This is a genomic window from Streptomyces sp. NPDC015144 (genome assembly GCF_043079735.1).
In the GTDB taxonomy this organism is placed as follows: Bacteria; Actinomycetota; Actinomycetes; order Streptomycetales; family Streptomycetaceae; genus Streptomyces.
The window spans coordinates 170,641-227,467 of the sequence record NZ_JBIBUU010000006.1; the positions used below are offsets into that span (position 1 = coordinate 170,641).

The following is a 56,827-nucleotide window of genomic DNA, read 5'->3' on the forward strand; positions in this document are numbered from 1 at the left end:
ACCCGCTCACCCCGTCCGAGCTGGCGGACGCCCAGGAGACCTTTGTCCGGGAGTACGGCCTCTCCCTGGTCGGCGGCTGCTGCGGTACGACCCCCGAGCACCTGCGCCAGGTCGTCGAGCGCGTCCGCGGCACCGCCGTCGTCCCCCGTACCCCGCACCCCGAGCCGGGCGCGGCCTCCCTCTACCAGACCGTCCCGTTCCGCCAGGACACCTCGTACCTGGCGATCGGCGAGCGGACGAACGCCAACGGGTCGAAGAAGTTCCGCGAGGCCATGCTGGAGGCCCGCTGGGACGACTGCGTGGAGATGGCCCGCGACCAGATCCGCGAGGGCGCGCACATGCTCGACCTCTGCGTGGACTACGTGGGCCGCGACGGGGTGGCCGACATGGAGGAGCTGGCCGGCCGCTTCGCGACCGCCTCCACGCTCCCGGTCGTGCTGGACTCCACGGAGGTCCCGGTGCTCCGGGCCGGCCTGGAGAAGCTGGGCGGCCGCGCGGTGCTGAACTCGGTCAACTACGAGGACGGCGACGGGCCCGAGTCGCGGTTCGCCAAGGTCACCGCCCTGGCCGCCGAGCACGGCGCCGCGCTGATCGCGCTGACCATCGACGAGGAGGGCCAGGCCCGCACCGTCGAGCACAAGGTCGCCGTGGCCGAGCGCCTGATCGCCGACCTGACCGGCAACTGGGGCATCCGCGAGTCGGACATCCTGATCGACACGCTGACCTTCACCATCTGTACCGGCCAGGAGGAGTCGCGCGGCGACGGCATCGCCACCATCGGCGCGATCCGCGAGCTGAAGAAGCGCCACCCCGAGGTGCAGACCACCCTCGGCCTGTCCAACATCTCCTTCGGCCTCAACCCGGCCGCCCGTGTCGTGCTGAACTCCGTCTTCCTCGACGAGTGCGTCAAGGCCGGGCTGGACTCCGCGATCGTGCACGCCTCCAAGATCCTCCCGATCGCCCGTCTGGACGAGGAGCAGGTCAAGGTGGCCCTCGACCTCGTCTACGACCGGCGCGCCGAGGGCTACGACCCGCTCCAGAGGCTCATGGAGCTGTTCGAGGGCGTCAGCACCAAGTCGATGAAGGCGGGCAAGGCCGAGGAACTGGCCGCGCTGCCGCTGGAGGAGCGCCTCCAGCGCCGCATCATCGACGGCGAGAAGAACGGCCTGGAGGCCGACCTCGACGAGGCGCTCCGCTCCCGCCCCGCTCTCGACATCGTCAACGACACCCTCCTGGAGGGCATGAAGGTCGTCGGCGAGCTCTTCGGCTCCGGCCAGATGCAGCTCCCCTTCGTCCTCCAGTCCGCCGAGGTCATGAAGAGCGCGGTCGCCCACCTGGAACCGCACATGGAGAAGTCCGACGCCGAGGGCAAGGGCACCATCGTGCTGGCCACGGTGCGCGGCGACGTCCACGACATCGGCAAGAACCTCGTCGACATCATCCTGTCGAACAACGGCTACAACGTCGTCAACCTGGGCATCAAGCAGCCCGTCTCCGCGATCCTGGAGGCCGCCGAGGAGCACCGGGCCGACGTGATCGGCATGTCCGGGCTCCTGGTCAAGTCCACCGTGATCATGAAGGAGAACCTGGAGGAGCTCAACCAGCGCAGGATGGCCGCCGACTACCCCGTCATCCTCGGCGGCGCCGCCCTCACCCGCGCCTATGTCGAGCAGGACCTCCACGAGATCTACGAGGGCGAGGTCCGCTACGCCCGCGACGCCTTCGAGGGGCTGCGCCTGATGGACGCGCTGATCGCGGTCAAGCGCGGCGTCCCCGGCGCCGTGCTGCCGGAGCTGAAGCAGCGCCGGGTGCCCAAGCGCGACACCGCGGTCCTGGAGGTCGACGAGCCGGAGGAGGGCGTGCGCTCCGACGTCGCCGTCGACAACCCGGTCCCCGAGCCCCCGTTCTGGGGAACCCGCGTCGTCAAGGGCATCCAGCTCAAGGAGTACGCCTCCTGGCTCGACGAGGGAGCCCTCTTCAAGGGGCAGTGGGGCCTCAAGCAGTCCCGGGCCGGGGACGGGCCCACCTACGAGGAGCTGGTGGAGACCGAGGGCCGCCCGCACCTGCGCGGCTGGCTCGACAAGCTCCAGACCGAGAACCTCCTGGAAGCCGCCGTCGTCCACGGCTACTTCCCGTGCGTCTCCAAGGGCGACGACCTGATCCTGCTCCACGAGGACGGCTCCGAGCGCACCCGCTTCACCTTCCCCCGCCAGCGCCGAGGCCGGCGGCTCTGCCTCGCGGACTTCTTCCGGCCCGAGGAGTCCGGAGAGACCGACGTCGTCGGCCTCCAGGTCGTCACGGTCGGTTCGAGGATCGGCGCCGAGACGGCCAAGCTCTTCGAGGCCAACTCCTACCGCGACTACCTGGAGCTGCACGGCCTCTCCGTCCAGCTGGCCGAGGCGCTGGCCGAGTACTGGCACGCCCGGGTCCGCTCCGAGCTGGGCTTCGGCGGCGAGGACCCGGCCGATGTCGAGGACATGTTCGCGCTGAAGTACCGGGGGGCCCGCTTCTCCCTCGGCTACGGGGCCTGCCCCGACCTGGAGGACCGCGCCAAGATCGCCGATCTGCTCCAGCCGGAGCGGATCGGGGTGCACCTCTCCGAGGAGTTCCAGCTGCACCCGGAGCAGTCCACCGACGCGATCGTCATCCACCACCCGGAAGCCAAGTACTTCAACGCCCGGTAAGACGCCGTTCGACGCGCGGCAGCACCGCAGGTCGTACACTTGTCGGCCCAGTGCAGGCCGGTCGCCCTCCCACGGGAGTGGCGGCCGGCCTTCTCGTCCCTTACGGAAGGTGTGCCGGATGACCAGTACGGTCCCCGCGTCCTTGACCCGCACGGCCGAAGACGCCGCGCTCCAGGCAGTCCTCCTCGACATGGACGGCACCCTGGTCGACACCGAGGGGTTCTGGTGGGACGCCGAGGTGGAGGTCTTCGCCGACCTCGGGCACCGGCTCGACGAGGCGTGGCGGGACGTGGTGGTCGGCGGCCCGATGACCCGCAGCGCCGGATACCTCATCGAGGTCACCGGCGCCGACGTCAGCCTCGACGAACTCACCGTGCTGCTCAACGACCGCTTCGAGAAGCGCATCGGCCGGGGCGTCCCGCTGATGCCGGGCGCCGAGCGGCTGCTGGCCGAGCTGACCGGGCACGGAATCCCCACCGCCCTGGTCTCCGCCTCGCACCGCCGGATCATCGACCAGGTACTGGAGTCGCTGCGCCCGCACCGCTTCGGCCTGAGCGTCGCGGGCGACGAGGTCTCCCGCACCAAGCCGAACCCGGAGCCCTATCTCGTCGCCGCGGCCGGCCTCGGCGCCGCCCCCGAACGCTGCGCGGTGATCGAGGACACCGCGACCGGCGTCGCCGCCGCCGAGGCGGCGGGCTGCCGGGTGGTCGCCGTACCCTCCGTCGCGCCCATCGCCCCCGCACCGGGCCGGAAGGTCGTGGGCTCGCTCGAAGAGGTCGACCTGGCCTTCCTGCGGCGCCTGGTCTCGGCACCGTACTGAACCGGCCACCGGCCCCCGCCCGCCGGGAACCGGAACCCCTCGCTCCTGGACGGTCGACGGCACCCACTACTGTCGCTCTGTCCATGACCGGATGAGGGAGAGCGTCCACGATGAACCGCAAGAACCTGGTGCTGCCGGCCGTCGCCGGCCTCCTCGCACCCGTACTCGCCGCCTGCGGCGCATCGGACGAGGGGACCGGCCGAGGGGCGGCCGTCGTGGTCGGCACCATCGACGGGATCGCCGTCTCGAAGGGCGACCCCGCACCGCTCGACCCCGCCGCCGGCCACGGGACGGGCGCGTGGAACGTGCTCCGCCAGACGGTGCAGACCCTGACCCGGATACCGGTCGGCGGCGGCGCGCCGGTGCCCGAGGCGGCCGAGAGCTGCCGGTTCACCGACCGGCAGAACGAGAGCTACCGCTGCGAACTGCGCCCCGGCCTGACCTTCGCCGACGGGACCCCGCTCACCGCCGACGACGTCACGTACTCCATCGAACGGGCCCTCGCGCTGCATACCCCGGGCGGCCCGGCCGCCGCCCTGCTCGACACGGTCGACACGGTCGAGGCCCAGAGCGAACGCGAGGTCGTCTTCCACCTCCGCACCCCGGACGCCACGTTCCCGTACAAGCTCACCACCCCCGTCGCGGGCATCGTGCCGCGCGGGTCGTACCCCGCGAAGTCGGCACGGACCGGCTTCCGGGTGGACGGCTCGGGCCCGTACACCATGAAGGCGGAGACCGACCGGAACCGGGCCGTCAGGATCAGCCTCACCCGCAACCCGCGCTACAAGGGCAGCCTGAAGATACGGAACGAACGGGTCGAACTGGACCTCTTCGGTACCGCGGGAGCCATGGAGAAGGCCCTCCGCGACCGGCGGATCGACCTGATGACCCGCACCATGACCCCGGCCCAGGCCCGACGGCTGCGGGAGGAGCCCGCGGACGGCGTCGTCCTCACCGAGATGCCCGGCCTCGGCATCCACTACCTCGGCTTCGACACCGGCGACCGGACCGCGGGGAACAGGGCGGTCCGCCAGGCCGTGGCCCAGATCGTCGACCGGGACGAGATCACGGCCACGGTCTACGGCGGCACGGCCGACCCGCTCTACTCGCTGATCCCCTCCGGCATCGCCGCGCACACCAACTCGTTCCACGACCGGTACGGCGAACCCAGCCCCGCCAAGGCCGCGGCGCTGCTGCGTTCCGCGCACGTCCGCACCCCGGTGAAGCTCACCCTGAACTACCCCACCGGCCACTCCGGCGCCGCCACGGCCGACGAGTTCGCCCTGCTGAAGAAGCAGCTCGACCGCACCGGCCTGTTCGACGTCATGCTCCGGGGCACCGCCTGGGACACCTTCCGCCCCGCGCAGCTCCGCGGCGAGTACGCCGTCTACGGCATGGACCGGTTCCCCGACTTCCCGGACCCGGACAACTTCACCGCCCCGTTCCTCGGCCGCGACAACGTCCTCGGCTCGGAGTACACCTCGGTCCCGGCGCGGCGGACGCTCATCCCGCAGTCCCGCCGTGAGGCCGACCGCACCGCGACCACCACGGCCTTCCGGCGGATCCAGTCCATCGTCGCCAGGGACGTGCCCGTGCTGCCGATCTGGCAGGGCAAGGAGTACGCCGCCGCACGCCAGGGCCTCTCCGGCGTCGAACGCGCGGTCAACCCCTCCACCGGCCTCCGGCTCGGCGAACTCTCCCGCGACCCCCGCTGACCGCCGCTCAGTGAGCCGGGACGGGACCGCCCCGGCTCACTGAGCGCCGGGACGCACCAGACCGCTCTCGTACGCGTACACCGCGGCCTGCACCCGGTCGCGCAGCCCCAGCTTGGTCAGCACATGGCCGACATGCGTCTTGACCGTCGTCTCGCTGACGAAGAGGTCCGCGGCGATCTCGGCGTTCGACAGACCGCGCGCCACCAGCTTCAGCACCTCGACCTCACGGTCGGTCAGGGTGTGCAGGGTGTTCGGCGCCGGCTCCTCGCCCGAGGGCAGGTGGTCCGCGTACTTGTCCAGAAGCCTGCGGGTGATGCTCGGCGCGAGCATCGCCTCGCCCGCCGCGACGACCCGGATCGCCTGCACCAGCTCGTTGGCCGGGGCGTCCTTCAGCAGGAAGCCGCTGGCACCGGCGCGCAGCGCCTCCACCACGTACTCGTCGAGGTCGAACGTCGTCAGCACCAGCACCTTCGCCGGACCGTCGCGGTCCGGGCCGGTGATCTGGCGCGTCGCCTCCACACCGTCCATCCGGGGCATCCGGATGTCCATCAGCACCACATCGGGCTGGAGCGCCCGTACCTGGTCGATGGCCTGGAGACCGTCACCGGCCTCGCCCACCACCGCGAGATCGCCCTCCGCCTCCAGGATCATCCGGAAGCCGGTGCGCAGCAGTGGTTGGTCGTCGACCAGCAGGACGCGGATAGCCACAGGGTCTCCTTGTCTCCCTCAGGGGCCTTCGGGGGCCGTGGACCGGCCGGCCTCGGCACGGACCGGCTCCATTCTGCCCTGCGCGCCGGGCTCCGGCTCCGCCGGGCGGACCGTGAGCGGATAGACCGGGGGAGTACCGCCGAACTCGGGGCAGAACGCCCGGTGGTCGCACCAGCCGCAGAGCTTCGTCGGCCGGGGCCGCCACTCGCCCGTCTCCGTGGCCTGTGCGATCGCCTCCCACAGGGCCAGCAGCTTGCGCTCCACCCGCTCCAGGTCCCCGATCACCGGGTCGTACGTCAGGACGTCGCCACTGCCCAGGTAGACGAGCTGGAGCCGGCGCGGCACCACGCCCTTCAGCCGCCAGATCACCAGGGCGTAGAACTTCATCTGGAAGAGCGCGCCCTCCGCGTACTGCGGGCGGGGGGCCTTGCCCGTCTTGTAGTCGACGATCCGGACCTCGCCGGTCGGCGCCACGTCGATCCGGTCGATCACCCCGCGCAGCCGCAGCCCCGACTCCAGCTCCGTCTCGACGAAGAGCTCCCGCTCGGCGGGCTCCAGGCGCGTCGGGTCCTCCAGCGAGAACCACCGCTCCACCAGACCCTCCGCCTCCGACAGCCAGCGCGCCAGCCGCTCGCCGTCGGCGTCCTCGGCGAACAGCTCCGACAGCTCCGGCCGGGACTCCAGCAGCCGGTCCCACTGGGCGGGGACCAGCGCCGTGGCCCGGCCCGCCGTCCGCTCCGCCGCGGGATGGTCGAAAAGCCGCTCCAGCACCGCGTGGACCAGCGTGCCCCGGGTAGCCGCCTCACTGGGCTTCTCCGGCAGCCGGTCGATGACCCGGAAGCGGTACAGCAGCGGGCACTGCATGAAATCGCTCGCCCGCGACGGCGACAGGGACGAGGGAGGCTGGACGGGCGCCGGCAGGGAGGTCATGCCGAAGACCCTACGGCCCGCCACTGACAGCGGGCGACATACCATCGACCCCACAAGCTCCGAACACCGCATCACGCGCCATGGCGCACCGACCGAAGGGATCCCGTGGACGAGAGCGGCGACAGCGGGCGCCCGCAGCCCGGCCCGGAGGAAACGCCCTCCGCGCCCGGCCCCGACAAGGACGGACCGCAGCGCCCCGAAGAGCCCGGCGGCGGCATCCTCATGGGCCGCCCCTTCGGCGTGCCGGTGTACGTCGCGCCCAGCTGGTTCCTGGTGGCCGCGCTGATCACCTGGGTCTTCGGCGGCCAGCTCGACCGGGTGCTCCCCGAACTCGGGGCGGCGCGCTACCTGGTCTCGCTGTTCTTCGCCATAGCCTTCTACGCCTCCGTGCTCGTCCACGAACTCGCGCACACCGTCGTGGCGCTGCGCTACAAGCTGCCGGTGCGCCGCATCCAGCTCCAGTTCTTCGGCGGCGTCTCCGAGATCGAGAAGGAGTCCGAGACCCCGGGCCGCGAATTCCTTCTCGCCTTCGTCGGACCGCTGCTCTCCCTGGTGCTCGCGGGCGTCTTCTACGCCGGGATGAAGTTCGTCGAGCCGGGCACCGTCCCCGGCGTCCTGCTCGCCGGGCTGATGATCTCCAACCTCCTGGTCGCCGCCTTCAACCTGCTCCCCGGCCTCCCGCTGGACGGCGGCCGCATGCTCCGCGCCGTCGTGTGGAAGATCACCGGACGCCCGATGAGCGGCACGATCGCCGCCGCCTGGGTCGGCCGCGCCCTTGCCGTCGTCACGCTGATCGGCCTGCCGCTGCTCACCCGCACCGGCGCCCTCGGCAACGACCCGGCCGAGCTCAGCGGCATGGACACCCTGACCGACGCGCTACTCGCCGCCATCCTCGCCGCCATCATCTGGACCGGCGCGGGCAACAGCCTGCGCATGGCCCGACTGCGCGAACACCTCCCCGAACTGCGCGCCCGCACCCTCACCCGCCGCGCCGTCCCGGTGGAGTCCGCCACCCCCCTCTCCGAGGCGCTGCGCCGCGCCAACGAGGCGGGCGCCCGCGCCCTGGTCGTCGTCGACGGGGAGGGCGAGCCGCAGGGCATCGTCCGGGAGACCGCCATCGTCTCCGTACCCGAGCACCGCCGCCCCTGGGTCGAGGTCGGCGGCCTCGCCCAGGACCTCACCGACGGCATGAAGGTCTCCGCCGAACTGTCCGGCGAGGCGCTCCTGGACCGGCTCAAGGCCACCCCGGCCACCGAGTACCTGGTCCTGGAGGAGACCGGGGAGATCTACGGCGTCCTGTCCACCGCGGACGTCGAGCACGCCTTCGTCGCGGCCCTCGCCAGGCCCGCCTCCTGACGGCCGGGGCTCGCGGCGGTCGCCCCGGAAATCACCGGTACGCTGGTCACATGTCTGAACCGACCGGTGCCGCCCGCCGACGCGGGCCCTTCAAGGTCGGGGACCAGGTCCAGCTCACCGATCCCAAGGGACGCCACTACACCTTCACGCTCGAAGCAGGAAAGAACTTCCACACCCACAAGGGTTCTTTCCCGCACGACGAGCTGATCGGTGCCCCCGAGGGCAGTGTGGTCCGGACCACGGGAAACGTCGCCTATCTCGCGCTGCGCCCCCTGCTCCCCGACTATGTCCTGTCCATGCCCCGCGGCGCCGCCGTGGTCTACCCCAAGGACGCGGGGCAGATCCTGGCCTTCGCCGACATCTTCCCCGGCGCCCGCGTCGTGGAGGCGGGGGTCGGCTCGGGAGCGCTCTCCACCTTCCTGCTCCGCGCCATCGGTGACCAGGGCATGCTGCACTCCTACGAGCGCCGCGAGGACTTCGCCGAGATCGCCCAGCAGAACGTGGAGCGCTACTTCGGCGAGCCGCACCCGGCCTGGCAGCTCACCGTCGGCGATCTCCAGGACAACCTGTCGGACACCGACGTCGACCGCGTCATCCTGGACATGCTCGCCCCCTGGGAGTGCCTGGAGGCCGTCTCCAAGGCCCTGGTGCCCGGCGGCATCCTCTGCGCGTACGTCGCCACCACCACCCAGCTCGCCCGGACCGTCGAGTCCATCCGCGAGATCGGCTGCTTCGCCGAACCGCAGCCCTGGGAGTCGATGATCCGCAACTGGCACGTGGAGGGCCTCGCGGTCCGCCCGGACCACCGGATGATCGGCCACACCGGCTTCCTCGTCACCGCCCGCCGCCTGGCCGACGGAGTGGAGCCGCCGCTCCGCCGCCGCCGCCCGGCCAAGGGTGCCTACGGCGAGGACTACGACGGCCCCGGCAGTCAGAGCGGTTCCTCCCGCTGACCCCACGCGAGGCACCGGCGCCGCCGCCTGCTTTCCGGGCACTCCCCGGGAACTCGGCGGCGGCGCCTCTTCGTTGCCGGTGGGTGAGGACCGCCCCACCGGCCGGGAATCACGTACGACCCCACCGTTCCACCGCTCGGTGAGGTGTGGCACGATGCTGGCCACCCACGCCACCGGGCACCGCCCGCCCCGGGCATCCTCGGGCCACCAGGAACCACAGGAGACATCCCGCGTGCAGACCTCCGAGCTCCCGGACCTCGCGCACACCGACACCACGCCGCTGCACTGGCTCGCCACCGCGGCGGCCATGGCCGCCGTCATCGCGGCAGCCGGCCTGCTCCAGCCGGACCCCACGGCCTCGGCCTCCACCCCGCACCGCACCACCGCGCAGCACGGCACCGCGCCCGCCGTCGCCCCCGACCCGGCCGAGGCGTCCTTCCCCCTGGACTGCGGCGGTTCCAAGAGCGTCGTGGCGGAACAGGCCACCGGCGACCTCGACGGCGACGCCCGCCCCGAGACCGTCGCGGTGGTCCACTGCGACGCCGGATCCGGCACCCCGCCCAGCGGCGTCTACGTCCTCACCCGGGGAAGCGGGCCCGAACCCCGGGTCGTGGCGACCCTGGTCGACCCCGCCCAGGGGATGAGCATCAGCGATTTCGCGGTGCGCGACGGCATCGTCTCGGCCACCCTGCTCGGCTACTCCTCCGACGCCGTGGCGCGCTGCTGCCCCGACCAGCAGGAGCGGGTCACCTGGCAGTGGAAGGGCGGAGCGTTCGTCCGCGCCGTACAGGCCGCCCCCGGCAACGCCTGAAACGACATCCGGCCGGCCACCGAGGGTGACCGGCCGGACGGGAGCGCCGGGATCAGGCGGCCTCGGGCCCGTACACCTCGACCCGGTCCGAGACGCGCCGTACGTGGATGCAGTCCCCGGGGCACTCCTTGGCCGAGTCGACCACGTCCTGGAGCAGCGGCAGCGGCACGGGCGTCGTCGCCCCCGCGTCCTGGAGCAGCTCGTCGTCCGCGCTCTTCACGTACGCCAAGCCGTCGATGTCCAGCTCGAACACCTCGGGGGCGTACTGGACGCAGATGCCGTCTCCCGTGCAGAGGTCCTGGTCGATCCAGACCTCCAGATCCTCCGTGTCGCCACCGTTGGGAGCGTCCTGCTGCACGGTCATTTCTCCTGCCGTTCCCTGCGTATCCGAACCAAAAGAAGCCAGCCCTGACGGGTGTTGAACGGTTCGACGATACAACTGGCGGCTTTCCGATGTTGAAGGGTGGGTATTCCCCTGACACGAGGGGGGAACGCAAGGGTGAAGATCGGACACGTACCGCAGTCTTTGTGATCTAGGGGTTTCAATCATCACCCACGCAGGTAGGGTCAGGAAGCGTCCAGCTCCCCTTGGAGGAGGTGAGGACCGTGGCAGCCCACGACGACGACATCAACCGCGGCATCCGGCCCGGACGGGGGTCCGAAGACCCGGCCGGCCAGGTTGCCTATCTAGAGCAGGAAATCGCCGTCCTGCGACGTAAGCTCGCCGACTCTCCGCGCCATACGAGGATTCTCGAAGAGCGGATCGTCGAGTTGCAGACCAACCTGTCAGGCGTCTCCGCACAGAATGAGCGGCTCGCCAACACATTGCGCGAGGCCCGCGACCAGATCGTGGCCCTCAAGGAAGAAGTCGACCGGCTCGCGCAGCCGCCGGCCGGTTTCGGGGTGTTCCTGCAGAGCAATGAGGACGACACCTGTGACATCTTCACCGGAGGCCGCAAACTCCGGGTGAACGTCAGTCCCAGCGTCGAGCTCGACGACCTCCGGCGCGGCCAGGAAGTCATGCTCAACGAAGCGCTCAACGTGGTCGAAGCCATGGAATTCGAGCGGGCCGGCGACATCGTCACCCTCAAGGAGATCCTCGAGGACGGCGAGCGGGCCCTGGTCATCGGGCACACCGACGAGGAGCGGGTGGTGCGGCTCGCCGAGCCGCTGCTGGAGCTCACCATCCGCCCCGGCGACGCCCTCCTGCTCGAACCCAGGTCCGGCTACGTCTATGAAGTGGTGCCCAAGAGCGAGGTCGAGGAGCTCGTCCTCGAAGAGGTCCCGGACATCGACTACGACAAGATCGGCGGCCTGGGCGACCAGATCGAGCTGATCCGCGACGCGGTCGAGCTGCCCTACCTCCACCCCGACCTCTTCAAGGAACACGAACTGCGTCCGCCCAAGGGCATCCTGCTCTACGGGCCGCCCGGCTGCGGCAAGACGCTCATCGCCAAGGCCGTCGCCAACTCGCTCGCCAAGAAGGTCGCCGAGGTCACCGGCCAGCCGGCCGGGAAGAGCTACTTCCTCAACATCAAGGGCCCCGAGCTGCTCAATAAGTACGTCGGCGAGACCGAGCGGCACATCCGCCTGGTCTTCCAGCGGGCCCGTGAGAAGGCCAGTGAGGGCACCCCGGTCATCGTCTTCTTCGACGAGATGGAGTCCCTCTTCCGCACCCGTGGCTCCGGTGTCAGCTCGGACGTGGAGAACACCATCGTCCCCCAGCTGCTCGCCGAGATCGACGGTGTCGAGGGCCTGGAGAACGTCATCGTCATCGGCGCCTCCAACCGCGAGGACATGATCGACCCCGCGATCCTGCGGCCCGGCCGCCTCGATGTGAAGATCAAGATCGAGCGCCCGGACGCGGAGGCCGCGAAGGACATCTTCGCGAAGTACCTGACGCCCTCGCTGCCGCTGCACGCGGACGACCTCGCGGAGCACACCGGCTCCAAGGAGGCCGCCGCCCAGGCCATGATCCAGTCGGTCGTCGAGCGGATGTACACCGAATCCGAGGAGAACCGTTTCCTGGAGGTCACGTACGCCAACGGCGACAAGGAAGTCCTGTACTTCAAGGACTTCAACTCCGGCGCGATGATCCAGAACATCGTCGACCGGGCCAAGAAGATGGCCATCAAGGCCTTCCTCGAACAGGGCCAGAAGGGCCTGCGCGTCTCTCACCTCCTCCAGGCATGCGTGGACGAGTTCAAGGAGAACGAGGACCTTCCGAACACCACCAACCCGGACGACTGGGCCCGGATTTCCGGCAAGAAGGGCGAGCGGATCGTCTTCATCCGCACGCTCGTCACCGGGAAGCAGGGCGCGGACACCGGTCGCTCCATCGACACGGTGGCGAACACCGGGCAGTACCTCTAGAAACGCCGACCGGCTGCGGCTGCCCGGCCGGGCAGCCGCAGCCGGTCGCTTTCGGTACGTCCCACGCGACACCGCGGCAATGGCGCATTTGATCTCCCCGCCGGCGCAGCGGCGCTCTAGGCTCTTGCGTACCGCCCGGTCGCGCGACGCGTGGACGGGCCGTGCACGCGCACCGACAAGCAGCGGTACTTGAGCGCCGCCCCTCAAGGGAGCGCCGCCGGGCAAGGAGGGCCGCATGACCGTACGGCGAGTAATGGGCATCGAGACGGAGTACGGCATCTCCGTCCCCGGCCACCCGAACGCCAATGCCATGCTCACCTCGTCCCAGATCGTCAACGCCTACGCGGCGGCGATGCACCGGGCGCGCCGCGCCCGCTGGGACTTCGAGGAGGAGAATCCGCTGCGGGACGCGCGGGGTTTCGACCTCGCCCGCGAGACCGCGGACGCCAGCCAGCTCACCGACGAGGACATCGGCCTCGCCAACGTCATCCTCACCAACGGGGCCCGTCTCTACGTGGACCACGCGCACCCCGAGTACAGCTCGCCCGAGGTGACCAATCCGCGGGACGCGGTGCTGTGGGACAAGGCCGGCGAACGGATCATGGCCGAGGCCGCCGAGCGCGCGGCCCAGCTCCCCGGGGCCCAGCCGATCCATCTGTACAAGAACAACACCGACAACAAGGGCGCCTCGTACGGTACGCACGAGAACTACCTGATGAAGCGGGAGACCGCGTTCTCCGACATCGTGCGCCACCTGACCCCGTTCTTCGTCTCCCGCCAGGTGGTCACCGGCGCCGGACGGGTGGGAATCGGCCAGGACGGCCACGAGCACGGCTTCCAGATCAGCCAGCGGGCGGACTATTTCGAGGTCGAGGTCGGACTGGAGACCACGCTCAAGCGCCCCATCATCAACACCCGGGACGAACCCCACTCCGACGCCGAGAAGTACCGCCGGCTCCATGTGATCATCGGGGACGCGAACCTCTCGGAGATCTCCACCTACCTCAAGCTCGGCACCACGTCCCTGGTCCTGTCCATGATCGAGGACGGTTTCATCAACGTCGACCTCGCGGTCGACCAGCCCGTGCGCACGCTGCACCAGGTGTCCCACGACCCGGACCTCGCCCAGCTCATCACGCTGCGCAGCGGTCGCACCCTCACCGCGGTGCAGTTGCAGATGGAGTACTTCGAGCTGGGCCGCAAGTACGTCGAGGAGCGGTACGGGGCCGACGCCGACGAGCAGACCAAGGACGTCCTGAGCCGCTGGGAGGACACGCTCAACCGGCTGGAGAACGATCCGATGAGCCTCTCCGGCGAGCTGGACTGGATCGCCAAGCGGGAGCTGATGGAGGGCTACCGCCGCCGGGACGCGCTGGACTGGGACGCCGCCCGGCTGCACCTGGTGGATCTCCAGTACGCCGACGTGCGGGCCGAGAAGGGCCTGTACAACCGTCTGGCGGCCCGCGGGAAGATGAAGAGGCTGCTGGACGAGAGCGAGGTCGCGGAGGCCCGCACGAAGCCTCCGGAGGACACCAGGGCCTATTTCCGCGGCCGCTGCCTGGAGCAGTACGCCGACGACGTGGCCGCGGCCTCCTGGGACTCGGTCATCTTCGACCTGCCGGGTCACGACTCGTTGCAGCGGGTGCCCACCCTGGAGCCGCTGCGCGGCACCCGCAGCCACGTCAAGGATCTCCTGGACCGCTGCCGCACGGCGGAGGAGCTGGTCCAGGTCCTCACGGGCGGCTGAAACGGCCGTGATCGGGGAATCATCGGGATGACCCCCGGACGTTGAGGGAAAGTACCGGGCCGATGTCGGAGCCCGTGGGTAGGGTCTGATTCAAGTGCTTCGAACCGAGCGGGGTGAGCTAGATGGCGACCAAGGACACCGGCGGCGGACAGCAGAAGGCGACGCGCTCCACCGAGGAGGTCGAGGAGCAGGCGCAGGACGCGCAGGTCTCGGAGGACCTCAAGGACCGCCAGGAGAAGCTGAGCGACGACGTCGACTCCGTTCTGGACGAGATCGACGACGTGCTCGAGGAGAACGCGGAGGACTTCGTGAGGTCCTTCGTCCAGAAGGGCGGACAGTAATCCGCGTATGTGAACGCGAGGGATCGGGGGGCGGTGCGCGCGGTACGGGTCGGGTCGGCCCGTACCGCGCGTTCGCACACGGCGGAACGGGCCGTGCAGCCGCTCCCGGGGTTCGGGTGGATCGCCGCCGCTGGGCGGGTAGGGTCCGTGGCGTAACCGCATCAAACGCAATTCGGCCATCGGCAAGTTGGGAGACGATCCTGACGCCTTGCGCAGGGCCGTCGCTTACCTGGAGGGAAACGCGTGGAAGCCAACACTCGTAGCACCGGGCGTCTACCAGCTGCCTTCCTGACGCCGGGATCCTCTTCGTTCATGGATTTCCTGTCCGACCAGGCCCCCGGAATGCTCCCGGGCAACCGGAACCTGCCGCCCCTGAAGGGGGCGGTCGAGGCCCCCCACGGGACGACGATCGTCGCTGCGACGTTCCCCGGCGGCGTGGTCCTGGCCGGCGACCGGCGCGCGACCATGGGGAACATGATCGCGCAGCGCGACATCGAGAAGGTCTTCCCGGCCGACGAGTACTCGGCGGTGGGCATCGCCGGCACCGCCGGGCTGGCCGTGGAGATGGTCAAGCTCTTCCAGTTGGAGCTGGAGCACTTCGAGAAGGTCGAGGGCGCGCAGCTCTCCCTGGAGGGCAAGGCCAACCGGCTCTCCACGATGATCCGCAGCAACCTGGCCATGGCCATGCAGGGCCTCGCCGTCGTCCCGCTCTTCGCCGGCTTCGACGTCGACCGTGAGCGGGGGCGCATCTTCTCGTACGACGTCACCGGCGGCCGCTCCGAGGAGCACGGGTACGCGGCCACCGGCTCCGGCTCGGTCTTCGCCCGCAACTCGATGAAGAAGCTCTACCGCCAGGACCTGACGGAGCAGGACGCCCTCACCCTGGTCGTGCAGGCGCTGTACGACGCCGCGGACGACGACTCGGCGACCGGTGGTCCGGACGTGGCCCGGCGCATCTATCCCATCGTCACCGTCATCACCGACGAGGGCTTCCGGAGGCTGGACGAGGCGGAATCCTCCGAGATCGCCCGCGCCGTCCTGGAACACCGGCTGGAGCAGCCCGACGGCCCGCGCGCCGCGCTGCTCTGACCCCCCGTTCCACCGCTTCCCCGACGCTCTCGTCACCGACAGAAAGGGACGGACAACAGGTGTCGACGCCGTTCTATGTCTCTCCTCAGCAGGCCATGGCCGACCGGGCGGAATACGCCCGGAAGGGCATCGCCCGTGGTCGCAGCCTGGTCGTGCTGCAGTACGCCGACGGCATCGTGTTCGTCGGCGAGAACCCGTCCCGCGCGCTGCACAAGTTCAGCGAGATCTACGACCGGATCGGTTTCGCCGCCGCCGGCAAGTACAACGAGTACGAGAACCTCCGCATCGGCGGGGTGCGCTACGCCGATCTGCGCGGCTACACCTACGACCGCGACGACGTGACGGCCCGTGGGCTGGCCAACGTCTACGCGCAGACGCTCGGCACGATCTTCTCCAGCGCGGCCGAGAAGCCGTACGAGGTGGAGCTGGTGGTCGCCGAGGTCGGCGTCGATCCGGAGGGCGACCAGATCTACCGGCTGCCGCACGACGGCTCGATCGTGGACGAGCACGGCTCGGTCGCGGTCGGCGGCAACGCCGAGCAGATCAGCACCTTCCTGGACCAGCGGCACCGTGACGGGATGACGCTCGCCGAGGCGCTGAAGCTGGCGGTGCAGGCGCTGTCCCGCGACCCCAACGGCAGCGAGCGGGAGATCCCCGCCGAGCGGCTGGAGGTCGCGGTGCTGGACCGGACGCGGCCGCAGCAGCGGAAGTTCAAGCGGATCGTCGGCGGGCAGCTCGCCCGGCTGCTGGAGGCGGACGGCTCCCCGGCGGACGCCGGCTCCGAGACCGGGGGAGAGGGCGGCGAGTCCGCCGCGCCCGGGACGTCCGATTCCGGCGGGGACGTCGAGTAGCCCGCCCGCAGCGATTCGTCCGTACCGTGGACCGGCCCGCCCCTTCCGGCGGGCCGGTCCACGGTCATGTGCGCGGCGGCGCCGACGAGCCGCGCGCCACCAGACGTACGGGAAGGCTGCCCGGCTCGGCCGGCCGGTCCTCCAGGACCGCGAGCAGGGCGGCCATGCCGCGCTCCCCGACCTGCTCGGCGGGGAGCTGCACGGTGGTCAGCTCCGGCTCCACGGCCACCGCCAGCGCCAGGTCGTCGAAGCCGGTGACCGACAGGTCGTCGGGGACGCGCAGACCGAGCCTGCGGGCGGCCTTGCAGGCCCCCGCGGCGAGGATGTCGTCGTCGCAGACGAGCGCGGTCGGTGCGGGCCCGGGTCCGGGATCGGCCAGTACGCGCTCCGCGGCTTCCCGGCCCGCGTGCACGTCGAGCGCGGCGGTGACCGTCCGTACCGAGGTGCCCGGCACCGCGCGCAGGGCGGCGTGCAGCGCCCGGCCGCGCGCCGCGAAGGTCCAGGAGTCGACCGCCGAGGCCAGATGGACGAAGCGGCGGTGGCCCAGGGCCAGCAGATGCTCCGCCACCTGCCGCATCCCGTCGGCGATGTCCAGGTTGACGCGGGCGGCCACACCGGCGTCCGCCGGGTCGCTGTCGAGCATGACCAGCGGCAGACCGGCGCCGCGCAGCGCGCCGAGGGCGTCGGCGGCCATCGAGGAGGCGATCACGCCGTCCAGGGAGGAGCTGGCCGAGGCGAACGGGTCCTTGGCCGGTCCGGTGCCGTCGGGCGACGGATAGAGGACGACCCCGAAGCCGTGCTCGGCGGCGACCGACGCGGCGCCGGTGTAGACCCGGGCGAAGAACTCGTTGGTGAGCGCGGGGACGACCAGCAGCGCGGTCCTGGTACGGCCCAGGCGCAGATTACGGGCGGCGAGATTCGGCCGGTAGCCCAGGCCCCGGGCGGCGCCGCGGACGCGCTCGGCGGTGGCCTCGGAGACCCGGCCGCGCCACTTGTCGCCGAGGACCAGGGAGACGGTCGCCTGCGAGACGCCCACCGCCCGCGCCACGTCGCGGCTGGTGGGCCGGGGCGGGGCGGGTTGCGGTGCGCTGCTCACTCGGGCCTCCGGGCCGGTCGGGGCAGGTGCCGTGCGGTGGACCTGCGGACTGGCCACATGGTACGTATGGGCATCGACGTTATACGTAAAACCTCGGGGTTGCCGAACACCGGGGGAGAGGGGCGAAGCGACATGGCCGCGGGCTATCTGGACATCCTCCGGGCGCGGCACGCCGCCCGGCTGCTGGCGGGAACCCTGGTGGGGCGGCTGCCCAACGGCACCGCCCCGATCGCGATCGTGCTGTTCACCCGGGCCGAGGGCGGCAGCTACTCCCTGGCCGGCGCGCTCGCCGCCGTCTACGGACTGGCCACCGCGGTGGGCCAGCCGCTGCTCGGGCGCGCGGTGGACCTGTACGGCCAGCCCCGCGTCCAGCTCCCCGCCGCCGTCGTGTCCGCGCTGGGCATGGCCGTGCTGGCGCTGGCGGGCCTGGGGTCGCTGCCGCTGGCCTACGCGGCGGTGGTGGTGGCGGGGCTCTTCACCCCGCCGCTGGAGGGCGGGCTGCGGGCCCTGTGGCCGAGCGTCCTGGGCCGGGAGGACCGGGTCCACCGCGCGTACGCCATGGACGCGGTCGCCCAGGAGATCATGTTCACCGCGGGCCCGCTCCTGGTGACGGCGCTGGTCGCCGTCTGGTCGCCGGCCGCCGCGCTGCTCGTCATCAACGTGATCGGCGTGCTCGGGGCGCTCTCCGTCGTCCTCTCCGAACCCTCCCGCGCCTGGCGCTCCGCACCCCGCGAGGCGCACTGGCTGGGCGCGCTGCGTTCACCGGGGCTGCTGGCCCTGCTCGGCTCCTTCTTCTTCGTCGGGCTCGCGCTGGGCTCGATCACGGTGGCCGGTGTCGCCTACGCCGACGACCACGGCCGGGAGGCCGTGTACGGCTGGCTGATGGCGGCGCTCGGGCTGGGCGCCCTGGTCGGCGGCACGGTCTACGGGGCGCGCCAGTGGTCCGGGGCGCCGGAACGCCGCCTCCGGGCCGTCGTCGCCCTGCTGGCGCTCGGCTACCTGCCCCTGACGCTGACGCCCTCGGTCCCCGCCATGATCGCCCTGATGGCCCTGGCCGGGGTCTTCCTGGCACCCGCGATCGCCTGCTCCTTCATCGTCGTCGACCGGCACGCCCCGCGGGGCACCGTCACCGAGGCGTTCTCCTGGCTGGTGACCACGTTCGGGGTCGGCGCGGCGGTCGGAACGGCCGCGGCGGGCCCCGCCGTCGAAGCGGGAGGGACCTCGTGGAGTTTCGCCGTCGCGGGGGCCGGAGGGGTGGCGGCGCTGCTCGTTCTCCTGACGACCGGAAAGGTGCTGGAGGTTCCCGGGCGTACCGCGGTTGCCGCACATGGATCGGAAAATGATCGAAACGGAGCTGTCGAACCCGGTTTCAGCTCAGGCCATCAGGCGTAATGTTCAGTCATGGACCGCCGCATTTTCGGGCTGGAGAACGAGTACGGCGTCACGTGCACGTTCAGGGGACAGCGCCGACTGTCCCCTGATGAAGTGGCGCGCTACCTCTTCCGCCGTGTTGTGTCATGGGGCCGCAGCAGCAATGTCTTTCTGCGGAACGGCGCCCGCCTCTACCTCGACGTGGGATCGCATCCGGAATATGCAACCCCCGAATGCGACAACCTGACCGAACTGGTCACCCACGACAAGGCCGGCGAGCGCATTCTCGAAGGTCTGCTCGTCGACGCCGAACGCCGCCTGCACGAGGAGGGAATCGCGGGCGACGTCTACCTCTTCAAGAACAACACCGACTCGGCGGGAAACTCCTACGGATGTCATGAGAACTACCTCGTGGCCCGGCACGGAGAATTCTCCCGGCTCGCGGACATCCTCATTCCCTTCCTCGTCACGCGACAACTGATCTGCGGCGCGGGCAAGGTGCTGCAGACCCCCCGGGGCGCGGTCTACTGCGTCAGCCAGCGTGCCGAGCACATCTGGGAGGGCGTCAGCTCCGCGACCACGCGTTCCCGCCCGATCATCAACACCCGCGACGAACCGCACGCGGACGCGGAGCGGTACCGCCGCCTCCACGTCATCGTCGGCGACTCCAACATGTCCGAGACGACCATGCTCCTCAAGGTCGGCGCGACCGACCTGGTGCTCCGCATGATCGAAGCCGGCACGGTGATGCGGGACCTGACGCTGGAGAACCCGATCCGGGCGATCCGCGAGGTCAGCCACGACACCACCGGGCGGCGCAAGGTGCGCCTGGCCAGCGGCCGCGAGGCCTCCGCCATCGAGGTGCAGCGCGAGTACTACGAGAAGGCCGTCGACTTCGTCGACCGCCGGGGCATCCGCACCGGCACGGTCGCCCGGGTCCTGGAGCTCTGGGGCCGCACGCTCGACGCGGTCGAGGAGGAGGACCTCGACCGGATCGAGACCGAGATCGACTGGGTGATGAAGTACAAGCTCATCGAGCGGTACCGGGCCAAGCACAACATGACCATGTCGCACCCGCGGGTCGCCCAGATAGACCTCGCGTACCACGACATCCACCGCCGACGCGGCCTGTACTACCTGCTGGAGCGCAAGGGCCAGGCCGCCCGCGTCTGCAACGACCTGAAGATCTTCGAGGGCAAGTCCGTGCCCCCGCAGACCACCAGGGCGCGGCTGCGCGGGGACTTCATCCGCAGGGCGCAGGAACAGCGGCGGGACTTCACCGTCGACTGGGTCCACCTCAAGCTCAACGACCAGGCGCAGCGCACGGTGTTGTGCAAGGACCCCTTCCGTTCGGTCGACGACCGGGTGGAGAAGCTGATCGCGGGCATGTGACCGGAACAGGCCGTTCCAGGACACCGGTGCGACGAGGACCCCGTACGTTTCCCGTACGGGGTCCCCGTACGTCCATGGGGGTGTAGGACCGGCCCCGATCGGCCGCACACCCCCTAGAGTGGCGGGGACCCACCCCATCGTGTCGTCTGAGATCTGAGGAACAAGTGCGCCGACTTGCCGGCCTTCTCGTCGTCCCCCTCCTGCTGCTGACCGCGGCATGCGGTGACGAGAAGGGCTCCGATTCCGTTTCCGCCTCCGCGTCGAAGGACGGGTTCCCCGCGATCACCGCGGGCGCGAAGTTCGGTGAGAAGCCGACCCTGGCCAAGGGGGAGGGCAAGCCGCCCAAGGAGCTCAAGACCAGAGTCCTCAGCAAGGGCGACGGCGCCACGCTCAAGAACGGCGACGCGATCCAGGTCAACTACCTCGGTCAGTCCTGGGATTCCGACAAGCCCTTCGACAACAGCTTCGACCGCAAGCAGCCGTTCGACCTGACCCTCGGTGCCGGCATGGTCATCCAGGGCTGGGACAAGGGCCTCGTCGGGCAGAAGGTCGGCAGCCGCGTCCAGCTGGTCATCCCGCCGGACCTCGGCTACGGCGCCCAGGGCCAGGGTGACATCAAGCCGAACGCCACGCTCGTCTTCGTCGTCGACGTCCTGAAGGCGACGCAGATCCCGGCCTCCGCCAAGGGCACCGAGGTCGCCCAGGACAACATCGACCTGCCCAAGGTCGGCACCAACACGGACGGCAAGGCCCCCAAGGTCACCATCCCGAGCAAGAGCACCCCGCCGGCCAAGCTCGTCTCCAACTACGTCCTGGAGTCCAAGGGCGAGGTGGTGAAGGACACCGACAGCGTCGTCGTGAACTACGTCGCACTGACGTGGAAGGACGGCAAGACCTTCGACAGCACCTACCAGGCGGGCAAGACGCAGACCTTCCCGCTCGCCCAGGTGACGCTGAAGGGGCTGAAGAACGGCCTGGTCGGCAAGAAGATCGGCAGCCGCGTGCTGCTCGTCATCCCGCCGGACCAGGGCTTCGGGGACAAGGCGCAGCAGACCATCCCGGCCAAGTCCACGCTGGTCTTCGCCGTCGACCTGCTGGCGAAGATGTAAGACTGTCCCGGTTGCCCAGTTCACCATCAACGAGGAGCAAGTCAGTGGAGATCGAGAAGCCGGAGATCGACTTCCCGGAAGGCGCGCCGCCGGCCGACCTGGAGATCAAGGACGTCTGGGAGGGCGACGGACCGGTTGCCAAGGCGGGCGACTTCGTCTCCGTGCACTACGTCGGTGTCGCCTTCTCCACCGGTGAGGAGTTCGACGCCTCCTGGAACCGCGGCCGGCCGCTGGAGTTCCAGCTCGGTGCCGGACAGGTCATCGCGGGCTGGGACCGCGGCGTGCAGGGCATGAAGGTCGGCGGCCGCCGCCGGCTGACCATCCCCGCGCACCTCGCGTACGGCGACCGCGGCGCCGGCGGCGGCCTCATCGGCCCCGGCGAGACGCTGATCTTCGTCTGCGACCTGGTCTCCGTCTGACCTCCGCCTCCGTGCGGAACGAGGGCCCGTGCCGGCAGGCACGGGCCCTCGCTTTTGTCCCGGCAGCGCGGGGCGGTACGGTCGACCGTCGTAGAGCGAAACAGAAGGGGCGTCGATGGCGATTGCCAAGGCCGAGCGGCTGATGAACCTGGCGCTGTGTCTCCTGGGGACCCGCCGCCCGCTCAGCAAGCGCGAGCTGCGCGGTTCCATCGAGGCCTATCTCGAAGCGGGCTCCGACGACGCCTTCAACAGGATGTTCGAGCGCGACAAGGACGATCTGCGCGAGCTCGGCCTGGTCATCGAGACCGTGGAGAACCTGGACGGCGAGACCGGCTACCTCGCCCGCCGCGACAGCAACCGGCTGCCCCCGATCACCCTGGACGCCGAGGAGGCCGCCGCGCTCGGGCTGGCCGCCAAGGTCTGGCAGCAGGCCCGGCTGGCCGGCGCGGCCAGCGGGGCCCTCCAGAAGCTGCGGGCCGCGGGCATGCCGGAGACCGAGGACGCCTACGAGGTGCACAGCGCCCTCGAACCGCGCATTCCCGTCCACGAGGCGGCGTTCGAACCCCTGATGCTGGCCTGCCGTGACCGCCGCCCGGTCACCTTCGACTACCGCAAGGGCAACGCCGCCATCCCCGAACAGCGCCAGGTCGAGCCGTGGACGCTGGAGTGCTGGCGCGGCCACTGGTACCTGGCCGGCTGGGACCGGGACCGGCGCGCCGAGCGTGTCTTCCGCCTCTCCCGCATCACCGGCCGGGTCCGCTCCCGGGCCGGGGCCTTCACCGCCGAGGTGCCCGACGTCGTCACCGTCCGCGAGACCGTCGAGAGCTGGGCCGGGGAGACGGCCACCAGGACCGCGCGGATCCGGCTGCGCACCGGCGCCGGATACCCGCTGCGCTCGCGCGCCGTGACGGTCCGGGAACTCGGGAACGGGTGGGACGAGTTGGAGATTCCGTACGGACACGGCCTGGACGCCTGGCTCGTCGAGTTCGGTCCGGACGTCGTCGTACAGGAACCCGCCGACCTGCGGGCCGATGTGGTGGACCGGCTGCGCGCCGTGGCCAAGGACTGAGGGAGAAGAGCACCACCCATGGCCACGAACGCGATCGACCAGACCCGCCGGATGCTCTCCCTGGTGACCTACCTCCGGGAGCGCCCCGGCGCCCACGTCCAGGACGTCGCCCGCGCCTTCGGGATCACCGAGGACGAGCTGATCTCCGACCTCGACGTGCTGCCCATGTGCGGCACCAGCTTCCGCGGCGGCGACCTGCTGGACATCGACACCGACGGTGACCGGATCTGGTGGCACAACCCGGACGACGTCGCCGAGCCGCTGCGGCTCGCCGCCGACGAGGCGACCGCGCTCCTGGTCGCCGCCCGTGCGGTGGCCACGCTGCCGGGCCTGCGCGAGAGCGACCGCCAGGCACTGCTGAGGGCCACCGCGAAGCTGGAGACCGCGGCCGGCGAGACGGGGGCGGCCAGTTCGCGGCTCTCGGTCACCTTCGAGTCCGAGGGCGGCGTCTTCGCCGAGGTCGACCGGGCGATCTCCGAGCGGCGCCGGCTCTGGCTGCGCTACTACTCGCCCGCGCGTGACGAGCTGACCGAGCGCGAGGTGGACCCGATCCGGCTGTTCGCCGTGGGCCACACCTACATGGAGGCATGGTGCCGCTCCTCGGAGGACCGGCGCACCTTCCGGCTCGACCGGGTCGCCGCGATCCGGCTGCTCGACGAGCCCGCCGCACCGCCCGAGCTGGAGCTGCGCGACCTGTCCGCGGGGCTCGTCCAGCCGGCCGCGGAGGACCCCGAGGTCATCGTCGAGGTCGGCCCCGGCGGACGCTGGGTCGCCGAGTACTACCCGCACGACAGCGCGGAGGAGCTGCCCGACGGCGGGCTGCGGATCGCGTTGCGCACCCCCGACCCCGCCTCGTTGCGCAGGCTCGCGCTGCGGCTGGGCGGCGAGGGTCGCATCACCTCCCCGCCGGAGCTGGCCCGCAGCGCGCGCGACGCGGCCCGCGCGGCGCTCGCCGGATACGACGACGGCACGGTCTGAGCGGAAACCGAGGGAAGGGATGAGCCGGATGTCTGTGGTGTCGGGCGTACCGACCGTGGTGGTACCCGAGTCCGTACGGTTCAGGGCCGCCTGCCCGGACTGCCGCGAGTGCTTCGAACTGGCCGCGGCGGCCCTCCGCCTGGCCGTGGGGGCCAGCCGCCGGACGACGTTCTACTCCTTCACCTGCCCCCGGTGCGGTGCGGCGGTCCGCAAGCCCGCGGGGGAGCGGATAGTCGAACTGCTCAGCCGCGGCGGTGTGCGGACCCTGCGCCTGCACACCGGCTCCTGAAGCACTCCGTCCGACACCCCCTAGGTATCAGACACCCCCTAGACACCATCGAGGCTCTCCGCATGTTCTGGCCGATGCTCGCCGTTGCCCTGGGCTTTCTCGGGATCGCCGTGCTCGGCGTGCTGGCCGTCCGGGTCTTCGTCGAGGCCCAGCGGCTCGGGCGTCAGGTGACGCGTACCACCCAGCGCATCAACCAGGCCGCGGAGGACCTGGAACGGGCGGCGACCGACCTCGCCGGGAACGGAGAGGCGCTGCGCCCGTAGCACTTCTCCCGCATCCAGGGAACCGGCTGTGAGCTGCGCCGATCGATCCGACCGGGCACGGCCTCCTGTTTCACGGATTCGGAGGGTACGCTGCTCACGGCGGCCCTGAGAGCGAGGCATGGGCCGTAATCGCACGGATGCATGGGTATTGCCCTGCGTTTACTCCTGCGGGATACGATCGCTGACGGTAAGAAGATCGGACGCCTTGTCCGAGGTTCCACCCGCCCCACCCCTGCTGCCTCGGTGAGAAGGTACACGCATATGTTCGGAAGGCTCGGCGCTCCCGAGATCATCCTGATCCTCGTCGTCATTGTTCTGCTGTTCGGCGCGAAGAAGCTTCCTGACATGGCTCGCTCGCTCGGCAAGTCGGCCCGCATCCTCAAGAGCGAGGCCAAGGCCATGAAGTCCGAGAGCGCTCCCTCGGCGACGCCGGCCGAGCCGGCCGCCAACGACGCCGCCCAGGACCAGGCAGCCCCGCGCACCATCAAGGCCGCGCCCGGCGACGTGACCAGCTCGCGTCCGGTCGGGGAGCCGACCGACTCGACCAAGCGCTGACAAGTAACGGGCCGACGCAGGCACGCCGACCGGCAACGGCCTGCCGCACGAGATGAGGACGTGGGTTGCTCAAGTCTGCCCGCAAGCAGGAGACGGACCCAGAGGGCCGCATGCCCTTGGTGGAGCACCTGCGTGAGCTGCGTAACCGCTTGGCCAAGGGCCTGCTCGGGATCGTCATCGTCACGATCGTCGCCGCGTTCTTCTACAAGGACATCATCGAGTTCTTCACCAATCCGGTGCTGAAGTCGGTCGGTTGCGAACACAGCTTCGCCGAGCTCGCCAAGAAGAGCGACGCCACCTGCGCACGGATCGTGCTCAACGGTCTCCTCACGCCGTTCACCCTCGCCCTCAAGGTCTCCCTGATGGCCGGTGTCGTCCTCTCGTCGCCGGTCTGGCTCTACCAGCTCTGGGCCTTCGTCGCCCCGGGCCTCCACAAGCACGAGAAGAAGTACTCGCTCTCCTTCGTGGGCGCCGGGTTCCCGCTCTTCCTCGCGGGCGGCTTCTTCGCGTACAAGACGCTGCCCACGATGGCGCGGGTGCTGCTGGAGTTCTCCCCGGCCGATCTTGACAACCAGCTGCCGCTGGACGAGCTGCTCGACCTGATCACCCGCATGGTCGTGGTCTTCGGGCTCGCCTTCGAACTGCCGCTGCTGCTCGTGATGCTGAACGTCGGCGGGATCCTCACCGGCAAGCGGATGCTCGGCTGGTGGCGGGGCATGATCATGGGCATCACCGTCTTCGCGGCGGTGGCCACCCCCAGCACCGACCCGGTGAGCATGCTGCTGCTCGCCGGACCGATCTGGGTGCTGTACTTCGCCGCCACGCTCGTCTCGCTCCTCAACGACCGCCGCAAGGCACGGATCGCCGCGTCCGGACCCGACGACGACGAGGCCTCGGAGCTGGATCTCACCCCCGAGGACATCGGTGAGGTCGAGTCCGTCTCGACCAGGAGGTCGCTGCCCTCGCAGTCGAACTCGGACCGTGACCGCCTCGACGGTTACGACGACATCACCTGACCTTGTAGGGTCCCCGGGTGACCAGCGAGATCACCCTCTTCGTCAATCCCACCGCGGGAAGCGGCCGGGGCGCGCACGCCGCGCAGCCGGCCGCTTCCGCCTTGCGGGACGCAGGATTCTCCGTACGGACCGTGCTCGGGGTGGACGCCGACGACGCGCTGCGGCGGGCCCGTGAGGCCGTCGCGGGCGGGACCGGGGCGCTGATAACCGTGGGCGGGGACGGCATGATGTCCCTCGCCCTCCAGGCGGTCGCCGGGACGACGACCCCGCTCGGGGTGGTCGCCGTCGGCACCGGCAACGACTTCGCCCGCGCGCTCGGGCTGCCGATCCGGGAACCGGCCGCCGCCGGACGGCTGGCCGCCGAGGCGCTGAAGGGCGGGACGGTACGGGAGATCGACCTGGGCCGGGTCGGCGAGCGGTGGTTCGGCTCGGTGCTCGCCTCCGGCTTCGACTCCCGGGTCAACGACCGGGGGAACCGGATGCGGTGGATCGGCGGCCGGTTCAAGTACGACCTCGCGATCGTCGCCGAACTCGCCGCGTTCAAGCCCATTCCGTACCGGGTCCGGCTGGACGGCGGACCGGTCCGGGAGATCGAGGCCACGCTCATCGCCGTCGGCAACGGGACGACGTACGGCGGCGGCATGCGGATCTGCGCGGAGGCCGTCATGGACGACGGGCTCTTCGACGTGACCGTGGTCGGCGACTGCAGCCGCGCCACCCTGCTCAAGGTCTTCCCCCGCGTCTACAAGGGGACGCACCTCGACCACCCCAAGGTCACCGTGCACCGGGTCTCCTCGATCGAGCTGGCCGCGGCGGGTGTCACCGCGTACGCGGACGGTGAACCGCTCGGGGCGCTGCCGCTGACCGCGACCTGCGTCCCCGGCGCAGTGCGGGTGCTCGCACCGGGGCGGGCCCCCGTCGTTTAAAGATCGCGTCACTGTCGGAGGCGCCGGGTAGGCTCGTAAGCAAGATGACAGAGGACCTCTCACCCGCTGAGCGATACCAGGCTTCTCGGACCCGTGCAGCCGAGCTGGCCACCGCACTCGCGCCCTTCCGCGAGCTGTACGAATTCGATCTGGACCCGTACCAGATCGAGGCCTGCGAGGCCCTGGAGGCGGACAAGGGGGTGCTCGTCGCGGCCCCGACCGGCTCGGGCAAGACGATCGTCGGCGAATTCGCCGTGCACCTCGCCCTGGAGCAGGGCCGCAAGTGCTTCTACACCACGCCGATCAAGGCCCTCTCCAACCAGAAGTTCGCCGATCTGGTCAAGCGGTACGGAGCGGAGAAGGTCGGCCTGCTGACCGGCGACAACAGCGTCAACGCCGATGCCCCGGTGGTCGTCATGACCACCGAGGTGCTGCGGAACATGCTGTACGCGGGCTCGCAGGCGCTGCGGGGCCTGGGCTACGTGGTGATGGACGAGGTGCATTACCTCTCCGACCGGTTCCGCGGCGCGGTCTGGGAGGAAGTGATCATCCACCTCCCGGACTCCGTGACGCTGGTGTCGCTGTCGGCGACCGTCTCCAACGCCGAGGAGTTCGGCGACTGGCTGGACACCGTCCGCGGTGACACCCAGGTCATCGTCTCCGAGCACCGCCCCGTGCCGCTCTGGCAGCATGTGCTGGCGGGCCGCCGGATGTACGACCTCTTCGAGGAGGAGACCGACCACGGCGGCCGCGGGGTCGGCCGCCGCGAGGTCAACCCCGACCTGCTCCGCCTCGCCCGGATGGAGAACCAGCGCGGTTACAACCCGCGCGAGCGCCGCCGCGGCAAGATGGTCCGCGAGGCCGACCGGGAGCGCGAGCGCCGCCAGCGCAGCCGGATCTGGACCCCGTCCCGGCCCGAGGTCATCGACCGGCTGGACGCCGAGGGGCTGCTCCCCGCCATCACGTTCATCTTCAGCCGGGCCGGCTGCGAGGCCGCCGTGCAGCAGTGCCTGCACGCCGGGCTGCGGCTCAACGACGAGGACAAGCGGCGCCTGGTCCGGGAGATCGTCGAGGAGCGGACCGCCACCATCCCCGGCGAGGACCTCCACGTCCTGGGCTACTACGAGTGGCTCGAAGGGCTGGAACGGGGCATCGCCGCCCACCACGCGGGCATGCTGCCGACCTTCAAGGAGGTCGTCGAGGAGCTGTTCGTCCGCGGGCTCGTCAAGGCGGTCTTCGCCACCGAGACCCTCGCCCTCGGGATCAACATGCCCGCGCGCTCGGTCGTGCTGGAGAAGCTCGTCAAGTGGAACGGCGAGCAGCACGCCGACATCACCCCGGGCGAGTACACCCAGCTCACCGGACGGGCCGGGCGGCGCGGCATCGACGTCGAGGGCCACGCCGTGGTGCTCTGGCAGCGTGGCATGGACCCGGGCGCGCTGGCCGGGCTCGCCGGCACCCGCACCTACCCGCTGCGCTCCAGCTTCCGGCCGTCCTACAACATGGCCGTGAACCTGGTGCACCAGTTCGGCCGGCACCGCTCGCGGGAACTGCTGGAGACCTCCTTCGCGCAGTTCCAGGCCGACCGCTCGGTGGTCGGCATATCCCGCCAGGTGCAGAAGAACGAGGAGGGCCTGGAGGGCTACCGGGAGGGCATGACCTGCCACCTCGGCGACTTCGAGGAGTACGCGCGGCTGCGCCGCGAGCTCAAGGACCGGGAGACCGAGCTGGCCAAGCAGGGCGCGTCCCAGCGTCGGGCCGCCGCCGCCGCGTCGCTGGAGAAGCTGAAGCCCGGCGACGTCATCCATGTGCCCACCGGCAAGTTCGCCGGGCTCGCGCTGGTCCTCGACCCCGGGCTGCCCGCCGGCCGGGCCAACGCGCACGGCCACCGCGGCATGGAGTACCACGACGGGCCGCGGCCCCTGGTGCTCACGGCCGAGCGCCAGGTCAAGCGGCTCGCCCCGATCGACTTCCCGGTGCCGGTGGAGGCGCTGGAGCGGATGCGGGTGCCGAAGTCGTTCAACCCGCGCTCCCCGCAGTCGCGCCGCGACCTGGCCTCCGCGCTGCGCACCAAGGCCGGACACATCGTGCCCGACCGGCACCGCAAGGGACGGTCCCCGGCCGCCGACGACCGGGAGATCGCCCGTTACCGCGCCGAGCTGCGCGCCCACCCCTGCCACGGATGCGACGAGCGCGAGGACCACGCCCGCTGGGCCGAGCGCTACCACCGTCTGAAGCGCGACACCCGGCAGCTGGAGCGGCGGATCGAGGGGCGGACCAACACCATCGCCCGCACCTTCGACCGGATCGTCGCCCTGCTGACCGAGCTCGACTACCTGCGCGGCAACGAGGTCACCGAGCACGGACGCAGGCTGGCCCGCCTCTACGGCGAGCTGGACCTGCTGGCGAGCGAATGCCTGCGGGCGGGCGTCTGGGAGGGGCTGAACCCGGCCGAACTCGCGGCGTGCGTCTCGGCGCTCGTCTACGAGGCCCGGCAGGCCGACGACGCGGTGGCGCCCAAGCTGCCCGCCGGGCCCGCGAAGACGGCGATGGGCGAGATGGTCCGGATCTGGGGCCGGCTCGACGCCCTGGAGGAGGAATTCAAGATCAACCAGGCGGAGGGCGTCGGCCAGCGAGAGCCCGACCTCGGCTTCGCCTGGGCGGTCTACATGTGGGCGTCGGGGCGGACGCTGGACGAGGTGCTGGGCGAGGCGGACATGCCGGCCGGGGACTTCGTGCGGTGGTGCAAGCAGGTGATCGACGTACTGGGGCAGATCGCGGCCGCCGCTCCCAAGGAAGGGAGCTCCGTGTCGCGGAGCGCCCACAAGGCGGTGGACGCGGTGCTCCGGGGAGTCGTGGCGTACAGCTCGGTGGGCTGAGTCCCGGCACAGGGATCCCCGGGCCCCTCGGGGCCCGGGGATCCCTGTGCCGCGCGGGCGGCTCCTTTGCCCGGCCGCTTCCGGCGCTTTCCGTGATGCGTGGTGCTTCCCCGCGGCCGCCTCCTCAGCCCGGGTGCTTCCCGCTCTTCAGGGCCACGCCGACACAGGCCAATCCGAGCAGCACGGTCAGGCCGCCGACGATGACGTTGCTGAGGACGATGCCGATGCCGGGGCTGCTGCCGACGATCCAGGTGGCGAGGATGGTCCAGGCGCCCATGACGCAGATGGCCCAGCTCAGGCCGTACATGCGCTCCGGCATGACGGTGAACCCGAGGCCGAGCGCGGCGATCGCGATACCCATGATCAGGTTGTGGGTGGCGAGGGCGGACTGGGTCGTCGTGAAGTGCAGCACCCACGGCGAGAGGGCGCAGTACAGGCCGACCAGGAACACCGGCGCGTCCACCAGGGCCACGTCCCGGCCGCCGAGCATGCGGGCATAACGGTCGCGCATCTCGGGGACGTCGGGGTGGGTGGCCATGTCATGGCCGGTGTGCGAGAGGTTCGACATGGGGTCGTCTCCTTCCCTCCGCTGACGGGGCCGCCGTATCCCTGCGATATGCGGCCCTAGCACCATTTTGCTCTTACATCTCCCTTATGTGTAGCTTTCGGGGTCGCCGGAATCGGCGGGAACCGCGGGCCGGTCCAGGCCGCGTGCGTGCTCGAAGCGGGCCCGTGCCTCCGTCAGGCCGACGAGCGGGGCCGGGTAACCGAGCGCTTCCCGGCGAGGGCCGGTCAGCTTCCACGGCTCGTGGATCTCGCTGTCCGCCAGCTCCGCGAGCTCCGGAACCCAGCGGCGTACGTAGCCCCCGCGCGGGTCGAGGCGCCTGCCCTGGGTCACCGGGTTCAGGATCCGGTTGGGGCGGGTGTCGGTGCCGGTGCCCGCCATCCACTGCCAGTTGAGCTGGTTGTTCGCCAGGTCGCCGTCGACCAGCAGGTCCAGGAAGTGCCGGGCGCCCACCCGCCAGTCCACGTACAGCGTCTTGGTGAGGAAGGAGGCCGCGAGCATCCGGCCCCGGTTGTGCATCCAGCCCTCGTGCGCCAGTTGCCGCATCGCGGCGTCGACCACCGGGTAGCCGGTGCGCCCGGTGCGCCAGGCCGTGATCTCGTCCTCGTCGGACCGCCAGCGGTCGTGCCGGGGGCGGTAGTCGTCCCGTGCGGCGTCCGGCCGGGCGGCGAGCACCTGGTGGTGGAAGTCCCGCCAGGCGAGCTGCCGTACGAACGCGTCGGCGCCCGCCCCGCCCCGCTGCCGCGCCCGGTCGACCGCCTCGGCCGCCGAGAGGCAGCCGAAGTGGAAGTACGGGGAGAGCCGGGAGGTCGCGTCGCCGGCCAGGTCGTCGTGGCCGGTCGCGTAGTCGGCCAGCGGGCCGCTCAGCCAGGACGACAGCAGCCCGCGGCCGGCCGACTCGCCGCCCTCGGCGAGCCCGGGGGAGGTGCCGGGGACCGCCGCCCGCTCCGGCAGCGGGTCCGACGCCACCCCGTCCGGCAGCCGCACCGCACGCGGGGCGGGCAGGGGGCCCCGCACCCCGGCCTCCTGCCAGCGGCGGAAGTACGGCGTGAACACCGCGTAGTGGTCGCGGCCCGTCGGGACGACCCCGCCCGGGGCGAGCGCGGTGACCACCGCGTCGTGGACGTGCAGGGTGCAGCCGGTCTCCGCCAGGGCGGCGCGCAGCCGGTGCTCGCGATGGGCCGCGTAGCCGCTCACCCCGGCGGCGACGTGCAGGCTCCGCGCACCGGTGGCCACGACCACGGCGCGGGCGGCGGCCGCCACCTCGCCCTCGCGGACGACGAGCCGGCCGCCCCTCCGCCGCAGCCCGGCGTCGAGATCGGCGAGGCAGTCGGCGAGGAACGCCCGCCGGTTCGGCGCGTCGAAGCCGGTCCGGTGGATGGCCCGGTCGCGGACGAACAGGGGGACGACGGTGTCCGCTTCATGGAGGGCGGCGTGCAGCACCGGATTGTCGTGCAGGCGCAGATCGGCGGTGAACAGTGCGACGGAGACGGTCATGCGGTGTCCTTTGCCCGAGAAGGCACGATCCTTCCATGGGTTGTGGAGTTCGCGATACATCGTGGTTGACGCGTAAGGGTGAACGAGATATGTTCGCCCACGAGTATTCGTCGACGATTATGGGGGCGGGGCTGATGGCCAAGCGGCGCAAGCTCGGCAACCCCCTCGCGCTGACGGTCATGGTGCTGCTCGCCGAGCGCTCCATGCATCCGTACGAGATCGCCCAGACGCTGCGGCGGCGCGGCAAGCAGCACAGCGTCAAGATCAACTTCGGCTCGCTCTACACCGTCGTCCAGAACCTGGAGAAGCACGGGTACGTGGCGGTGGCCGAGGTCCAGCGGCAGGGCAACCGCCCCGAGCGCACCCTCTACGGCATCACGGACGCCGGGCGCGCGGAGATGCTGGACTGGCTCTCCGATCTGATCGCCGTACCCGCCGAGGAGTACCCGGTCATCGAGACGGCCCTGTCGCTGCTGCCGGTGCTGCCGCCGGGGAAAGTGGTGGAGCTGCTGGAGACCCGGGCGGCGGCGCTGGCGGCCGGGGTGGCGGCCCTGAAGGGCGTCCTCGGTCAGTTGGGCGAGCGGCTGCCCCGCATCTTCGTCATCGAGACCGAGTACCAACTGCGCATGCGGGAAGCGCAGTTGGAGTGGATCAGTGCCTTCCGTGACGAGCTCGTCGCCGGGACCGTCAGCGGAATCGAGGAGTGGAAGTCCTTCCACGAGACCGGTGAGATCCCGTCCGACTGGCAGGACCTCGACGAACAGGAGAGCGTTCCCGATCCGGGCAAGGAGCCGGGGAGGACTTTGGGGGAGGACCCGGAGAAGAAGTAGCAGTCACAGGAAAGGCCCCGGTGGGGAGCTGTTGCAGCAGCGACCGACCGGGGCCTCGAACCCCGAACCGGTCGTGCCGTGGAGGCGGACCGGGCCATCGAGGTGCGGCACACCAAGGATAGCCCGGCGCTCTTCACGCGGATCGGCTCGGGATGCCCGTGTGCTCGGTGACCCCCGAGCACCCCGCCGATCAACAGGAGAGCTCTGCCGTGAGCACCCGTGCGCCCGCAGTCGTGGCGCGAGACCTGGTCAAGACCTACCCGGGCGATGTCACCGCCCTGGGCGGGATGGACCTCACCATCGAGTCCGGCGCCGTCTTCGGACTGCTCGGCCCCAACGGCGCCGGAAAGTCCACCACCGTCAAGATCCTCACCACCCTGGCCCGCCCCGACTCCGGCACCGCCACCGTCGCCGGGCACGACGTGCTGCGCCACCCCGACCGGGTCCGGCGCGCCATCGGGGTCGTCGCCCAGAAGTCCGGCGCCGACCCGGTCGCCACCGGCCGGGAGAACCTCCTGCTCCAGGGCAGGCTGTACGGCATGCGCGGTACGGACGTACGCCACCGCGCCGATGAGCTGCTGGCCCGCTTCGACCTCGCCGACGCGGGGAGCCGCCAGGTCAAGGGGTACTCGGGCGGGATGCAGCGGCGGCTGGACGTGGCGCTCGGCCTGGTCCACCGCCCCGAGGTGCTCTTCCTCGACGAACCCACCACCGGGCTCGACCCGGAGGCCCGTACGGCGATGTGGGACGAGATCGCCCGGCTGGCCGGTGACGAGGGACTGACCATCGTCCTCACCACCCACTACCTGGAGGAGGCCGACCGGCTCGCCGAACGGATCGCGATCGTCGACCGGGGCCGGATCGTCGTCGAGGGCACCCCCGACGCGCTCAAGGGCGAACTCCGGGGCGACGCCGTCCATCTGGAGCTGCGCGCCGACGGCGACACCGCGACGCTCACCGCCACGCTCCGGCGGCTGCCCGCCGTGCACGACGTACTGGTCGAAGGCCGCCGGGTGAGCGTGCGGGCCGAGGACGGCGCCGCGGCCGTCCCCGGCCTGCTCACCGCCCTGGAGGCGGCGGGCGCAACGGTCGCCTCCGCCACCGTGGCCCGCCCCTCCCTGGACGACGTCTATCTGCGGTACGCCGGACGCCGCTTCGCCGAGGCCGAGGCCGCCGGGGACCGGCACACCCCCGGCCTCGCCGCCGCCGGAGGCGCCCGATGAGCACGGGGACCCTCGTCCAGACCTGGTACATGACGCAGCGCCAGCTCATGGCGGTGATCCGGCAGCCGGTCTTCCTCGCCATCTCCCTGATCCAGCCGGTGATCTGGCTGTTCCTCTTCGGCAACCTCTTCCGCGAGGTCGTCGAACTGGGCGGCTTCGGCACCACGTCCTATCTGGACTACCTGGTCCCGGGCATCGTGGTGATGAGCGCGCTGGGGTCGAGCATGTGGGCCGGCATGGGCACCCTGGAGGAGATCGAACGGGGCACGCTCAACCGCTTCCTCACGACCCCGGTCAGCCGCAACGCGCTGATGAACGCCAACGTCGTGCAGAACGCCCTCGGCACCGCCGTGCAGTCCCTCCTCATCGCGCTGCTCGGCCGGTTGGCCGGGGCCGCCTTCCCGGGCGGCGCGGTGGGGCTGCTGGTGCTGGTCGTCGCCTCGATGCTGCTCGGTACGGTCTTCGGAGCGCTCTCCAACGCCCTGGGCATGCTGGTCCGCGAGCGTGAGTCGATCATCGGCATCAACACCTTCCTGCTGCTGCCGCTGACCTTCCTCTCCTCCTCCTTCATGGCGCCGGACCGGATGCTGTCCTGGATGCGGCATGTCGCCGACTTCAACCCGGTCAACTGGGCGATGGTGGCGGGCCGTTCGGCGCTGAGCGCCGAGCCGGACTGGAGTGTGGTGCTCGGTCGCGGGGGAGGGCTGCTGGTCCTCGCGGTGGTGGCGGTCGGGCTGTCGACCAGGACGTTCCGCGCGTACCAGAAGTCCGTGTGATCACGCGGCCGTCGCGGTGCGCGGCACCGCGACGGCCGCGCGGGCCCGGCGCACCGGGCCCCGTACCCGTTCCTACGCGGCCTGCTCCTGCTCGCGCTCCACCTGGGCGTTCCACTCCCGCTTGACGGCGCGCCAGGCGTCGTCGTTCTGGCCGAGGCGCCAGTAGCCGGAGATGGACAGCCGGGAGAGCGGGATGCCGCGGTCCAGCCGCAGATGGCGGCGGAGCTCCTTGACGAAGCCCGCCTCGCCGTGGACGAACGCCTGTACCTCGCCCGCCGGGAACTCCAGCCCCCGCACCGCGTCGACCAGCGCCTCGCCGACCGGGCGCGCGCCGCGGTGCAGCCAGGTCACCCCGACGCCGTCCCGCGTCACGATCTTCTGCTCCTCCGTCGCGTCCGACACCTCGACGAACGCGTGCACCACCGCACCCGCCGGCATCTGCTCCAGGCTCGCAGCGATGGCCGGCAGTGCGCTCTCGTCGCCCACCAGGAGGTGCCAGTCGGCCGAGGCGTCCGGGCCGTAGCCCCCGCCCGGCCCCAGGAACGTCACCCGCTCGCCGGGGACCGCCCGCATCGCCCAGGGCCCGGCGAGCCCCTCGTCGCCGTGGACCACGAAGTCGATGGCCAGTTCGCGGGCGACCGGGTCCCAGGACCGCACCGTGTACGTACGGGTCGTGGGCCACAGCTCGCGCGGCTGCTCCTCGCGGATGCGGGCCATGTCGAAGGGGTGCGCGTAGTCGGCGCCCTCGGGGGCGAAGCAGAGCTTGACGTAGTGGTCGGTGCACCCGGAGAGGGTGAAATCGGCGAGGCCCTCACCGCCGAGGACCACGCGCACCATGTGCGGCGTGATCCGCTCGGTGCGCACCACCTCGGCCCCCCGTGCCGTGGGTGCCTGCCGCGCCGGTCGTTCTGCCACGAGGTTCTCCCTGATCCGATTGCTTAGGCTTACCTAAGCTAGCACCTCAGTCCGGCAGTGTGGAGAGCAGGCGCTGGAGGGATCCGCCCAGCCCCCACCGCTTCGCCAGGGCGTCGAGGGCGGCGGGATCGCGCGGGGCGGACGGCAGCGCCGGGTCGAACTCCGGCAGCGGTGCGTCGCCGGCGACCCGCACCACCTCGGGGGCGACCGCCACGTACGCCCGCGCCTCGTCGAGCCGCCTGCGCTGCGAGGGCGTCAGCCGGGCCGCCGGATCGTCGACGGCGGCCATGATCCCGGCCAGGTCGCCGAAGGCGTCCAGCAGCTTCGCCGCCGTCTTCTCGCCGATGCCCGGGACGCCCGGCAGCCCGTCGCTCGGGTCGCCGCGCAGCAGGGCCAGGTCGGCGTAGCCGGCGCCGTCCACCCCGTACTTCTCCCGCAGCCACGCCTCGTCCGTCAGCTGGAGCGAGCCGACGCCCTTGATCGGGTACAGCACCCGCACCCCGCGCGCGTCGTCGACCAGCTGGTAGAGGTCGCGGTCGCCGGTGACGATGTCCACCGGGCCGGTGGCGCGCCGGGTGAGCGTGCCGATCACGTCGTCCGCCTCGTAACCCGCGACGCCGACCCGGGCGATGCCGAGCGCGTCCAGCACGTCCTCGATGACCGGGACCTGCGGGGCCAGCGTGTCCGGGGTCTCCTCCTCGTCGGGCAGGCCCTCAGCGGTCTCCACCGCGACCCGGTGCGCCTTGTACGTGGGGATCAGCTCGACCCGCCAGTGCGGCCGCCAGTCCGCGTCCATGCAGGCCACCAGGGCGTCCGGGCGGTGGTCCTGGACCAGGCGGGCGATGAAGTCCAACAGCCCGCGCACGGCGTTGACCGGCGTCCCGTCCGGCGCGCGCACCGAGTCGGGGACGCCGAAGTAGGCGCGGTAGTAGAGGGAGGCGGTGTCGAGGAGCATCAGGCGTCGCGTCACATCCCGATGATGCCGTACACCTACGACAGCGGCCCTCGCGCGTGGGGGAACCGCCCGCGGAGCCCCGCGACCCGCCGTCCGTTCCGGAAGTGACACCCGGTGTACGGGTGGTGTCCATCCCCCATTCGGGTGTGACCTGGGTCACTCTTTTGTTTGCTCCGTGTAAGTGCGGGCAGGCGCGCAGCCGGAGCGGAACACGTACCGGTTTCAACCAGTGCACGTGCCATGCGGACCGAATCCGCGCCGCTCCACGGTCTGCCGGAGGGGGTGGCAGACCGTTTTTCGGTTCGACCCGCGAGGTGTATGTGTCCAGGCTGCAAGCCGAGCGCTTGTACAAAGTGTTCGGCAGACGACCCGATCAAGCCGTGCAGAAACTCGAGAGCGGCGCCGACCGCGACGAGCTGCGCGCCGACGGAACGACCGCAGCGGTGATCGACGCCTCGTTCACCGTGGAGCCCGGACAGATCTTCGTCGTCATGGGCCTGTCCGGGTCCGGCAAGTCCACGTTGCTGCGCATGCTCAACGGACTTCTGGACCCCACGGCCGGACGCGTGCTGTTCGACGGCCAGGACCTGACCGCCCTGAGCCCCGCCGAGCTGCGCCACGTCCGCTCCTCCAAGATCAGCATGGTCTTCCAGCACTTCGCGCTGTTCCCGCACCGCAGTGTCCTGGAGAACGCCGCGTACGGCCTGGAGGTCCAGGGCGTACCGCGTGCCGAGCGGGAGAAGCGCGCCGCCGAGGCGCTGGAGCTGACCGGTCTCGCCGGCTGGGAGAAGTCCTGGCCCGACGAGCTGTCCGGCGGCATGCAGCAGCGTGTCGGCCTGGCCCGCGCCCTGGCCACCGACGCCGACCTGCTGCTGATGGACGAGTCCTTCAGCGCGCTCGACCCGCTGATCCGCCGCGACATGCAGGACCAGCTCCTCGAACTGCAGAAGCGGCTGAAGAAGACCATCGTCTTCATCACCCACGACCTCAACGAGGCCATGCGCCTCGGCGACCGCATCGCCGTCATGCGCGACGGGCGGATCGTCCAGCTCGGCACCGCCGAGGACATCCTGGTCACCCCGGCCAACGACTACGTCGCGTCCTTCACCCAGGACGTCGACCGGACCCGGGTGCTGACCGCGGGCGCCATCATGGCCGAGCCGCACACCGTCCTGGGCACCGGCACCGACGACGGCAAGGAGCTGCGCACCGCCGCCGACGTGATCGCGGCCGCCCCGGCCACCGTCGGCGAGTCCACGCCGATCATCGAACTCTTCACGCCCTGCTCGCGGAGCGGGGTCGCCGTCGCGGTCACCGACGACGAGGGCGAGCTGGTCGGAGTCGTCCCGCGCGCCCGCCTGCTCGCCGTCCTCGGCGAGCCGATGACCCCCGCCGAGGCCCCGGAGAACGTCGCGGCCGACGCCGTCGTCACGAAGAAGGTGGCCAGTGTTTAGGCTCCACCTCGGCGACTGGGTCGACTCCGCCGTCGACTGGCTCCAGGCCCATCTGGCCTGGCTCTTCGACGCGATCAGCTCCGTCGTCAGCGGCATGTTCGACGGCATAGCCGCCGTACTCTCCGCACCCGCACCCCTGCTCTTCGCCGGCATCGTCGCGGTCATCGCCTGGTGGCTGCGCGGACTGCTCGCCGGTCTGCTCGCCTTCGTCGGCTTCGCCCTCATCGACTCCGTCGAGCTGTGGGACGAGGCGATGGACACCGTCACCCTGGTGCTGGTCGCCACCATCATCGCGCTGGTGCTCTCCGTACCGCTGGGCATCTGGGCGTCCCGGTCCAAGACGGTCAGCGCGATCACCCGGCCGGTCCTGGACTTCATGCAGACCATGCCCGCCATGGTCTACCTGATCCCCGGCGTGATCTTCTTCGGCGTCGGCGTCGTGCCCGGCATCATCGCCACCATCATCTTCTCGCTGCCCCCGGGCGTCCGGATGACCGAACTGGGCATCCGCCAGGTCGACGCCGAGCTGGTCGAGGCGGCCGAGGCGTTCGGCACCACCCGGCGCAACACCCTGCTCCGGGTCCAGCTGCCGCTCGCCCTGCCCACGATCATGGCCGGTATCAACCAGGTCATCATGCTCGGCCTGTCCATGGTGGTCATCGCCGGCATGGTCGGCGGCGGCGGCCTCGGCGGCGCCGTCTACCGCGCCATCGGCAACGTGGACGTCGGCCTCGGCTTCGAGGCGGGCGTCTCCATCGTCATCGTGGCGATGTACCTGGACCGGATGACCAGCGCGCTCGGCCGCGAGGTCTCCCCGCTGGCCCGTCGCGCCGTGGCCAAGGCGCAGGCCATGGCCGGTGGCCCCAAGATCTGGAACCACCGCCCGCAGCCCGTCGTCGCCGTCTCCGGCGTCGTGGTCCTCGCGCTCGTCGCGGGCGCGCTCGGCGTCTTCGGCTCCTCCGGTGAGGACACGTCCGGGAACACCGCGGGCGACGCGAAGATCGGCGCCGGCAAGAAGATCAGCATGGGCTACATCCCGTGGGACGAGGGCATCGCCTCCACCTTCCTCTGGAAGGAGATGCTGGAACGGCGCGGCTTCGAGGTCGACGTCAAGCAGTACGAGGCCGGCGCGCTCTACACCGGCATGGCCAACGGCCAGATCGACTTCGAGACCGACTCCTGGCTCCCGGTCACCCACGCCAGCTACTGGAAGAAGTACCAGGACCGCCTGGAGGACATGGGCTCCTGGTACGGCCCCACCTCGCTGGAGCTGGCCGTCCCGGCGTACCTGAAGGACGTCACGTCGCTGGAGGACCTCAAGGGCAAGGGCGCGCGGTTCAAGAACCGGATCGTCGGCATCGAGCCCAGCGCCGGTGAGTCGGGCCTGCTCAAGGACAAGATCCTCCCGGGCTACGGCCTGGACAAGGAGTACAAGGTCGTCGACGGCTCCACCCCGTCGATGCTCGCCGAGCTGAAGCGCGCGTACGCCAAGAAGGAACCGATCGTCGTTCCGCTGTGGTCGCCGCACTGGGCGTACAACGACTTCGAGCTGACCAAGCTCAAGGACCCCAAGAACCTCTGGGGCAAGGGCGACGGCATCCACACCCTGGCCCGCAAGGGCTTCACCGCCGACAACCCCGAGGTCGGCGGCTGGCTCAAGAACTTCACGATGACCGAGGAGCAGCTCACCGGTCTCGAGGCGCAGATCCAGAAGTCCGGCTCCGGCAAGGAGCAGGAGGCGGTCCGTACCTGGCTGAAGGCCAACCCCGGCCTCGCCGACAAGTGGACCCCCGTCGCCAAGGCCGGTACCGCCAAGGCCGCGAACGGCAAGGACGAGCGGGACCGCGCCGTCGAGATGGCCTGGTTCCCCTGGGAGGAGGACATCGCCGCCACGTACCTGTGGAAGGCGGTCCTGGAGGAGCGCGGCTACAAGATCAACCTCAAGCAGTTCGAGGTCGGTCCGATGTACACCGCGATGTCGCGCGGCCAGATCGACGTGCAGTTCGACGGCTGGCTGCCGTACACCCAGAAGAACTACTGGGAGAAGTACGGATCGAAGCTGAGCGACCTCGGCTCCTGGTACGGCCCGACGTCCATCGAGATCGCGGTGCCCTCCTACGTGAAGGACGTGAAGACCCTCGCGGACCTCAAGGGCAAGGCCGACCGGTTCAAGGGCCGGATCGTCGGCATCGAGCCCGGCACCGCCACGATGGAGAACCTGAAGAAGAACGTCCTGCCGGCCTACGGCCTGGACAAGGAGTACAAGGTCGTCGACTCCTCGACGCCCGGGATGCTCGCCGAGCTGAAGCGCGCGTACGCCAAGAAGGAGCCCATCGCGGTGCTGCTCTGGACCCCGCACTGGGCGTACAGCGAGTACGGCATGACCAAGCTCGCGGATCCCGAGAAGGCCTTCGGTGACGGCGACCGGCTGCACACCATCGCCTCCAAGGACTTCCCGAAGCACTACCCGCGGCTCACGAAGTGGTTCAAGGACTTCAAGCTGAGCGAGGACCAGCTCGCCGGACTGGAGAACCAGATCCAGAAGCGCGGCGCGGGCCACGAGGAGGAGGCCGTGAAGGCCTGGATGGAGAAGAACCCGGGCATCGTGGACACCATGGCTCCGCAGTAGGCGCCGTACGGCAGCGCAGCACGGAAGAGGGTGGGCACCGCCACGGGCGGTGCCCACCCTCTTTTTCCGGATTTACCGACTCCGGGGCGTCCGCCGGACGGCCCACCTTGCGCAACCGTGTGCGTAAACCGCCGGCACCCGGGAGGATGGCGAGTCGGGAGGGAGCCGGACATGGACGAGAAGGAAGCACTCCGCGTGGGCGCCGCGGTCCGCCGCAGACGCAGGACCCTGGGGCTCACACTGGCCGTGGTCGCCGACCGCAGCGGCCTCTCCGTGCCGTTCCTCAGCCAGATCGAGAACGAGCGGGCCCGGCCCAGCGCCCGGTCCCTGGAACGGGTCGCCCGCGCCCTGGAGACCACCACGGCCCGGCTGCGCGCCGCCGCCGACTCCGCGCGCGCCGTCGACGTCGTACGCGCCGCCGCGGGCGACGGGGCGCGCCGGGTGGTGCGCGGCCGCCACCAGCTCAGCGCCCTGGAGTTCACCGGCGAACTCGACCTCGGACGCGAGTTCCAGCACCGCAACGACGAAGTGATGTACGTGGTCCGGGGCGCCGCCGAGGTGGAGGCCGAGGGGCAGGCGTACCGGCTGGAGGAGGGCGACACCCTCTTCCTGTCCGGCGGGGTCCGGCACCGCTGGCGGGCCACGGTGCCGGAGACCCGGCTGCTGGTCGTCGCCGTCGCCGAGCACATCGACGCCACCTTCGACCCGCGCCGCTGACGGGGGCCGCCGTGCGGATCGTCTCCCTGGTCCCCTCGCTCACCGAGGCCGTCGCCACCACCGCCCCCGGCCTGCTCGTCGGCGTCACGGACTGGTGCACCCGCCCCGCGGATCCCGCCGCCGCCCGGATCGGCGGGACGAAGAACCCCGACATCGCGGCGGTGCTCGCGCTCCGGCCCGATCTGGTCGTCGCCAACGAGGAGGAGAACCGCGCGGACGACCTCGCCGTGCTCCGGTCCGCCGGTACGGAGGTGCTGGTGACCGAGGTCCGCACCCTCGACCAGGCGTTCACGGAGCTGGCCCGCGTACTGGCCGCCTGCGACCTGCCCCGGCCGCGCTGGCTGGACGAGGCCGAAGCGGCCTGGACGGCCCTGCCCCGACCCGGAGCACCGCGCCGCGCGATCGTCCCGGTCTGGCGCCGCCCCTGGGTAGTCCTGGGCCGCGACACCTTCGCCGGGGACCTGCTGGCCCGCCTCGGCGTCGATAACGTCTACGCGGGCCACGCCGAGCGCTACCCCCGCGTCCCGCTCGACGAGCTGAACGCGGCGGGCGCCGGGCTGGTGGTGCTCCCCGACGAGCCGTACCGCTTCACCGCGGACGACGGGCCCGAGGCGTTTCCCGGACTGCCCGCCGCGCTCGTCGACGGGCGGTACCTCACGTGGTACGGACCGTCACTGGTGCGGGCGCCTGCGGTGCTGCGAGCAGCACTCCGCTGAACAGCCCGCGCAGCGTCCGCGCCCCGGCCACCGCCCACGCCGTCACCAGCAGCACGTACAGCGCGACGGCCAGCCAGGTGAACGCGGTGAGCCCGGTGTGCCGGGCCAGACCGGCCGCGCCCGTGACGCACGTACCTACCGGGAAGGTGAAGCCCCACCACGTCATGGCGAAGGTCATCCCGTTGCGGACGGCCCGTGCCACCAGCGCGACCGCCAGGGCCAGCCACAGCAGCGCGAAACCCATCACCGGAACCCCGTACAGCACGCCGAACACCCCGAGCCCCCCGGCGTACGGGGCCCCGATCGCACCCGGTGCCACGTCGGCGAGCTGGTTGACCGCGGTCGTCGACTGCCCGAGCGGGCCGAGGACCAGGAAGAGCGTGGGCGTCAGCGCGAGCGGCAGCGGTCCCTGGTGGACCAGCCGGGCGAAGATCAGCGGCAGCATCACCAGCGTGGCCAGCAGGCTCAGCCCGAACATCGCGTAGCAGGCCAGCAGCATCGCCTCCCGCCACTGACCGGCCGGCAGCTCCGGCACCAGCAGCGGCCCCAGGGCCGCGGAGACCATCGGGGCCACCAGCGGCAGCAGCCACACCGGCGACGCGGTGCCCGGCTCGATCCGGTGGCGCACGACCATCAGATAGGGAACGGCGACGGCGGCGGCCAGGCCGGTCAGCGTGCCCGCCGTGTACAGCACCACGTCCACCGCGACGGCCGCGCCGTGCCCGATGACGTCTTGTCCCACCACCATCGTCGAGCCGCCGACCGCCAGCAGCGCCATCGACAGACAGCCGTAGAACGGGGCGACGGCGGGGTCGAGCAGATGGCGGCGGGCCTGGTCCCGGTGGGCGGCCCAGTGCCCGGCACGGGCCGCCAGCACCACGGCGAGCGCGACCGCCGCGAGCACCCACACCACCGTGCAGAAGGCCCGCAGACCCGCGACGTGCACCGGCAGCGCGACCCCCGCGCTGGCGACGATCGAGGTGCCCATGACCGCCGCGTACCAGTTGGGGCCGAGATGCCGCAGGGAAGGCAGCCGTTCGGCGCCCGGAGCCGGTGCGGGGGAGTGCGAGGTCTGCGGAAAGATGGCCATGCCACGATTTTCCCGGCGCGGGCCGCCACCCCACCAGACGCCCCGCTTCTATGAGGTCATAAAGTGGGCTTATGACTGGCGACGTACCTGCCCCGCTCTCCCACCGGGTCCCCGACCTGGGCGCGCTGGAGCTGCTCCTCGCCGTCGCCCGGCACGGCAGCCTGGGGCAGGCGGCCCGGGACGTCGGGGTGAGCCAGCCCGCCGCCAGCAGCCGCATCCGGTCCATGGAACGGCAGCTCGGCGTGGCCCTGCTGGACCGTTCACCGCGCGGCTCCCGGCTCACCGACGCCGGGGCCCTGGTCACCGACTGGGCCCGCAGGGTCGTCGAGGCCGCCGAGGCGTTCGACGCGGGTGCCCAGGCGCTGCGCGACCGGCGCGACTCCCGGCTCCGGGTCGCCGCCTCCATGACCATCGCCGAGTACCTGCTGCCCGGCTGGCTGATAGCGCTGCGCGCCGAACGGCCGGACACGGCGGTCTCGCTGCTGGCGGGGAACTCCGCGGCGGTGGCGGCCCGGCTGCTCACCGGTGAGGCCGACCTCGGTTTCGTCGAGGGTCTCACCGTGCCGGAAGGGCTCGACGGCACGGTCATCGCCCATGACCGCCTCGTCGTCGTGGTCGCCCCGGCCCACCCCTGGGCCCGCCGCCGCACCCCCCTCACCCCGCAGGAACTGGCGGCCACCCCGCTCGTCCTGCGCGAACACGGCTCCGGCACCCGCCAGGTCCTGGACGCGGCGCTGGCCGTGCACGGCGGCCTCGCCCAGCCCCTGCTCGAACTCTCCTCCACCACCGCCGTGAAGGGCGCGGCGGAGAGCGGTGCCGGGCCCTGCGTCCTGAGCGAACTGGCGCTCGGCGAGGAACTGTCCGCCCGGCGCCTGGTCAAGGTCCCGATCGCCGGGGTGCGCCTGCGGCGCCAGTTGCGCGCCGTCTGGCCCTCCGGCCACCGCCCGACGGGACCGGCCCGCGACCTGCTCTCCCTGACCGGCCGGGACGCCCGCCCCACGTACTGACCCGGGCGGGGCCGGGCGGAGCGGCCGGGCACCGGCCCACCCGGCAGGCCCCCCGATGGATGCGATCGGGCCTTCCGCCTCCGGCGTATGCCGGGGCGGAATGCCTGGCCCAGCCACGCGTAATGGTGCGACGGTGAACCTTTGGGATCACCGGGGTGCCACGGTCAGGCGAGGAAGCCGCGCAGCAGCGCCGCCGAGCCCGCGCAGTGCTCGCGCGCCACGGTCCTCGCCGCCGCCCCGTCCCCGGCGAGGACCGCCTCGACCAGGGCGGTGTGCTGGTGCTGGGAGTGCTCCAGGTTGCGCACCAGCAGGGGGATGCAGTCGAGCAGGTCGTTCAGCGTGGCCCGGACGGCCGCGTACTGCGCGGTCAGCGAGGCGGAACCGGCGAGCTGGGCCAGGGTCAGGTGGAAGAGGGTGTCGTGCCTGCGGTAGTCCGGCAGCGGCGCCTCGTGCGTCGCGGCCAGCGCCGCCCGCAGCCGGTCCGCCTCCCCGTCGGTGAGCCGCCGCGCCGCGCACAGCTCGGCCGCCCCGGCCTCCAGTACCTCGCGGAAGCGCAGGACGTCCTCGATGTCGACCGAGGCCACCCTCCGGCGCAGCTCGTCCTCGCCGGGGCTGTCGGCACGCGGCCGGACGAACGTCCCGCCGTACCGGCCGCGCCTGCTCTCCACCAGGCCCTGGTCCTGGAGCACCTTCAGCACCTCGCGCAGGGTGACCCGGCTGATCCCCAGTCGCTCGGCCAGGTCGCGCTCGGCCGGCAGCCGTCCGCCGCCCGGCACCAGTCCCAGCCGGATCACCTGGAGGATCTGCTCCAGCGCCTCCTCGAAACCGTTCCCCGCCCGGACGGGCCGCAGCGCGGGCGTCAGACGGTCGACGAACTCGCTCTCCCCGGTCACGCCCCGTTCCCCTCCCGGCCGCACGGCCGACCGTCCGTCCGATGGCCGATCATCAATGGTTCTCCCCCACACCATAAGCTTCCGGCCGGTACGGCGCGGAGGCTCCCCCGGTGGCCCGGCGCCCCGGGAGGGACGTTTCGGGCAAGCCGCCAACGGCCGGATCGGGCCGGTCAGCGAACCCTAGAGTGGGCGCATGAGCAACGCGACACCGCCCGGCTGGTACCCGGACGCCGCGACGCCGGGCAGCGAGCGCTGGTGGGACGGCACGGCGTGGACCGCTCACCTCCGCCCGACCGCTCCCGCGGCCCCGCCGACCCCCGTCCCCCCGGCCCCGACAGCCCCCGCCCCGCCCGCGCCGGCCGCCACCGTCCGGTACGGCGGCGGCCCCGGCCGCCGTACTCCCGCGCTCGCCGCGGCCGGGCTGCTGGTCGTCGGCGCCACCGTCGCCGCGGCCGTCCTGCTGGGCCGGGACGGGGACGGCCCGGGGCCCTCGGCCGCGCCCGCCGCCTCCGCACCCCCGACCGCCACCGCCACCGCGCCCAGCACCCCGTCACCCACCGGACCACCGGCCGGGGCCGACCCGAAGCTCCTCGTCGACCAGCTCAACGGCATCACGCTGCCGATCCCCGACGGTTGGGAGAAGCCCGGCCGGACCGTCGACCAGGTCCTGACGATGCGCACCGTCGGCTCCTACGACTGCCCCGGCCACACCTCCGCCCTCTGCTACCACGGCACGGTGACCAGCCGCACCGCGAACGCCACGGACACCACCTCCGTCCGGGAGCTCGCCGAGCGGGACATCGCCACCGCCGCGGAGGCCGCCTACGGGGAGAACCTCGTCGGTGACCGCGTCCACGGCGGCATCGTCTCCCACCAGCGGCTCGCCTCCGCGCAGGTGGCCGTCGCCGGACGCGCCGGCTACCAGGTGCGCTGGCGGGTGCGGACGGGCAAGGGGCCCGGCGGCTACGTGCAGTCGCTGGTCTTCCCGTCCACCGTCGGCTCCGAGGCGCCGGTCATCGTGCGGTACGCCTTCGACGCGGGCCCGGACGGGCCCCCGCTCGCCCTCATGGACACCCTCACCCGGGGCATCCGGCCGGTCGGCGACAGCGTGACGAGCGGCGGTGTGGGCAGCTCGATCGGCCCCTGAGCCCCGGCCCCCGCCCGGCTCAGAGGAACGTGCGGCCCTCGCCCCGGTACGTCGGCACGGTCGCGGTCACCCGGTCGCCCTCGATCAGCTGCAACGCGTCGAAGCGCTCGCACATCTCACCGGCCTTGGCGTGCCGGAACCACACCTTGTCGCCGATCAGCAGATCGTCCGCCGCGGCACCGAGCAGCGGCGTCTGCACCTCGCCCGGCCCCTCCTGCGGGTCGTAGCGCAGCCCCTCGGGCAGGTACGGCACGGGCAGCCGGTCCTGCCCGGCGGGACCGGACGCCGGGTAGCCGCCGCCGAGCACGGTCACCACCCCCACCCCCGGGCGGCGCACCACCGGATGGGCGAACAGCGCCGCCGGACGGCCCGTGAACGAGGTGTAGTTGTCGAACAGCCTCGGCACGTAGAGCCCCGACCCGGCCGCGATCTCGGTCACCGCCCGCTCGGCCGCCGTGTGCTGCACGCTGCCGGTGCCGCCGCCGTTCACGAACTCCAGGTCCGGCGCCACCGCCCGGACCGCGCGCACCACCTCGGCCCGCCGCGCGGCCAGCTCCTTGCGGCCCGCGGCCTGCATCAGCCGGACCGCCCGGGACCGCAGCGGCCGGCCCGCGACCGCGTCCCCGACCCCGGCGATGTGCCCCTCGTACGCCATCAGCCCCACCAGGCGGAAGCCCGGCCGGCGGGCCACCGAGCGCGCCAGCTCCGCCAGTTGGGCGGGGGAGCGCAGCGGGGAGCGCAGGGCGCCGATCCGGACCCGGCCGCCGAGCATCCGGAGCGAGGTGTCCAGCTCCAGGCAGACCCGGATCTCCTCGCGGCCGCCCGCCCGGGCCGCGTCGATCAGTTCCAGCTGCGCGTGGTCGTCGACCATCACCGTCACCGCGGCGGCCAGCTTCGGATCGGCGGCCAGCTCCGCGAGCGCCGCCCGGTCGGCCGTCGGATAGGCGAGCAGCACGTCCTCGAAACCGGCCCGCGCCAGCCACAGCGACTCGGCCAGCGTGAACGACATGATCCCGGCGAACCCCGGCCGGGCCAGCACCCGTTCCAGCAGTGCCCGGCAGCGTACCGACTTGCTCGCCACCCGGATCGGCTTCCCGCCCGCGCGGCGGACCAGATCGTCGGCATTGGCGTCGAACGCGTCCAGATCGACGACGGCGATCGGGGCGTCCAGATGGGCGGTGGCCCGGTTGTACCGGGTCCGGTCAGCGGCACGGGCAGTCATGGCCGCAGCTTGCCAGACGTCCGTACCGCTGGGTAGGGGGATGTTCCGCGCAGATCGTCAGGGGTCGGACGAGCGGCTCCCGCCGGGACGGTCCCACCCCGTAGAGTGACGGAACGCGGCAACCAACGGGCCTGCCTGCGACGTCGATCCGCGCATGGTACGGAACGGGACCAGGGAGACGGATGAGTACCGAGGCGCAGCGCGCTCCTGTCCCGCCCCGCCCCACGACCCCGTCGGAGTCCTCGGACCCCCCGCCCGTACCCGCCGCGGACCCGCCCGCCCCGCCGAGCCCCGCCGCGCCGCCGTCCGCCGTGCCCGGCCCCGCTCCGGAGAGCGGGGCGGAGACCACGGCCCGGCTCCGGCCCGTACCTCCGGCCCCCGCCGCGCCTCCCGCCGCCGTCCCCGATCCCGCCCCGGCGTCCGGGCCCGGCATCCCGCCGGTCCCCGCCCAGCCGCCCGCGGCCACCCGGCGCAGACCCGTGGGAGCGGTGGACCTGACACCGCCCTCGGGAGCCCCGCCGCACCCGGGCCCGTACGTGTACCCGAGGCCGTTCGTCGCCCCGCGTCCCGAGACGCCCGCCGAGACCACCACCCGGCTGCGCCCGATCCGTACCCGCCACCCCGCCCGGACGGCTGCCGCCGCGGTCTGCGTCGTGCTCGGCCTCGGGCTGATCGGTGGCGCGGCCACCGGCGCCTGGCTCACCAGCGACTCCTCCGCCGACGGCGCGCGCGGCGCCTACGCGGTGGGCCGGTCCGCCTGGCACAGCGTCCCCGTGGACACCCTCTTCCCCCGCACGCTGCGCGGCGACGGGGCGGGCCCCGGCGGCGCCGACCGGGTCTGGACGCGCCTCGCCGTCGCCCCGGACAGCGGCTGCGGCCCCGCGCTGGACCCGCTGCTGGCCCGGGCGCTCGGCCCGGCCGGCTGCGAACGGCTGGTCCGCGCCACCTACGTCGACGCCACCACCAGCAGCGTCACCACCGTCGGGATCGTCTTCACCGAGGGCGACGCGGCCGCGATGAAGGCCCTGGGCGCCCGCTTCGCCGACCAGCGCCTGGACCGGCGCACCGACCTGATGCCCCGCACCTACCCGGTGAAGGGAACGGCCGCCGCCGGATTCGGCGACCGGCAACGGGCCAGTTGGTCGGTCCATGTGCTGACCGAGGTCCCCGCCGTCGTCTTCGCGGTCTCCGGCTTCGCCGACGGACGTACCGTCACCGACCCGCAGCCCGCCGCCGCTGCCGTGACCGAGGGAGCGACGACCGCGGCCGCCCAGGCGGGAATGGGCCACGAGGCCAAGGGCATCGCCGACCGGACCGAGCGCGGCCTGCGCCGTACCGTCACCGACCTCATGGAGAAGCCGGAATGAGCCGCAGCCGACGCCGGCACCGCGTCCTCGGCGCGGTCTGCGCCGCCACCGCGCTCGCGCTGCTGCCCGCGCACCCGGCCGGCGCCGACGCCATCCGGGACCAGCAGTGGGGGCTCGACGCGCTCCACACCGGCCAGGCCTGGCGGACCACCAAGGGCCGGGGCATCACCGTCGCCGTCGTCGACACCGGCGTGGACGGCAGCCTGCCCGACCTGGCCGGCCAGGTGCTGCCCGGCAAGGACATGATCGGCTTCGGAGCCGGCCGGGGCGACCGCTCCTGGGCCCGGCACGGTACGGCGATGGCGGGCATCATCGCGGGCCGCGGCCACGGCCCGGCCCGCGACGACGGGGTGCTCGGCATCGCGCCCGAGGCGAAGATCCTCCCTGTCCGGGTGATCCTCGAAGCCTCCGACCCGTCCCGCTCCAAGGCCCGCAAGTCACGCGGCACGGCCCTCGCCGACGGCATCCGCTGGGCCGCCGACCACGGCGCCGACGTCATCAACCTCTCGCTCGGCGACGACAGCAGGTCCGCCCACCCCGAGGCGGGCGAGGACGCCGCCATCCGGTACGCGCTGGGCAAGGGGGCCGTCGTGGTGGCCTCCGCCGGCAACGGCGGCGAGAAGGGCGACCACATCTCGTACCCCGCCGCCTACCCCGGGGTGATCGCGGTCGCCGCCGTCGACCGGTACGGCACCCACGCCGCGTTCTCCACCCGCCGCTGGTACGCCACGGTCAGCGCCCCCGGGGTCGACGTCGTCGTCGCCTCGCCGGACCGCCAGTACTACATCGAGTGGGGCACCTCCGCCGCCGCCGCGTTCGTCTCGGGCGCCGTCGCGCTGGTCCGCGCCGCCCACCCCGGACTGTCGCCCGCCCAGATCAAGAAGCTCCTCACCGACACGGCCCGCAGCGCCCCCGCGTCCGGCCGCGACGACGCCCGCGGCTACGGCATCGTCGATCCGGCCGCGGCGATCGAGGCCGGAGCGGCGCTCCGCCCGGCCGGAACGCGCGCCGAGGCCGCCGGGGCCGGCTACCGGAAGCGGTACTTCGGCCCGGGACCGGCCGCCGCGCACCGCGACGGCGGGCCGGCCGGCTGGCTCGCCGCCGGTGCGGGCGGCCTCGGCGCGGTCCTGCTGGCCACCGCCGTGGTGCTCTGGCGCGGCCGGGGCCGCACCGCCGCCCGGCGCTGACCCAGCCCTGTTGCCGGGCCGGGAGGACCCAGGCACTACGCTCGCCCTGTGGCGCAGAAGAACATTCCGGACCCCGGATACTCCGACGACGACGGCTCCGCCGACCCGGCACTCACCGCGGCCCTGGCGGCCTGGGCCGAGGACCGCACGGCGGTCGGCCCGGTACTCGAAGCCCTCCGGGGCACCCGGCTGCTGGTCCCGGTCGTCGCCGTCCTGGGGGAGGTCGAGGAGGACGAGAACGGGCTGCGTCGGGAGAAGACCAGCGACATGGCCGTCCCCACGCTCCAGGCGGGTGACCGCCGCGCCCTGCCGGCCTTCACCTCCACCGACTCGCTGGCCCGCTGGGACCCGGCGGCCCGCCCCGTGGCCGTCCCCCTGCACCAGGCGCTGCAGGCCGCCGCGCACGAGAAGGCGGACACGGTCGTCCTCGACATGGCCGGACCGGTCGCCTTCGAGCTGACCGGCCCCGCGCTGCTCGCCCTCGCCGAGGGCCGCACCAGCACCGACCCGCTGGACGACCCGGCCGTCACCTCGGCGGTGCGCGAGGCGGTCGCCGCCGAGCCCGCCGTCCTCCGGGCCCATCTCGGCCCCGGCAGCACCGACGGCACCCTCGCCCTGGTCCTCGCCCCCGGCGCGGAGCCCGCCGAGGCGGCCCGCCGGGTCGCCGGGCGGCTGGCGGCCGACGAGACCCTCCGCGCCCGTCTGGTGCGCGGACTCGACCTCGCCCTGCTGCCGGCCGACGCCGCCGCGCCGGGCGAGCCCCTGTTCACCCGCTGACCGCGCGGACCACGCCGAACGCGTGAGCCCCCTGCCGGTGTGCGGCAGGGGGCTCACGCGTTCACGGGCCGGGGAACTCCCGGTTCTCAGCCGAAGACGGGACCGGTGTACTTCTCGCCGGGGCCCTGACCGGGCTCGTCCGGCACCAGCGACGCCTCGCGGAAGGCGAGCTGGAGCGACTTCAGGCCGTCCCGCAGCGGGGCCGCGTGGAAGGAGCTGATCTCCGTGGCGCTGGCGTCCAGGAGGCCGGCCAGCGCGTGGACGAGCTTGCGGGCCTCGTCGAGGTCCTTGTGCTGGTCGCCGTCCTCGGTCAGCCCGAGCTTCACGGCGGCCGCGCTCATCAGATTGACCGCGACCGTCACGATCACCTCGACCGCGGGCACCTCCGCGATGTCGCGGGCCATGTCGTCGAAGCCGGGGGAATCACTGCTGGGGGTCGCGTCACTCATGGGCCATACGATAGGCCCACCCCGGATCCGCCCCGTCCGCGGGAGCGGCGGACGGCAGCGGGTTAGCGCGTGCCCCGGGGAGCTGCTAACCTTGTGTAACGACCGGCTGGGCAGCTATGTGCCCGGCCCACAAGTGGAGGCTCCGATCTCCCACCTGACCGCCCCACCGGGCGGCGGGTCATCCGGTCAGGCGGTGACCATCGTTCCGTACGGACGATGGGACCGCCCGATGTGCCCCGCGGTTGACCGCGGTGGTTCCGGTTGTTCCAGGAGCCCCGCCTGTGTCCCGTCCGGGGCATTTTTCTTGCGCTGGTGCGGTTGGTCTCAGGAAACAGACGTTACGTGGCTGTCCGCCAGACGGCCGCGTGGTGCTACCGAGGAGGATCCATCAGCGCCGAGCCCCGCATCAACGACCGGATTCGCGTTCCCGAGGTGCGACTTGTCGGTCCCAGCGGCGAGCAGGTCGGGATTGTTCCGCTTGCCAAGGCCCTGGAGCTCGCACAGGAGTACGACCTCGACCTGGTCGAGGTGGCGGCGACCGCCCGTCCGCCCGTGTGCAAGCTCATGGACTACGGGAAGTTCAAGTACGAGTCGGCCATGAAGGCCCGTGAGGCGCGCAAGAACCAGGCGCACACGGTCATCAAGGAGATGAAGCTCCGGCCGAAGATCGACCCGCACGACTACGACACCAAGAAGGGTCACGTCGTCCGGTTCCTCAAGCAGGGCGACAAGGTCAAGATCACGATCATGTTCCGTGGTCGTGAGCAGTCCCGACCCGAGCTGGGCTTCCGTCTGCTCCAGCGTCTGGCTTCGGACGTGGAGGAACTCGGCTTCATCGAGTCCAACCCGAAGCAGGACGGCCGGAACATGATCATGGTTCTGGGCCCGCACAAGAAGAAGACCGAAGCCATGGCCGAGGCCCGTGAGGCCCAGGCCGCCCGCAAGGCGGAGCGCCAGGGTTCCACCCCCGACGCCGAGGCTCCGGCCGAGACACCTTCCGAGGCCTGACCCCAGGGGCCGCCAACCAGGCGGCCCCGGGTCTCCCCGGAAGCCCCCATCAAGATCTGACGCCCCTGCTGTCCGGTGCCCGCACCGCGAGGGGCGCCACTGACGAGGAGAGAACGGCGCGATGCCGAAGAACAAGACCCACAGCGGTACCAGCAAGCGCTTCAAGATCACCGGCTCCGGCAAGGTGCTCCGTGAGCGCGCGGGCAAGCGCCACCTTCTTGAGCACAAGTCGTCCAAGAAGACCCGCTCGCTGACCGGCACGGTCGTGGCGGCTCCGGCCGACGCCAAGAAGATCAAGAAGCTTCTCGGCAAGTGAGTCCGCGGCCCGCGGTGAATCCGTGGGCGGCGCATTCGCGGGCGGTGCATTCGCCCCAGACCGGGACCGAATCGTTTTCGGGTCGTGTGAGTCCAACCACGGCCCCGCTACAAGGAGTTAACAAGTGGCACGCGTCAAGCGGGCAGTAAACGCTCACAAGAAGCGTCGGGCGATCCTCGAGCAGGCCAGCGGCTACCGGGGCCAGCGTTCCCGCCTGTACCGCAAGGCGAAGGAGCAGGTCACCCACTCCCTCGTCTACAACTACAACGACCGCAAGAAGCGCAAGGGCGACTTCCGTCAGCTGTGGATCCAGCGCATCAACGCCGCTGCCCGCCAGAACGGCATGACGTACAACCGCCTCATCCAGGGTCTGAAGGCCGCCAACATCGAGGTGGACCGCAAGATCCTGGCCGAGCTCGCGGTCAACGACAGCAACGCGTTCGCCGCTCTCGTCGAGGTCGCCCAGAAGGCCCTCCCGAGCGACGTCAACGCCCCGAAGGCCGCCTGATCCAGGTCGCACCTCCAGCCTTCCGAGCCGGACCCGCAGGCGCCCGCCGTCTGCGGGTCCGGTGCGTTGCACGACCGTTTCGCACGTCCGCCCCCTCCGCACCCAGAGAGGCCGCCGACCATGGGCACCCCCGAACTGATCTCCCCGCGATCCCCGCGCGTCACCGCCGCCCGGCGGCTGGCCAAGCGCAATTTCCGCGGCAAGGAGCGCCGGTTCATCGCCGAGGGGCCGCAGGCCGTGCGGGAGGCCGCCGAGCACCGCGGCGGTGACGGCACCCCCACCCTGACCGAGCTGTTCGCCACGGTCGAGGCGGCCGAGCGGTACGCCGACATCGTCGCCGCCGCCCACGAGGCGGGCGCCCGGGTGCACCTCGCCGACGGCGACGTGCTCGCCGACGTCTCGCAGACCGTCACCCCGCAGGGCCTGATCGGCGTCTGCCGCTTCCTGGACACCCCGTTCGAGGAGATCCTGGCCGCCGGGCCGAGACTCGTCGCCGTCCTCGCCCACGTACGCGACCCCGGCAACGCCGGTACGGTGCTGCGCTGCGCCGACGCGGCGGGCGCCGACGCCGTGGTGCTCACCGACGCCTCGGTGGACCTCTACAACCCCAAGTCCGTCCGGGCCTCGGTCGGCTCGCTCTTCCACCTGCCGGTCGCCGTCGGCGTACCGGTCGAGCGGGCCGTGAGCGGGCTGCGGGAGGCGGGCGTGCGCATCCTCGCCGCCGACGGGGCGGGCGCCGACGACCTCGACGACGAGCTCGACGCCGGGACCATGGGGGGCCCGACCGCCTGGGTCTTCGGCAACGAGGCGTGGGGCCTGCCCGAGGAGACCCGGGCGCTGGCCGACGCCGTCGTACGGGTGCCCATCCACGGCAAGGCGGAGAGCCTCAACCTGGCCACGGCGGCGGCCGTCTGCCTGTACGCCTCCGCGCGGGCCCAGCGCCGGAGCTGACCGCACCGGGCCGGCCGGTCCCCCAGAGCCACCGCGGGGTGTCGCTCCGTCACCGGCGACTAGTAGGGTGGCGCACTCGGGGCCCACTGCACCGGTTCGAGAGGTGGGATAGGGGATATGGCTGTCGGCATGAGCAGGCCGCACGGGACGCACGCGGCCGTCGCGCACGCCGGACAACCCCTCGCGACGGACATCCTGGAGCCCGGAGTCGCCGGCACGGGCCTCGCCCCCGACGACCTGCCCGACGGCCTGGTCGTCGCCGACGAGACCGGCCGGGTCATCTGCTTCAACTCCGCCGCCGTCCGGATCACCGCGGTGCCCCGGGACACCGCCCTCGGCAGCCCCCTGGAGAACGCCCTGCCCCTGGAGGACCTCAAGGGCCGCCGCTGGTGGCCCCTGACCGACCCGTACGGCGGGCTCGCCACCCGGGTCGGCCAGCCCGAGCGCCATCTGCTGCTCCCCGGCGGCCGCGAGGTCCTGGTCTCCGCCCGCTACGTGCGCGAGCACCCGACCGGGCCGGTGCGCCGGGTGGTGGTGTCGCTGCGCGGCACCGAGGCCCGCCGCCGCAACGAGCGCAGCCACGCCGAGCTGATCGCCACGGTCGCCCACGAGCTGCGCTCCCCGCTGACCTCCGTCAAGGGCTTCACCGCGACCCTCCTCGCCAAGTGGGAGCGGTTCACCGACGACCAGAAGCGCCTGATGCTGGAGACGGTCGACGCCGACGCAGGCCGGGTCACCCGGCTCATCGCCGAGCTGCTCGACATCTCCCGGATCGACTCCGGCCGCCTGGAGCTGCGCCGCCAGCCCGTCGACCTCTCCGCCGCCGTCGAACGCCACGTCCAGGCCCTCACGGCCGGCGGCCTCCCGCCCGACCGCTTCCTCGTCCGGACCTGCCAGCCGCTGCCCGTGGTCTGGGCCGACCCGGACAAGGTCGACCAGGTGCTCGGCAACCTCCTGGAAAACGCGGTGCGGCACGGCGAGGGAACCGTCACCATTGACGTCGAACCCGCACCCGCGAAGAGCGACGAGAAGGGAACGGCCGTCACCGTGACCGATGAGGGCTCCGGCATCCCCGAGGAGTCGATGGGCCGCGTCTTCACCCGCTTCTGGCGGGGGAGCAAGCGCGGCGGCACGGGCCTGGGCCTCTACATCGTCAAGGGCATCGTCGAGGCGCACGGCGGCACGATCACGGTCGGCCGCGGCCCCGGCGGCGGCGCGGAGTTCCGATTTATTCTGCCGGTGAGCACGCCGGCGTACATGAACTGAGGGCCGTCCCGTCACCCGGCCCGGTCGCGGAGCGATCGAGCGGGCCGACGGCGGGCCACGGGCGGGACCGGACCGCCCACGGACCCTTTGCACATCCGGTGGCCCTTAGACTCGACCTTTGGCACCTTTGCGTCCTCCAGTCGTCGATCGGGGCCATGGGGGCGGGGACGTTCCCCGGCAAGCGCAGTATCAGCCAATCGGAAGCACGGGAAGAGATGTCGGCACCGAACAAGTCGTACGACCCAGTCGAGGTCGAGGCACTGAAACCGGAAGAGATCGAGCGCATGCGGGACGAGGCGCTCGCCGCCTTCGCCGCCGCCGGTGACCTCGACGCGCTCGCCCAGGCGAAGACCGCGCACACGTCGGGCACGTCGCCGCTGTCGCTCGCCAACCGCGAGATCGGCGCACTGCCGCCGCAGGCCAAGGCCGAGGCCGGCAAGCGCGTGGGCCAGGCCCGCGCCGCCGTCGGCCGCGCCCTCGCGGCCCGCCAGGCGGAGCTGGAGGCCGAGCGGGACGCCCGCGTGCTGGTCGAGGAGGCGGTGGACGTCACACTGCCGTACGACCGCGTCCCGGCCGGGGCCCGGCACCCGCTGACCACGCTCATGGAGCGCGTCGCGGACGTCTTCGTCGCCATGGGCTACGAGGTCGCCGAGGGCCCCGAGGTCGAAGCGGAGTGGTTCAACTTCGACGCCCTGAACTTCGTGCCCGACCACCCGGCCCGGCAGATGCAGGACACCTTCTTCGTCGAGGGCGCCGACGGCGCGAAGACCGACGAGTCCGGTGTCGTGCTGCGCACCCACACCTCGCCGGTCCAGGCCCGCACCCTGCTCGACCGCGAGCCCCCGGTCTACGTGGTCTGCCCCGGCCGCGTCTACCGCACCGACGAGCTCGACGCCACGCACACCCCGGTCTTCCACCAGATCGAGCTGCTCGCCGTCGACGAGGGCCTCACCATGGCCGACCTCAAGGGCACCCTCGACCACATGGTCCGGGCGCTCTTCGGCCCGGACATGAAGACCCGGCTCCGGCCGAACTTCTTCCCGTTCACCGAGCCGTCCGCCGAGATGGACATGGTCTGCTACGTCTGCCGCGGCGCGTCCGTCGGCAACCCGGACCGCCCCTGCCGCACCTGCGGCAGCGAGGGCTGGATCGAGCTCGGCGGCTGCGGCATGGTCAACCCGAAGGTGCTCACCGCCTGCGGCGTCGACCCCGAGAAGTACAGCGGATTCGCCTTCGGGTTCGGCATCGAACGGATGCTGATGTTCCGCCACAACGTAGAAGACATGCGAGACATGGTCGAGGGTGACATCCGGTTCACCCGGCCGTTCGGGATGGAGATCTGATGCGCGTCCCGCTTTCCTGGCTGCGGGAATACGTCGACCTGCCGGCGACGGAGACCGGCCGAGACGTACAGGCCAAGCTCGTCGGCGTCGGCCTGGAGGTCGAGACCGTCGAGCAGCTCGGCGCCGGCCTCAAGGGCCCGCTGGTCGTCGGACAGGTGCTGACCATCGAGGAGCTGGAGGGCTTCAAGAAGCCGATCCGCTTCTGCACGGTCGACGTCGGCGACGCCAACGGCACCGGCGAGCCGCAGGAGATCGTCTGCGGCGCCCGCAACTTCGCCG

Annotated in this window: 54 protein-coding genes and 1 pseudogene (2 of these 55 running past the window's edge); 43 read left to right on the top strand and 12 right to left on the bottom strand. The window is 71.8% G+C overall.

Annotated elements, in window-relative coordinates; genetic code table 11:
* From metH to ACF08W_RS13205, 3 genes are all read left to right on the top strand, one after another.
* Positions 1–2,684 carry the 3' portion of a methionine synthase gene (gene metH / locus ACF08W_RS13195; protein ID WP_392279291.1) on the top strand. The gene continues 829 nt to the left of window position 1, outside the view, so only the last 2,684 of its 3,513 coding nucleotides appear in the window; its start codon lies beyond the left edge, outside the window; it ends in the stop codon at positions 2,682–2,684.
* Positions 2,685–2,802: 118 nt separating this feature from the next.
* Positions 2,803–3,504, top strand: coding sequence for an HAD family hydrolase (locus ACF08W_RS13200; protein WP_392279292.1), 702 nt, complete (start codon positions 2,803–2,805; stop codon positions 3,502–3,504).
* 110 nt (positions 3,505–3,614) lie between these two features.
* Positions 3,615–5,219, top strand: a complete 1,605-nt coding sequence (locus ACF08W_RS13205; RefSeq protein WP_392279293.1) for an ABC transporter substrate-binding protein — start codon at positions 3,615–3,617, stop codon at positions 5,217–5,219.
* Between the two features lie 36 nt (positions 5,220–5,255).
* Here the strand turns inward: ACF08W_RS13205 and ACF08W_RS13210 are convergent, their stop codons facing one another.
* Positions 5,256–5,927: a response regulator transcription factor gene (locus tag ACF08W_RS13210; RefSeq protein ID WP_352280599.1), complete on the bottom strand. Its 672-nt coding sequence runs from the start codon at positions 5,925–5,927 to the stop codon at positions 5,256–5,258.
* A gap of 18 nt (positions 5,928–5,945) precedes the next feature.
* A complete protein-coding gene (locus ACF08W_RS13215) occupies positions 5,946–6,791 on the bottom strand; it encodes a PD-(D/E)XK nuclease family protein (protein WP_352280643.1) in 846 nt (281 codons plus the stop codon).
* Positions 6,792–6,962: 171 nt separating this feature from the next.
* On the opposite strand from ACF08W_RS13215, the gene ACF08W_RS13220 reads away from it, so the two are divergent.
* The 3 genes from ACF08W_RS13220 (at position 6,963) to ACF08W_RS13230 (ending at position 9,977) form a co-directional block, all read left to right on the top strand.
* Positions 6,963–8,213 carry a site-2 protease family protein gene (locus tag ACF08W_RS13220; RefSeq protein WP_392279294.1) on the top strand — a complete coding sequence of 417 codons (1,251 nt, stop codon included), beginning with the start codon at positions 6,963–6,965 and terminating at the stop codon, positions 8,211–8,213.
* Positions 8,214–8,263: 50 nt separating this feature from the next.
* The gene (locus ACF08W_RS13225; protein WP_392279295.1) at positions 8,264–9,166 is read left to right on the top strand and encodes a tRNA (adenine-N1)-methyltransferase; all 903 of its coding nucleotides are present in this window, start codon (positions 8,264–8,266) and stop codon (positions 9,164–9,166) included.
* 232 nt (positions 9,167–9,398) lie between these two features.
* Complete coding sequence (locus ACF08W_RS13230) at positions 9,399–9,977, top strand: hypothetical protein (protein WP_352280593.1); 579 nt, start codon at positions 9,399–9,401, stop codon at positions 9,975–9,977.
* Positions 9,978–10,029: 52 nt separating this feature from the next.
* On the opposite strand, the gene ACF08W_RS13235 is transcribed toward ACF08W_RS13230, so the two are convergent.
* On the bottom strand, positions 10,030–10,341 hold the full coding sequence (locus tag ACF08W_RS13235) for a ferredoxin (protein ID WP_352280591.1): 312 nt from the start codon (positions 10,339–10,341) through the stop codon (positions 10,030–10,032).
* A gap of 242 nt (positions 10,342–10,583) precedes the next feature.
* Here ACF08W_RS13235 and arc point away from each other — a divergent pair, with 242 nt between their 5' ends.
* The 6 genes and pseudogenes from arc (at position 10,584) to prcA (ending at position 16,378) form a co-directional block, all read left to right on the top strand.
* A complete protein-coding gene (arc, locus tag ACF08W_RS13240) occupies positions 10,584–12,350 on the top strand; it encodes a proteasome ATPase (protein ID WP_352280589.1) in 1,767 nt (588 codons plus the stop codon).
* A 235-nt stretch (positions 12,351–12,585) separates the two neighbouring features.
* Entirely contained in the window at positions 12,586–14,097 is a 1,512-nt protein-coding gene (dop, locus tag ACF08W_RS13245) for a depupylase/deamidase Dop (protein ID WP_352277597.1), read from the top strand.
* A 122-nt stretch (positions 14,098–14,219) separates the two neighbouring features.
* Positions 14,220–14,438, top strand: a complete 219-nt coding sequence (locus tag ACF08W_RS13250; RefSeq protein ID WP_124718707.1) for a ubiquitin-like protein Pup — start codon at positions 14,220–14,222, stop codon at positions 14,436–14,438.
* A 101-nt stretch (positions 14,439–14,539) separates the two neighbouring features.
* Positions 14,540–14,730: pseudogene (locus ACF08W_RS13255) on the top strand (endonuclease domain-containing protein); the annotation flags it as partial.
* Complete coding sequence (gene prcB / locus ACF08W_RS13260; RefSeq protein WP_352277596.1) at positions 14,682–15,527, top strand: proteasome subunit beta; 846 nt, start codon at positions 14,682–14,684, stop codon at positions 15,525–15,527. The pseudogene ACF08W_RS13255 and the gene prcB, both read left to right, overlap by 49 nt.
* A gap of 59 nt (positions 15,528–15,586) precedes the next feature.
* On the top strand, positions 15,587–16,378 hold the full coding sequence (prcA, locus tag ACF08W_RS13265; protein ID WP_352277594.1) for a proteasome subunit alpha: 792 nt from the start codon (positions 15,587–15,589) through the stop codon (positions 16,376–16,378).
* 64 nt (positions 16,379–16,442) lie between these two features.
* Here prcA and ACF08W_RS13270 read toward each other — a convergent pair whose 3' ends face one another.
* Positions 16,443–17,474, bottom strand: a complete 1,032-nt coding sequence (locus tag ACF08W_RS13270; protein ID WP_392279296.1) for a LacI family DNA-binding transcriptional regulator — start codon at positions 17,472–17,474, stop codon at positions 16,443–16,445.
* Between the two features lie 132 nt (positions 17,475–17,606).
* Here ACF08W_RS13270 and ACF08W_RS13275 point away from each other — a divergent pair, with 132 nt between their 5' ends.
* The 12 genes from ACF08W_RS13275 (at position 17,607) to ACF08W_RS13330 (ending at position 29,740) form a co-directional block, all read left to right on the top strand.
* Positions 17,607–18,866: an MFS transporter gene (locus tag ACF08W_RS13275; protein ID WP_392279297.1), complete on the top strand. Its 1,260-nt coding sequence runs from the start codon at positions 17,607–17,609 to the stop codon at positions 18,864–18,866.
* Positions 18,867–18,875: 9 nt separating this feature from the next.
* Positions 18,876–20,237, top strand: a complete 1,362-nt coding sequence (gene pafA / locus ACF08W_RS13280) for a Pup--protein ligase (RefSeq protein ID WP_352277589.1) — start codon at positions 18,876–18,878, stop codon at positions 20,235–20,237.
* 164 nt (positions 20,238–20,401) lie between these two features.
* Positions 20,402–21,346, top strand: a complete 945-nt coding sequence (locus tag ACF08W_RS13285) for an FKBP-type peptidyl-prolyl cis-trans isomerase (RefSeq protein ID WP_385210645.1) — start codon at positions 20,402–20,404, stop codon at positions 21,344–21,346.
* Positions 21,347–21,390: 44 nt separating this feature from the next.
* The gene (locus tag ACF08W_RS13290) at positions 21,391–21,765 is read left to right on the top strand and encodes an FKBP-type peptidyl-prolyl cis-trans isomerase (RefSeq protein ID WP_352277586.1); all 375 of its coding nucleotides are present in this window, start codon (positions 21,391–21,393) and stop codon (positions 21,763–21,765) included.
* A 115-nt stretch (positions 21,766–21,880) separates the two neighbouring features.
* Positions 21,881–22,834: a WYL domain-containing protein gene (locus ACF08W_RS13295; RefSeq protein WP_352277585.1), complete on the top strand. Its 954-nt coding sequence runs from the start codon at positions 21,881–21,883 to the stop codon at positions 22,832–22,834.
* An 18-nt stretch (positions 22,835–22,852) separates the two neighbouring features.
* Positions 22,853–23,812, top strand: coding sequence for a WYL domain-containing protein (locus ACF08W_RS13300; protein WP_352277583.1), 960 nt, complete (start codon positions 22,853–22,855; stop codon positions 23,810–23,812).
* A gap of 19 nt (positions 23,813–23,831) precedes the next feature.
* Positions 23,832–24,101, top strand: a complete 270-nt coding sequence (locus ACF08W_RS13305; RefSeq protein WP_352277582.1) for a hypothetical protein — start codon at positions 23,832–23,834, stop codon at positions 24,099–24,101.
* 62 nt (positions 24,102–24,163) lie between these two features.
* Positions 24,164–24,364 (top strand): hypothetical protein, encoded by a 201-nt coding sequence (locus ACF08W_RS13310; protein ID WP_385210651.1) that lies wholly within the window; start codon positions 24,164–24,166, stop codon positions 24,362–24,364.
* A 261-nt stretch (positions 24,365–24,625) separates the two neighbouring features.
* Complete coding sequence (tatA, locus tag ACF08W_RS13315; protein ID WP_352277579.1) at positions 24,626–24,919, top strand: Sec-independent protein translocase subunit TatA; 294 nt, start codon at positions 24,626–24,628, stop codon at positions 24,917–24,919.
* Positions 24,920–24,984: 65 nt separating this feature from the next.
* Complete coding sequence (gene tatC, locus ACF08W_RS13320; RefSeq protein ID WP_392279298.1) at positions 24,985–25,935, top strand: twin-arginine translocase subunit TatC; 951 nt, start codon at positions 24,985–24,987, stop codon at positions 25,933–25,935.
* 17 nt (positions 25,936–25,952) lie between these two features.
* The gene (locus ACF08W_RS13325) at positions 25,953–26,861 is read left to right on the top strand and encodes a diacylglycerol kinase (RefSeq protein ID WP_392279299.1); all 909 of its coding nucleotides are present in this window, start codon (positions 25,953–25,955) and stop codon (positions 26,859–26,861) included.
* A gap of 44 nt (positions 26,862–26,905) precedes the next feature.
* Positions 26,906–29,740, top strand: a complete 2,835-nt coding sequence (locus tag ACF08W_RS13330) for a DEAD/DEAH box helicase (protein ID WP_392279300.1) — start codon at positions 26,906–26,908, stop codon at positions 29,738–29,740.
* 124 nt (positions 29,741–29,864) lie between these two features.
* On the opposite strand, the gene ACF08W_RS13335 is transcribed toward ACF08W_RS13330, so the two are convergent.
* The gene (locus ACF08W_RS13335) at positions 29,865–30,308 is read right to left on the bottom strand and encodes an SPW repeat protein (protein WP_352277574.1); all 444 of its coding nucleotides are present in this window, start codon (positions 30,306–30,308) and stop codon (positions 29,865–29,867) included.
* A gap of 84 nt (positions 30,309–30,392) precedes the next feature.
* Positions 30,393–31,802: a cryptochrome/photolyase family protein gene (locus ACF08W_RS13340; protein WP_392279301.1), complete on the bottom strand. Its 1,410-nt coding sequence runs from the start codon at positions 31,800–31,802 to the stop codon at positions 30,393–30,395.
* A 134-nt stretch (positions 31,803–31,936) separates the two neighbouring features.
* Between ACF08W_RS13340 and ACF08W_RS13345 the strand changes: the two genes are divergently transcribed.
* The 3 genes from ACF08W_RS13345 to ACF08W_RS13355 all read left to right on the top strand — a co-directional run bounded on the left by ACF08W_RS13345 (position 31,937) and on the right by ACF08W_RS13355 (position 34,631).
* The gene (locus ACF08W_RS13345; RefSeq protein WP_385211100.1) at positions 31,937–32,632 is read left to right on the top strand and encodes a PadR family transcriptional regulator; all 696 of its coding nucleotides are present in this window, start codon (positions 31,937–31,939) and stop codon (positions 32,630–32,632) included.
* A gap of 209 nt (positions 32,633–32,841) precedes the next feature.
* Entirely contained in the window at positions 32,842–33,855 is a 1,014-nt protein-coding gene (locus ACF08W_RS13350; protein ID WP_392279302.1) for an ATP-binding cassette domain-containing protein, read from the top strand.
* Positions 33,852–34,631: an ABC transporter permease gene (locus ACF08W_RS13355; RefSeq protein ID WP_392279303.1), complete on the top strand. Its 780-nt coding sequence runs from the start codon at positions 33,852–33,854 to the stop codon at positions 34,629–34,631. The genes ACF08W_RS13350 and ACF08W_RS13355 overlap by 4 nt, the downstream gene beginning before the upstream one ends.
* A gap of 72 nt (positions 34,632–34,703) precedes the next feature.
* On the opposite strand, the gene ACF08W_RS13360 is transcribed toward ACF08W_RS13355, so the two are convergent.
* Together ACF08W_RS13360 and ACF08W_RS13365 are read right to left on the bottom strand one after the other, a co-directional pair.
* Positions 34,704–35,546: a siderophore-interacting protein gene (locus ACF08W_RS13360; protein WP_392279304.1), complete on the bottom strand. Its 843-nt coding sequence runs from the start codon at positions 35,544–35,546 to the stop codon at positions 34,704–34,706.
* A gap of 46 nt (positions 35,547–35,592) precedes the next feature.
* Complete coding sequence (locus tag ACF08W_RS13365; RefSeq protein WP_392279367.1) at positions 35,593–36,501, bottom strand: 5'-3' exonuclease H3TH domain-containing protein; 909 nt, start codon at positions 36,499–36,501, stop codon at positions 35,593–35,595.
* Between the two features lie 380 nt (positions 36,502–36,881).
* Between ACF08W_RS13365 and ACF08W_RS13370 the strand changes: the two genes are divergently transcribed.
* The 4 genes from ACF08W_RS13370 (at position 36,882) to ACF08W_RS13385 (ending at position 42,017) form a co-directional block, all read left to right on the top strand.
* The gene (locus ACF08W_RS13370) at positions 36,882–37,955 is read left to right on the top strand and encodes a glycine betaine/L-proline ABC transporter ATP-binding protein (protein WP_385210671.1); all 1,074 of its coding nucleotides are present in this window, start codon (positions 36,882–36,884) and stop codon (positions 37,953–37,955) included.
* Positions 37,948–40,584, top strand: a complete 2,637-nt coding sequence (locus ACF08W_RS13375) for an ABC transporter permease/substrate binding protein (protein WP_392279305.1) — start codon at positions 37,948–37,950, stop codon at positions 40,582–40,584. Before ACF08W_RS13370 ends, ACF08W_RS13375 begins: the two co-directional genes overlap by 8 nt.
* Positions 40,585–40,755: 171 nt before the next feature.
* On the top strand, positions 40,756–41,301 hold the full coding sequence (locus ACF08W_RS13380) for an XRE family transcriptional regulator (RefSeq protein ID WP_352277562.1): 546 nt from the start codon (positions 40,756–40,758) through the stop codon (positions 41,299–41,301).
* Between the two features lie 11 nt (positions 41,302–41,312).
* Entirely contained in the window at positions 41,313–42,017 is a 705-nt protein-coding gene (locus ACF08W_RS13385; RefSeq protein WP_392279306.1) for a helical backbone metal receptor, read from the top strand.
* On the opposite strand, the gene ACF08W_RS13390 is transcribed toward ACF08W_RS13385, so the two are convergent.
* On the bottom strand, positions 41,956–43,107 hold the full coding sequence (locus ACF08W_RS13390; RefSeq protein WP_392279307.1) for a TDT family transporter: 1,152 nt from the start codon (positions 43,105–43,107) through the stop codon (positions 41,956–41,958). The genes ACF08W_RS13385 and ACF08W_RS13390 overlap by 62 nt on opposite strands.
* A 71-nt stretch (positions 43,108–43,178) precedes the next feature.
* On the opposite strand from ACF08W_RS13390, the gene ACF08W_RS13395 reads away from it, so the two are divergent.
* Positions 43,179–44,114 carry a LysR family transcriptional regulator gene (locus tag ACF08W_RS13395; protein WP_392279308.1) on the top strand — a complete coding sequence of 312 codons (936 nt, stop codon included), beginning with the start codon at positions 43,179–43,181 and terminating at the stop codon, positions 44,112–44,114.
* 164 nt (positions 44,115–44,278) lie between these two features.
* Here the strand turns inward: ACF08W_RS13395 and ACF08W_RS13400 are convergent, their stop codons facing one another.
* Positions 44,279–45,007, bottom strand: coding sequence for a FadR/GntR family transcriptional regulator (locus ACF08W_RS13400; protein ID WP_385210685.1), 729 nt, complete (start codon positions 45,005–45,007; stop codon positions 44,279–44,281).
* Positions 45,008–45,200: 193 nt separating this feature from the next.
* Between ACF08W_RS13400 and ACF08W_RS13405 the strand changes: the two genes are divergently transcribed.
* Complete coding sequence (locus ACF08W_RS13405) at positions 45,201–46,154, top strand: DUF2510 domain-containing protein (RefSeq protein WP_392279309.1); 954 nt, start codon at positions 45,201–45,203, stop codon at positions 46,152–46,154.
* A gap of 19 nt (positions 46,155–46,173) precedes the next feature.
* Here ACF08W_RS13405 and ACF08W_RS13410 read toward each other — a convergent pair whose 3' ends face one another.
* Positions 46,174–47,376 (bottom strand): amino acid deaminase/aldolase, encoded by a 1,203-nt coding sequence (locus ACF08W_RS13410; RefSeq protein WP_392279310.1) that lies wholly within the window; start codon positions 47,374–47,376, stop codon positions 46,174–46,176.
* A gap of 182 nt (positions 47,377–47,558) precedes the next feature.
* Between ACF08W_RS13410 and ACF08W_RS13415 the strand changes: the two genes are divergently transcribed.
* The 3 genes from ACF08W_RS13415 to ACF08W_RS13425 are packed head-to-tail and all read left to right on the top strand — an operon-like array spanning position 47,559 to position 50,707.
* On the top strand, positions 47,559–48,743 hold the full coding sequence (locus tag ACF08W_RS13415; RefSeq protein WP_392279311.1) for a hypothetical protein: 1,185 nt from the start codon (positions 47,559–47,561) through the stop codon (positions 48,741–48,743).
* Complete coding sequence (mycP, locus tag ACF08W_RS13420) at positions 48,740–49,930, top strand: type VII secretion-associated serine protease mycosin (RefSeq protein ID WP_392279312.1); 1,191 nt, start codon at positions 48,740–48,742, stop codon at positions 49,928–49,930. Before ACF08W_RS13415 ends, mycP begins: the two co-directional genes overlap by 4 nt.
* 48 nt (positions 49,931–49,978) lie before the next feature.
* Positions 49,979–50,707, top strand: a complete 729-nt coding sequence (locus ACF08W_RS13425) for an SseB family protein (RefSeq protein WP_392279313.1) — start codon at positions 49,979–49,981, stop codon at positions 50,705–50,707.
* An 86-nt stretch (positions 50,708–50,793) separates the two neighbouring features.
* Here the strand turns inward: ACF08W_RS13425 and ACF08W_RS13430 are convergent, their stop codons facing one another.
* Entirely contained in the window at positions 50,794–51,156 is a 363-nt protein-coding gene (locus ACF08W_RS13430) for a DUF1844 domain-containing protein (protein WP_352277548.1), read from the bottom strand.
* Between the two features lie 342 nt (positions 51,157–51,498).
* On the opposite strand from ACF08W_RS13430, the gene infC reads away from it, so the two are divergent.
* The 7 genes from infC to pheT all read left to right on the top strand — a co-directional run.
* A complete protein-coding gene (gene infC / locus ACF08W_RS13435; protein WP_352277547.1) occupies positions 51,499–52,164 on the top strand; it encodes a translation initiation factor IF-3 in 666 nt (221 codons plus the stop codon).
* A gap of 121 nt (positions 52,165–52,285) precedes the next feature.
* Positions 52,286–52,480: a 50S ribosomal protein L35 gene (gene rpmI / locus ACF08W_RS13440; protein WP_352277545.1), complete on the top strand. Its 195-nt coding sequence runs from the start codon at positions 52,286–52,288 to the stop codon at positions 52,478–52,480.
* 124 nt (positions 52,481–52,604) lie between these two features.
* Positions 52,605–52,988 (top strand): 50S ribosomal protein L20, encoded by a 384-nt coding sequence (gene rplT, locus ACF08W_RS13445; RefSeq protein WP_072484442.1) that lies wholly within the window; start codon positions 52,605–52,607, stop codon positions 52,986–52,988.
* 120 nt (positions 52,989–53,108) lie between these two features.
* Positions 53,109–53,939 carry an RNA methyltransferase gene (locus tag ACF08W_RS13450; protein WP_352277543.1) on the top strand — a complete coding sequence of 277 codons (831 nt, stop codon included), beginning with the start codon at positions 53,109–53,111 and terminating at the stop codon, positions 53,937–53,939.
* 117 nt (positions 53,940–54,056) lie between these two features.
* Positions 54,057–55,205, top strand: coding sequence for an ATP-binding protein (locus ACF08W_RS13455; protein ID WP_392279314.1), 1,149 nt, complete (start codon positions 54,057–54,059; stop codon positions 55,203–55,205).
* 215 nt (positions 55,206–55,420) lie between these two features.
* Entirely contained in the window at positions 55,421–56,548 is a 1,128-nt protein-coding gene (gene pheS, locus ACF08W_RS13460) for a phenylalanine--tRNA ligase subunit alpha (protein WP_385210706.1), read from the top strand.
* Positions 56,548–56,827, top strand: partial view of a phenylalanine--tRNA ligase subunit beta gene (gene pheT / locus ACF08W_RS13465; protein WP_352277540.1) — the beginning only. 2,234 nt of this gene lie beyond the right edge of the window; only the first 280 of its 2,514 coding nucleotides appear in the window; its start codon is at positions 56,548–56,550; its stop codon lies off the right edge, out of view. Before pheS ends, pheT begins: the two co-directional genes overlap by 1 nt.

What these genes read in the sequence shown, in the direction of transcription:
- ACF08W_RS13390 (WP_392279307.1), bottom strand. Translation starts at nt 43,107, where the DNA reads ATGGCCATCTTTCCGCAGACCTCGCACTCCCCCGCACCGGCTCCGGGC.
- ACF08W_RS13250 (WP_124718707.1), top strand. Translation starts at nt 14,220, where the DNA reads ATGGCGACCAAGGACACCGGCGGCGGACAGCAGAAGGCGACGCGCTCC.
- ACF08W_RS13355 (WP_392279303.1), top strand. Translation starts at nt 33,852, where the DNA reads ATGAGCACGGGGACCCTCGTCCAGACCTGGTACATGACGCAGCGCCAG.
- pheS (WP_385210706.1), top strand. Translation starts at nt 55,421, where the DNA reads ATGTCGGCACCGAACAAGTCGTACGACCCAGTCGAGGTCGAGGCACTG.
- ACF08W_RS13235 (WP_352280591.1), bottom strand. Translation starts at nt 10,341, where the DNA reads ATGACCGTGCAGCAGGACGCTCCCAACGGTGGCGACACGGAGGATCTG.
- ACF08W_RS13345 (WP_385211100.1), top strand. Translation starts at nt 31,937, where the DNA reads ATGGCCAAGCGGCGCAAGCTCGGCAACCCCCTCGCGCTGACGGTCATG.
- pafA (WP_352277589.1), top strand. Translation starts at nt 18,876, where the DNA reads ATGGACCGCCGCATTTTCGGGCTGGAGAACGAGTACGGCGTCACGTGC.
- ACF08W_RS13395 (WP_392279308.1), top strand. Translation starts at nt 43,179, where the DNA reads ATGACTGGCGACGTACCTGCCCCGCTCTCCCACCGGGTCCCCGACCTG.
- ACF08W_RS13430 (WP_352277548.1), bottom strand. Translation starts at nt 51,156, where the DNA reads ATGAGTGACGCGACCCCCAGCAGTGATTCCCCCGGCTTCGACGACATG.
- mycP (WP_392279312.1), top strand. Translation starts at nt 48,740, where the DNA reads ATGAGCCGCAGCCGACGCCGGCACCGCGTCCTCGGCGCGGTCTGCGCC.
- ACF08W_RS13310 (WP_385210651.1), top strand. Translation starts at nt 24,164, where the DNA reads ATGTTCTGGCCGATGCTCGCCGTTGCCCTGGGCTTTCTCGGGATCGCC.
- dop (WP_352277597.1), top strand. Translation starts at nt 12,586, where the DNA reads ATGACCGTACGGCGAGTAATGGGCATCGAGACGGAGTACGGCATCTCC.
- ACF08W_RS13275 (WP_392279297.1), top strand. Translation starts at nt 17,607, where the DNA reads ATGGCCGCGGGCTATCTGGACATCCTCCGGGCGCGGCACGCCGCCCGG.
- ACF08W_RS13305 (WP_352277582.1), top strand. Translation starts at nt 23,832, where the DNA reads ATGAGCCGGATGTCTGTGGTGTCGGGCGTACCGACCGTGGTGGTACCC.
- ACF08W_RS13340 (WP_392279301.1), bottom strand. Translation starts at nt 31,802, where the DNA reads ATGACCGTCTCCGTCGCACTGTTCACCGCCGATCTGCGCCTGCACGAC.
- ACF08W_RS13225 (WP_392279295.1), top strand. Translation starts at nt 8,264, where the DNA reads ATGTCTGAACCGACCGGTGCCGCCCGCCGACGCGGGCCCTTCAAGGTC.
- rpmI (WP_352277545.1), top strand. Translation starts at nt 52,286, where the DNA reads ATGCCGAAGAACAAGACCCACAGCGGTACCAGCAAGCGCTTCAAGATC.
- ACF08W_RS13200 (WP_392279292.1), top strand. Translation starts at nt 2,803, where the DNA reads ATGACCAGTACGGTCCCCGCGTCCTTGACCCGCACGGCCGAAGACGCC.
- ACF08W_RS13205 (WP_392279293.1), top strand. Translation starts at nt 3,615, where the DNA reads ATGAACCGCAAGAACCTGGTGCTGCCGGCCGTCGCCGGCCTCCTCGCA.
- ACF08W_RS13215 (WP_352280643.1), bottom strand. Translation starts at nt 6,791, where the DNA reads ATGCAGTGCCCGCTGCTGTACCGCTTCCGGGTCATCGACCGGCTGCCG.
- tatA (WP_352277579.1), top strand. Translation starts at nt 24,626, where the DNA reads ATGTTCGGAAGGCTCGGCGCTCCCGAGATCATCCTGATCCTCGTCGTC.
- ACF08W_RS13335 (WP_352277574.1), bottom strand. Translation starts at nt 30,308, where the DNA reads ATGTCGAACCTCTCGCACACCGGCCATGACATGGCCACCCACCCCGAC.
- ACF08W_RS13380 (WP_352277562.1), top strand. Translation starts at nt 40,756, where the DNA reads ATGGACGAGAAGGAAGCACTCCGCGTGGGCGCCGCGGTCCGCCGCAGA.
- ACF08W_RS13455 (WP_392279314.1), top strand. Translation starts at nt 54,057, where the DNA reads ATGGCTGTCGGCATGAGCAGGCCGCACGGGACGCACGCGGCCGTCGCG.
- ACF08W_RS13410 (WP_392279310.1), bottom strand. Translation starts at nt 47,376, where the DNA reads ATGACTGCCCGTGCCGCTGACCGGACCCGGTACAACCGGGCCACCGCC.
- ACF08W_RS13365 (WP_392279367.1), bottom strand. Translation starts at nt 36,501, where the DNA reads ATGCTCCTCGACACCGCCTCCCTCTACTACCGCGCCTACTTCGGCGTC.
- ACF08W_RS13295 (WP_352277585.1), top strand. Translation starts at nt 21,881, where the DNA reads ATGGCGATTGCCAAGGCCGAGCGGCTGATGAACCTGGCGCTGTGTCTC.
- ACF08W_RS13415 (WP_392279311.1), top strand. Translation starts at nt 47,559, where the DNA reads ATGAGTACCGAGGCGCAGCGCGCTCCTGTCCCGCCCCGCCCCACGACC.
- ACF08W_RS13450 (WP_352277543.1), top strand. Translation starts at nt 53,109, where the DNA reads ATGGGCACCCCCGAACTGATCTCCCCGCGATCCCCGCGCGTCACCGCC.
- ACF08W_RS13405 (WP_392279309.1), top strand. Translation starts at nt 45,201, where the DNA reads ATGAGCAACGCGACACCGCCCGGCTGGTACCCGGACGCCGCGACGCCG.
- ACF08W_RS13330 (WP_392279300.1), top strand. Translation starts at nt 26,906, where the DNA reads ATGACAGAGGACCTCTCACCCGCTGAGCGATACCAGGCTTCTCGGACC.
- ACF08W_RS13300 (WP_352277583.1), top strand. Translation starts at nt 22,853, where the DNA reads ATGGCCACGAACGCGATCGACCAGACCCGCCGGATGCTCTCCCTGGTG.